The sequence below is a fragment of the Mesorhizobium sp. M0029 genome (assembly GCF_040323735.1).
Classification (GTDB): Bacteria; Pseudomonadota; Alphaproteobacteria; order Rhizobiales; family Rhizobiaceae; genus Mesorhizobium.
In genome coordinates this window covers 1-42,286 of sequence record NZ_JAMYVF010000027.1, presented here as the reverse complement: position 1 = coordinate 42,286, position 42,286 = coordinate 1, and the positions used below count along the sequence as shown (strand labels likewise).

Annotated in this window: 38 protein-coding genes; 18 read left to right on the top strand and 20 right to left on the bottom strand. The window is 64.7% G+C overall.

Annotated elements, in window-relative coordinates; all coding sequences use genetic code 11:
- The first annotated feature begins 249 nt into the window (after positions 1-249).
- Positions 250-870, top strand: coding sequence for a hypothetical protein (locus NKJ76_RS29425; protein WP_031195548.1), 621 nt, complete (start codon positions 250-252; stop codon positions 868-870).
- 47 nt (positions 871-917) lie between these two features.
- Here NKJ76_RS29425 and NKJ76_RS29420 read toward each other — a convergent pair whose 3' ends face one another.
- From NKJ76_RS29420 to NKJ76_RS29410, 3 genes are all read right to left on the bottom strand, one after another.
- Positions 918-2,066, bottom strand: coding sequence for an extracellular catalytic domain type 1 short-chain-length polyhydroxyalkanoate depolymerase (locus tag NKJ76_RS29420; RefSeq protein WP_352539002.1), 1,149 nt, complete (start codon positions 2,064-2,066; stop codon positions 918-920).
- 208 nt (positions 2,067-2,274) lie between these two features.
- Positions 2,275-3,261 (bottom strand): aldo/keto reductase, encoded by a 987-nt coding sequence (locus NKJ76_RS29415; protein ID WP_352539001.1) that lies wholly within the window; start codon positions 3,259-3,261, stop codon positions 2,275-2,277.
- 226 nt (positions 3,262-3,487) lie between these two features.
- On the bottom strand, positions 3,488-4,228 hold the full coding sequence (locus NKJ76_RS29410) for a FadR/GntR family transcriptional regulator (protein ID WP_352460743.1): 741 nt from the start codon (positions 4,226-4,228) through the stop codon (positions 3,488-3,490).
- Positions 4,229-4,230: 2 nt separating this feature from the next.
- Here NKJ76_RS29410 and NKJ76_RS29405 point away from each other — a divergent pair, with 2 nt between their 5' ends.
- Positions 4,231-5,256, top strand: a complete 1,026-nt coding sequence (locus NKJ76_RS29405; protein WP_352539000.1) for an NAD(P)-dependent oxidoreductase — start codon at positions 4,231-4,233, stop codon at positions 5,254-5,256.
- Positions 5,257-5,809: 553 nt separating this feature from the next.
- Here NKJ76_RS29405 and NKJ76_RS29400 read toward each other — a convergent pair.
- Positions 5,810-7,525, bottom strand: a complete 1,716-nt coding sequence (locus NKJ76_RS29400; protein ID WP_352538999.1) for a DUF262 domain-containing protein — start codon at positions 7,523-7,525, stop codon at positions 5,810-5,812.
- Entirely contained in the window at positions 7,512-7,709 is a 198-nt protein-coding gene (locus NKJ76_RS29395) for a plasmid mobilization protein (RefSeq protein ID WP_352538998.1), read from the bottom strand. The genes NKJ76_RS29400 and NKJ76_RS29395 overlap by 14 nt, the downstream gene beginning before the upstream one ends.
- A gap of 257 nt (positions 7,710-7,966) precedes the next feature.
- Between NKJ76_RS29395 and NKJ76_RS29390 the strand changes: the two genes are divergently transcribed.
- On the top strand, positions 7,967-8,854 hold the full coding sequence (locus NKJ76_RS29390) for an AraC family transcriptional regulator (protein WP_352539004.1): 888 nt from the start codon (positions 7,967-7,969) through the stop codon (positions 8,852-8,854).
- Between the two features lie 321 nt (positions 8,855-9,175).
- Here NKJ76_RS29390 and NKJ76_RS29385 read toward each other — a convergent pair whose 3' ends face one another.
- Positions 9,176-9,973: a FadR/GntR family transcriptional regulator gene (locus NKJ76_RS29385; RefSeq protein WP_352538997.1), complete on the bottom strand. Its 798-nt coding sequence runs from the start codon at positions 9,971-9,973 to the stop codon at positions 9,176-9,178.
- A gap of 3 nt (positions 9,974-9,976) precedes the next feature.
- Positions 9,977-11,419: an FAD-binding oxidoreductase gene (locus NKJ76_RS29380; RefSeq protein ID WP_352538996.1), complete on the bottom strand. Its 1,443-nt coding sequence runs from the start codon at positions 11,417-11,419 to the stop codon at positions 9,977-9,979.
- A 161-nt stretch (positions 11,420-11,580) separates the two neighbouring features.
- Here NKJ76_RS29380 and gloA point away from each other — a divergent pair, with 161 nt between their 5' ends.
- Complete coding sequence (gloA, locus tag NKJ76_RS29375) at positions 11,581-11,991, top strand: lactoylglutathione lyase (protein ID WP_019856614.1); 411 nt, start codon at positions 11,581-11,583, stop codon at positions 11,989-11,991.
- A 74-nt stretch (positions 11,992-12,065) separates the two neighbouring features.
- On the opposite strand, the gene NKJ76_RS29370 is transcribed toward gloA, so the two are convergent.
- The 4 genes from NKJ76_RS29370 to NKJ76_RS29355 form a co-directional block, all read right to left on the bottom strand.
- Complete coding sequence (locus tag NKJ76_RS29370) at positions 12,066-13,034, bottom strand: ABC transporter permease (RefSeq protein ID WP_352538995.1); 969 nt, start codon at positions 13,032-13,034, stop codon at positions 12,066-12,068.
- A 4-nt stretch (positions 13,035-13,038) separates the two neighbouring features.
- A complete protein-coding gene (locus NKJ76_RS29365) occupies positions 13,039-14,541 on the bottom strand; it encodes a sugar ABC transporter ATP-binding protein (protein ID WP_352539003.1) in 1,503 nt (500 codons plus the stop codon).
- Positions 14,542-14,546: 5 nt separating this feature from the next.
- Positions 14,547-15,590, bottom strand: coding sequence for an ABC transporter permease (locus NKJ76_RS29360; protein WP_352538994.1), 1,044 nt, complete (start codon positions 15,588-15,590; stop codon positions 14,547-14,549).
- A gap of 102 nt (positions 15,591-15,692) precedes the next feature.
- Positions 15,693-16,763, bottom strand: a complete 1,071-nt coding sequence (locus tag NKJ76_RS29355) for a sugar ABC transporter substrate-binding protein (RefSeq protein ID WP_023683136.1) — start codon at positions 16,761-16,763, stop codon at positions 15,693-15,695.
- A 305-nt stretch (positions 16,764-17,068) separates the two neighbouring features.
- Between NKJ76_RS29355 and NKJ76_RS29350 the strand changes: the two genes are divergently transcribed.
- The 3 genes from NKJ76_RS29350 to rsgA all read left to right on the top strand — a co-directional run bounded on the left by NKJ76_RS29350 (position 17,069) and on the right by rsgA (position 20,462).
- Positions 17,069-18,664, top strand: a complete 1,596-nt coding sequence (locus tag NKJ76_RS29350) for a GMC family oxidoreductase (protein WP_023814669.1) — start codon at positions 17,069-17,071, stop codon at positions 18,662-18,664.
- Positions 18,665-19,085: 421 nt separating this feature from the next.
- Entirely contained in the window at positions 19,086-19,256 is a 171-nt protein-coding gene (locus tag NKJ76_RS29345; RefSeq protein ID WP_023750106.1) for a hypothetical protein, read from the top strand.
- Between the two features lie 192 nt (positions 19,257-19,448).
- Positions 19,449-20,462 carry a ribosome small subunit-dependent GTPase A gene (gene rsgA, locus NKJ76_RS29340; RefSeq protein WP_352538993.1) on the top strand — a complete coding sequence of 338 codons (1,014 nt, stop codon included), beginning with the start codon at positions 19,449-19,451 and terminating at the stop codon, positions 20,460-20,462.
- A gap of 62 nt (positions 20,463-20,524) precedes the next feature.
- Here rsgA and NKJ76_RS29335 read toward each other — a convergent pair whose 3' ends face one another.
- The 7 genes from NKJ76_RS29335 to NKJ76_RS29305 are packed head-to-tail and all read right to left on the bottom strand — an operon-like array spanning position 20,525 to position 26,840.
- Complete coding sequence (locus tag NKJ76_RS29335; protein ID WP_023686509.1) at positions 20,525-21,316, bottom strand: sugar isomerase domain-containing protein; 792 nt, start codon at positions 21,314-21,316, stop codon at positions 20,525-20,527.
- A 37-nt stretch (positions 21,317-21,353) separates the two neighbouring features.
- Positions 21,354-22,124: a GntR family transcriptional regulator gene (locus NKJ76_RS29330; protein WP_023683130.1), complete on the bottom strand. Its 771-nt coding sequence runs from the start codon at positions 22,122-22,124 to the stop codon at positions 21,354-21,356.
- Positions 22,121-22,996: an ROK family protein gene (locus NKJ76_RS29325; RefSeq protein WP_352538992.1), complete on the bottom strand. Its 876-nt coding sequence runs from the start codon at positions 22,994-22,996 to the stop codon at positions 22,121-22,123. The genes NKJ76_RS29330 and NKJ76_RS29325 overlap by 4 nt, the downstream gene beginning before the upstream one ends.
- Entirely contained in the window at positions 22,993-23,733 is a 741-nt protein-coding gene (locus NKJ76_RS29320) for a PIG-L deacetylase family protein (protein ID WP_352538991.1), read from the bottom strand. The genes NKJ76_RS29325 and NKJ76_RS29320 overlap by 4 nt, the downstream gene beginning before the upstream one ends.
- On the bottom strand, positions 23,730-24,587 hold the full coding sequence (locus NKJ76_RS29315; protein WP_352538990.1) for a carbohydrate ABC transporter permease: 858 nt from the start codon (positions 24,585-24,587) through the stop codon (positions 23,730-23,732). The genes NKJ76_RS29320 and NKJ76_RS29315 overlap by 4 nt, the downstream gene beginning before the upstream one ends.
- The gene (locus tag NKJ76_RS29310; RefSeq protein WP_023747070.1) at positions 24,584-25,516 is read right to left on the bottom strand and encodes a carbohydrate ABC transporter permease; all 933 of its coding nucleotides are present in this window, start codon (positions 25,514-25,516) and stop codon (positions 24,584-24,586) included. Before NKJ76_RS29310 ends, NKJ76_RS29315 begins: the two co-directional genes overlap by 4 nt.
- 49 nt (positions 25,517-25,565) lie before the next feature.
- The gene (locus NKJ76_RS29305; RefSeq protein WP_352538989.1) at positions 25,566-26,840 is read right to left on the bottom strand and encodes an extracellular solute-binding protein; all 1,275 of its coding nucleotides are present in this window, start codon (positions 26,838-26,840) and stop codon (positions 25,566-25,568) included.
- Positions 26,841-27,156: 316 nt separating this feature from the next.
- Here NKJ76_RS29305 and NKJ76_RS29300 point away from each other — a divergent pair, with 316 nt between their 5' ends.
- From NKJ76_RS29300 to NKJ76_RS29290, 3 genes are read left to right on the top strand one after another with little or no spacing between them, the layout of a single operon-like run.
- Complete coding sequence (locus NKJ76_RS29300) at positions 27,157-28,449, top strand: ABC transporter substrate-binding protein (RefSeq protein WP_352538988.1); 1,293 nt, start codon at positions 27,157-27,159, stop codon at positions 28,447-28,449.
- On the top strand, positions 28,449-29,339 hold the full coding sequence (locus tag NKJ76_RS29295) for a carbohydrate ABC transporter permease (protein WP_023698623.1): 891 nt from the start codon (positions 28,449-28,451) through the stop codon (positions 29,337-29,339). The genes NKJ76_RS29300 and NKJ76_RS29295 overlap by 1 nt, the downstream gene beginning before the upstream one ends.
- A complete protein-coding gene (locus NKJ76_RS29290) occupies positions 29,336-30,199 on the top strand; it encodes a carbohydrate ABC transporter permease (protein ID WP_023710857.1) in 864 nt (287 codons plus the stop codon). Before NKJ76_RS29295 ends, NKJ76_RS29290 begins: the two co-directional genes overlap by 4 nt.
- 6 nt (positions 30,200-30,205) lie before the next feature.
- On the opposite strand, the gene NKJ76_RS29285 is transcribed toward NKJ76_RS29290, so the two are convergent.
- Positions 30,206-31,390 carry a Gfo/Idh/MocA family protein gene (locus tag NKJ76_RS29285; RefSeq protein ID WP_352538987.1) on the bottom strand — a complete coding sequence of 395 codons (1,185 nt, stop codon included), beginning with the start codon at positions 31,388-31,390 and terminating at the stop codon, positions 30,206-30,208.
- Positions 31,391-31,691: 301 nt separating this feature from the next.
- Here NKJ76_RS29285 and NKJ76_RS29280 point away from each other — a divergent pair, with 301 nt between their 5' ends.
- From NKJ76_RS29280 to NKJ76_RS29245, 8 genes are all read left to right on the top strand, one after another.
- Complete coding sequence (locus tag NKJ76_RS29280; RefSeq protein ID WP_352498316.1) at positions 31,692-32,579, top strand: MurR/RpiR family transcriptional regulator; 888 nt, start codon at positions 31,692-31,694, stop codon at positions 32,577-32,579.
- 79 nt (positions 32,580-32,658) lie between these two features.
- Positions 32,659-33,441 carry an SDR family oxidoreductase gene (locus NKJ76_RS29275; protein ID WP_352538986.1) on the top strand — a complete coding sequence of 261 codons (783 nt, stop codon included), beginning with the start codon at positions 32,659-32,661 and terminating at the stop codon, positions 33,439-33,441.
- Positions 33,438-34,973, top strand: a complete 1,536-nt coding sequence (locus tag NKJ76_RS29270) for a mannitol dehydrogenase family protein (RefSeq protein WP_352538985.1) — start codon at positions 33,438-33,440, stop codon at positions 34,971-34,973. The genes NKJ76_RS29275 and NKJ76_RS29270 overlap by 4 nt, the downstream gene beginning before the upstream one ends.
- A gap of 22 nt (positions 34,974-34,995) precedes the next feature.
- The gene (locus NKJ76_RS29265; protein WP_352538984.1) at positions 34,996-35,910 is read left to right on the top strand and encodes a sugar phosphate isomerase/epimerase family protein; all 915 of its coding nucleotides are present in this window, start codon (positions 34,996-34,998) and stop codon (positions 35,908-35,910) included.
- Between the two features lie 79 nt (positions 35,911-35,989).
- Positions 35,990-37,024, top strand: a complete 1,035-nt coding sequence (locus NKJ76_RS29260) for an ABC transporter substrate-binding protein (protein ID WP_023683115.1) — start codon at positions 35,990-35,992, stop codon at positions 37,022-37,024.
- A gap of 266 nt (positions 37,025-37,290) precedes the next feature.
- Positions 37,291-38,841 carry a sugar ABC transporter ATP-binding protein gene (locus NKJ76_RS29255; protein WP_352538983.1) on the top strand — a complete coding sequence of 517 codons (1,551 nt, stop codon included), beginning with the start codon at positions 37,291-37,293 and terminating at the stop codon, positions 38,839-38,841.
- Positions 38,838-39,809, top strand: a complete 972-nt coding sequence (locus NKJ76_RS29250) for an ABC transporter permease (RefSeq protein ID WP_352538982.1) — start codon at positions 38,838-38,840, stop codon at positions 39,807-39,809. Before NKJ76_RS29255 ends, NKJ76_RS29250 begins: the two co-directional genes overlap by 4 nt.
- Positions 39,810-40,071: 262 nt before the next feature.
- Positions 40,072-41,052, top strand: a complete 981-nt coding sequence (locus NKJ76_RS29245; RefSeq protein WP_352538981.1) for an ABC transporter permease — start codon at positions 40,072-40,074, stop codon at positions 41,050-41,052.
- A gap of 293 nt (positions 41,053-41,345) precedes the next feature.
- On the opposite strand, the gene NKJ76_RS29240 is transcribed toward NKJ76_RS29245, so the two are convergent.
- Positions 41,346-41,786, bottom strand: coding sequence for a lipid-binding SYLF domain-containing protein (locus tag NKJ76_RS29240; protein WP_352538980.1), 441 nt, complete (start codon positions 41,784-41,786; stop codon positions 41,346-41,348).
- Positions 41,787-42,286 lie beyond the last annotated feature (500 nt).

Below are 42,286 nucleotides of genomic sequence, written 5' to 3'. Positions count from 1 at the left end.
AACCGCCCCCCCACACCCCCCCACCCGCGCCCCCCCCCCCCCCCCCCCCACCCCCCCCCCCATTTTCCCCCCCCCCCCCCCCCCCCCCCCGGGGCGGGGGCCAAGGGTGCTGTCGGCGCGCTGCGAGCGACATTCAATTTCGGCCATAAGGGGCGGGTCTATTCGGACCTGCCCCTTTTCGCTGTTGCCTTGGCTTGACCGGCTCTTGCCGTGTTAGCATCGAACCAACGAAACCAGCCCAAGGAAAGCATGAGCCCGTCCCCGCAACTGATTGCCGAATGGCCGCTGTCGCCGTCAGCGACACTCGGGTCCGCCGTGCGCTCCAAGGGGATCGAACGTGAAGTCAGAGCCCGGCTGCCATGGGCAGTCAGGAAGCACGTCAAGGCCGAGACGGGCCGCATCGCATTGCGAATGTCGAGATCCGAAGCGGAAGCGTTCAAGGCCGCCTCTGCCAGTATCTCCAAAACACTGGAGGGAGTGGAAGCGCTGCCTGTGCTTCCACGCGAGGTCGAGGATATCCTTACGATCTCTTCGCGCGAGCGCCACAAATGGCTCAAGGACGGTCGGCTGCAAAGCACCGGCACACGCACCGTCAAGATGCGTGGGCGATCAAAGTCTGTCACCTTCCACGTTTTCGACCCGCGCCACATCGAGGACGTCCTGGACCGCGATCTGGCAACCGTCTGGAGAGAGCAGGATGTCCAGGAGGTCGCCGAGAACAGGCGGCGCGGCGCGGGCAAGGCCGCGCTGACGCGCGCGGGAAAGGGCACCGGGCAGGCTCGCACTGCGAGGAACGCCCGGGACACGGATGGCCCGCCGCCCGGACTGAAGGGCTGGGATGCGTTCGAGGACGAAGGCCTGCTGCGATAATGATGCTGGCGCTTGCCCTTGTCCTTTGTGCGGGGCGAGCCTCAGCCTCAGCGCATCAATCCCGCTGCCCGCAGCGCGTCCTCGATGACCTTGGTAATCCCGCCAGCCGGACCGCCTGGCGGATTGACAGGCTCCGGGGCCGGATCGACACGGACGGCTCGCGGTTTTTCCTTCGGCGAGAAAGGCTGCAATGCAGTGCCTGAAGTGGCCTCGGCTTTCGCCGCGCGTCGTACCTCTGGCTTCGTCAGCCCCCAGAAACGGGCGATGTGGCGCGTCGAGGAAATCCCGACATCCAGCATGAACGGCCCTGCTTTGCCGAGAGCATTGTCGCCGGTCGCCTGCAATGGCGTGCCATGGCCCATGCCGGCAATGCTGTATGCCTCGACCACGTCGCGGCCTTTGCCATCGGACCAGACTTTTCGGCTCTGACCGTCGACCTTTTCCGTGCGTGTCGGCGCTTGAGCGAGGCCGTGCACGCCCTGCCATTGCGCCAGCACCGCGTCGGCATTGGAAGGCACCACTGTCGTATCGGCCGAGCCCTGCCAGACCGAAATCCTCGGCCACGGCCCCTTGTGCGGCGAAGCTTCCCGCAACAGACGCTGCAGGTCGGTTCTGGACGGTCCGCCATGGCCACGCATGCGGTCGAAGGCTTCGGGGATGGTCGAGGCGCTGCCATAGGCAAGCCCGGCAATGATCGCGCCACCGGCAAACACGTCCGGGTAGGTCGCCAGCATCACCGCCGCCATGGCGCCGCCGGCGGAAAGACCGGTGACGAATATCCGATTGCGGTCGAGACCGTGGGTGACCACCGCCGCCTCGATCATCTGGCGGATGGACAGCGCCTCGCCGCTGTCGCGGCTTATATCGCCCGGCACGAACCAGTTGAAGCAAAGATTGGCGTTGTTGGCGCGCTGCTGCTCGGGGAAAAGCACGGCAAAACCCTGCTCGTCGGCGAGCTCGGTCCAGCCGGAGCCATGATCGTACGCGGCGGCAGTCTGGGTACAGCCATGCAGCACCACGACCAGCGCCGCCTGCTTCGGCAGGTTTTCAGGAAGATAAAACCGCGCATGCAAGGCGCCGGGATTGGACCCGAACCCTGTCATCTCGGACAGGTGATCGTCCTTGCTCAGCCCTGCACCGGCTGGCCGGCCGCGCATCGCGCTCAGCCGGGCGATCGTATCGGATATGTCTCGCAAATCGGTATCCTTGCGCGCCGGAATGGGCAGACTCGTGCACACAACGCACACGCAGCAATATCGTTGCTGCACTGCACAATAACAAGCGGAGCGGTCGATTAAATGACCGATGGATCATAGAATCCGCTGCACGGCTTGTGACGGACGAACGCAATTTGGCCCGGCTGGCCTCTGGTCAGTCAGCCGGTCGAGGGCGGCAGGCGCTGGCTCACCAGCGCTGATGCACGTAGGGCTTGATGTTCTCGTCGTAGACCGCCTCCACCTTGGCCATCAACTCGGAGGACAACGGCGCAAGCTCCGCCGCTTCCGCATTGGAAACCGCCTGCGCCGGATTGCGGGCGCCGGGGATGACAACCGTCACCGCGTCGAACATCAGGATCCAGCGCAGCGCGAATTTCGCCATCGTGGTGTCGCCTGACACCAGCGGCCGCACCTTCTCGACCGCCGCTAGCCCGACCTCATAGGGCACGCCCGAAAACGTCTCGCCGACATCGAAGGCTTCGCCATTCCTGTTGAACAGGCGATGGTCGGTGGTCTCGAACTTGGTGTCCGCCTTGAACTTGCCTGACAGCAGGCCGCTGGCCAGCGGCACGCGGGCGATGATGGCGACGTCGTTCTTTTTCGCCTGGTCGAAGAACAGCTCGACCGGGCGCTGGCGGAAGGCGTTGAAGATGATCTGCACGCTGACGACGCCGGGATATTGCATCGCCTTCAGCGCCTCTTCGACACGCTCGACGCTGACGCCGTAATTGCGGATCTTGCCCTGCTCGGTGAGCTTGTCGAGACGCTCGAACACCTCCGGATGATAGTAGAGATCGGTCGGCGGGCAATGCAGCTGCACCAGGTCGAGCGTGTCGGTCTCGAGGTATTTCAGGCTGCGGTCGATCCAGCCGGTGAGGTTCTCGACGCTGTAGCCCTCGACCGTCTGCTTCGGCAGCCGCCGTCCGGCCTTGGTGGCGATGAACGGGCGCGCGCCGCCGCGTTCCTTCATCACCCGTGCGATCAGCTTTTCCGAACGGCCGTCGCCATAGACGTCGGCGGTGTCGAGGAAGCTGACGCCGGCATCAAGCGCGGCATGCAGGGCGGCGACCGCATCGTCTTCATTGACCTCGCCCCAGGCGGCGCCGATCGCCCAGGCGCCGAAGCCGATCTCGCTGACTGATCTGCCCGTACGGCCAAATTTCCGTGACTGCATTTTGCTTCCTGACTTGCGGCTTTGATGACGGTTCTGATTTCGGGAGCCTCATACCGCATGGCAACGCGATTGACATCCCTCTTCCTGGGATTTACCAGATCACAGGGTTGTATGACAACCCGGTAAGACTGCAACGATTTGGAGCCGGGAGGAACATGTCGCTGATGCGCGAACTCTATCTCGGCGGGGTCGCCGGATGAGCAGTCCGTCAACCGTGGTTTGCTCCCTAATCGTGAACAGCCTTGTTGCGCAGATCCTCGAAGCGGGCATAGCTTTTGGTCAGATGGCTGCGCATGGCGCGGCGCGCGGCATTGACGTCCCTGGCTTCGATTGCGCCGAGAATGGCGCGATGCTCGCGCTGCATGCGGTCGAGATATTTTTCCCGCTCGGCCTCCGTCATGCGGTCGAGCCGCGTCCAATGGCGCGGGACCATGGCGCTGCCGAACGTGTCGAACAGCCGGGTGAAATTCGGGTTCTGCGTCGCGGCGAGAATGGCGCGGTGGAAGCCGAAATCCTCTTCCGAGCCGGAGCCGCCGGCACGCACCGCCGCCTCCAGCGCGTCGAGCCGCGCGCTCATCTGTTGAAGCGCCGCCTCGCTGCGCCGTTGGGCAGCGAGGCCGGTCGCCTCCACCTCGATGCCCATGCGCAGTTCGAGCACGCGCAGCACCTCGTCGATCGATTCGAGATCGTCGGGCAGCACGGAAAACGTCTTCGGCGGCGGATCCTTGGCGACGAAGGCGCCGAGCCCCTGGCGCGTGGTAATCAGCCCGCGCGCACGCAGCGCCGCCAGCGCCTCGCGCACCACGGTGCGGCTGACGCCTGTGGCAGCAACAATCTCCTGCTCGGTCGGCAGCCGCTGCCCCGGCGCAAGGTCACCGGATTCGATCTGCGCAATCAGCGTGTTGACCAGACCCGTCCGCAGGTTGGGCGCCTGCGGTATGGCGTCGAAAGTCATGGGCTCCGCCATCGGTGGCACTCCGGTTCGATTCTTGTTCGAAGGCCGAATCTTATTCAAAGAATTGCATCGACGGGTGCCCGCCGCAAGGTGACGAAAGTTCGGCCCGCTGGCACGAGCCATGGGAGGATTGCATGAAAGAACGCATCGGCTTCATCGGCCTGGGCAGCATGGGCGCCGGCATGGCCGACAATCTGTTGCGCAAGGGCTGGCCGCTGACGGTCCATGTCCACCGCAGCCGCACCGCCGCAGACCGGCTGATCGCCGCCGGCGCCACCGAAGCGCCAAGCCCGCGCGAACTCGCCGCCGCCTGCGACATCGTGATCCTGTGCGTCACCGGTTCGCGCGAGGTCGAAGCGCTGATCAAGGGCGCGGACGGGCTTGCTGCGGCCAAGACGCCGCTGCTGATCATCGACTGCTCGACCTCCAACCCGTCATCGACGACAGCGCTTGCCGCCGACCTCGCGGAGCAAGACATAACGCTGATCGACGCGCCGCTGGCGCGCACGCCCAAGGAAGCCACCGAGGGCAAGCTCGACGTCATGGTCGGCGGTGCGGCCGAGATCGTCGCCCGCGCACGGCCGGTGCTGGAAGCCTTCGCTGCGCGTATCGTCCACACCGGCCCGACCGGCAGCGGCCACACCATGAAGCTGCTCAACAATTTCGTCTCGATGGGCTATTCCGCGATCTATTCGGAAGCGCTGAGCCTCGGCGCCAAGGCCGGGCTGACGCCCCAGGTCTTCAACAGCGTCATCTCCGGCAGCCGCATGGATTGCGGCTTCTACCAGGCCTTCTTCGATTTCGTCCTGAACCGCAACGAAAACGCCCAGCGCTTCGCCATCGCCAACGCGCTGAAGGACATGACCTACCTCGCCTCCTTCGCCCAAACCGCCGGCATCGCCAACCCGATCGGCGCCGCGGTGCGGAATGGATTTGCCACAGCCGTCACCACCGGGCACGGCGAGAAGTTCGTGCCGGCGCTGTCGGATATTGTGGCGGGGCTGAATGGGGTGTCGCTGGTGGAGGCGGCGAGGACCTGACGGGTCGGTGACGCGCAGATAGCAGAGAGAACTGTTCTCCGGCAGTGGTGGTTCGTTTGAATCTACCGCCTGTTCTCGATTTCATCCGCCACGGAGTTAATCGCAGCGGCGATGTCACGAAGGAAGGATGCATCGGCTGGAAGCTTGAACCCCTCGCCAGCCGCGTTTCCCGAGCCCGCATACTCCAAACTAGGCTCAGCTCCCCGGATATACTGAGCAAATACGCCAGTTGGGCGCTTCCCATTCACGACATACTCGCAATCGTCCGGCTTGGGCGCGATCCATCCTTGCTTTGTCTTCTTAGGCATCCTTTAGTCCTCTCCTTCTTGTAGTATCCATACTATCGGCTTCGCCTTCGCTTCGATCAGCGTCACGGCGTGCATAAAATTGTAGTGCACGAAATGCAATGCGACCGCGCTGGTGACGTGGAGCTTGGGATGATCGCGAGGCGGCCTAACTCTCTTCCAACGCGCCGATTCCGTTGTTCTCCTCGCACGTAAGGCACAATGCCAGTGTCAATCTTCCGCTTAAATTGGGTTTCGATCATCTTCCATTAGTCCGCAAAGCTCAACGACCACGTTCTTGTTGCTATCTTGGCCATCTTTAATTGGCGGTCGCGTATCTCTTCCATGCTCCATTTTTTATAGTCCGCAACCTCGTTGGTTATGGCGTAGCCTGATTGCTTCAAAACTTCCCGTTTCTCGGCAAATGAAGCGTTCCCAGCCTCACGATTTTGCGTCGCTCTTAAGAGGACCATGTTGCCTAGCATGCGCTGTGCGGCTTGGGCGGTCTCCTCATCTACCATCCATTGATTGTCGGGGTTTAGAGGCAGCACGTGTTCAAGCGTGATCTGGTCAGCCTCTTCGTTCGCCACAAATTCCGGCTGCGGATCCGCCTTTATCGTCTTGTCGATCGCCCGCAGGTAGTATCGGGCCAGATGAGGCCTTGAAACGCGAGCGCTGGCAAATGCCTCTTCAAACTGCGCGTCGGTCGGAACGTAACTCTTCATAGCGTCGCGCAATTCGCGTGCCTTCGTTATCCGTTTGGTGCCAACGTCTTGAGCCCGCAATGAGTACTGCGTGTCCAGCATGCCGCCTCTGCCACCATAGATTAAGAAACGCACTGACCAACTTACGAACAGCCGAAAGGCTTTTTCTGCCTCCGTCGGTTCAAAGTTGCGAGCCACCGCAAACAAAAGCGGCCGAATTTGTTGAACACGCAGGTGGGAAGCGATCGTCTCGACAGACTGACGAGTGCTAGCGCTGTAGTCGGCCCATTTAGCATGCCGTGACGACCACAGGGCCACATAGTCTTGGACGGCCAAGCTAGCGTCGCGCATGAACTGGAGCGTCTTTGTCTCGCCGGTAATTTCATCCTTTATTTGCGCCGCTAACTCTCTGTCTTTGGTGGGCCCGTGCGTTGTAACCCAATAGTGCCGAATGTAGGTGACAAGCCGTTCATTCTCGTCATCACCAAGCGTCTCAATCGCCGTTGTGATGACATTCCACATCATCTGAGCTTCGCCGAGGCGCGCGCCGGATTTACTGAAAAAGTAGTTCTTCAAGATGTCCGCTTGCGAAGCTCGAAGTCCCCGATCATTCAAGGTTTCAAAAATGCGATATGCGCCAATTTCATCCGCCACCCGGACTACAACCACAGCCGCACTGTTCTCTAGAAATTTTACCCAGCGCACGAGTGTGGCTGGCTGGTTCTCGTGTCTGATGGGCTTAAGCAGATCATCTATAAACTCATCCACAACAAAGGAGGCGCGTGCCAGTCGCTTGTTGGAGGGCCGCACAGCTTCCCGATCGCGCGCCTTTCCATCGAAATCAGCATCCATTGGGCCGGACAGAATTCTTTCCTTGAAGTAGTCGTTATCTTCAAGATTCAGCGTGATACGCGACTGCAGCTCTTCCGTCTCCATATCGACATTCCGAAGGAAGTCATTGTCCACGGCTCTCGCGCCCGCTTCTCTCTTTAATTGAGACAACCGGTCTCGAATTCGCGCTAGCAGAATCGTCGTCGTCGCCAAGCGCTGTTGCCCATCTGCAATAGATGGGATGGTCTTCGGCGGTTCGATGAGAACTAAGGTTCCCAAGAAATATTCATCGTCATCGCTGGTAATCGCTTCGTTGATATCTTGGAGTAGATTTTCAACATGACGATCTTCCCACGCGTATGACCGCTGATTTGGCGGCACCGTTAGGCGACCTTCGCGGAGCAGGCTGCCTATGCCCTTATTCTCGAACTGATACTTAGATGTCGCCATCGGGTCGATTCCTTCCTCTCACGAACGGTATGGGCCTCGACGCTTCCTCAAGTTCCCGGATCGCCGCTCTCCGCAACCGCTCACGTGCCCAGGCTGACATGGCCAGCCCGGCTATGCTTGCGGCTTCATCGAAGCCCGCCTTCTCATCTGGCGTGACCCGAAGCTCGATCCTTTCGGTTTTCATGGCGTACTCTCCATTTATCGCTCTAGCAAGCCAATTTGTACGGTGTTTGTACGGACATCTCAAATTGTTTTTATATTTGTACGGCGTTTGTCCGGACATTTTACGGTTGATTTCGCGGTTACGATGATGGTTCGCCTGTCAACCGACCGCCGAGGCCGACCGCTGGCCGCACCCCTCGATCCATGTCAAACCGCAAGATCAGTCGAGCGCGACATATCAGGCGGCGCCTATCTGGTGTCGCCACGCAGGACGAGACGATGAAGACGCCACTTGAAAACTACCATGCCCGGATGCAGCGGGTGCTGGACCACATAGACCGGCACCTGGACGACGATCTGGCCCTGGAAGCGTTGAGCGGCGTCGCGGCGTTCTCGAAATACCATTTCCACCGGCAGTTCACGTCAACCTTCGGGTTGTCCGTGCATCGCTATGTCCAACTCGCCCGCCTGAAGCGCGCTTCGTACCGGCTTGCCGAGAGCGACGCCCAAAGCGTCACGGACATAGCGATGGATGCCGGATACGACGCGCCGGATGCCTTCGCCCGCGCCTTTCGGCAACGGTTCGGACAATCGCCTTCGTCGTTCCGGAAGTCTCCCGACTGGGGGTCGTGGCTCATGGCCTTCGGGCCGCTCGAAAAAGCAAGGACCACGCTCATGCAGATAATCTTCGAACCCGCCGACGTGATGATCCGCGATGTGCCGCCGACGCCGGTGGCGATCATGGAGCATCGCGGCGACCGGGCGACGCTCCAGGACACCATCCAGCGCTTCATCGCCTGGCGCAAGGCGGCCGGCCTCTCGCCCGAGACAAGCCCGACCTTCAACATCTTCCGTTCCGAAAGGGAGCCGGCGAACCCGGCCGATTACAGCATGGATATTTGTGCCGGAACCGACCTGCCGGTAGAAGGCGGGCCGATCGAGGCCGCGCAGATGAAGGCCGGCGTGATCCCCGGCGGACGCTGCGCGGTGCTGCGCTACCCCGGCAACACCAACAATCTTGAGCCGGCAGCACTTTACCTCTATCGCGAATGGCTTCCGGCCAGCGGCGAGGAGGCGCGCGACTTTCCGGTGTATTGCCAGCGACACTTTTCGTCGAACGGACCGGTGCGCGAAGTGGTGCTTGAGCTGTTTCTGCCGTTGAAATAGCGCGGTGGGGTGGCGGCCTATCTCCGGCCCTGAGCTGGTGAGCCGACGACCGAGTGAAATCTGATATGGCGCTCCCCCACTCCGTCTCGGCTTCGCCGAGCCACCTCTACCCCCACATTCGTGGGGGAGAGGAAACCCAAGCTTTTGAAGGGCTGCGATCTCGGAGATTGGCATTTCCTCATCCCCCATGAAATGGGGGGTCCGAAGGACGGGCGAGACCGGTGGCTCGCCCCGGCAAGGTGGCTCGGCGAAGCCGAGACGGAGTGGGGGTCAGCGCCGCCATAGGCGATTGGCCCAGCGCGCGGACAAGGCAAGCTATCCCTAAGCCTGCCCGCGCACAGCCTTCCGCAACCGCGAATGCCGCACCGGAGACGCCACTTCCTGCACCGGCGCACCAGGCTCCGCAGCTTCCCCCTCATGCAACCCCACCCGCAGCGCAGCCCCCGCCAGGTGGTCGCGCATGGCGGCTTGTGCTCCTTCGGCGTCGCCGGCACGGATCGCTCTCAGGATGCGCTCATGTTCGCCGAGCGTGATGCGGGCCATGTCGTCCGACTTTTGCTGGTTGCCGGCGGCGAGAATGCTTTCGCGCACCCGCTCGGACACGAAGACCAGGAATTGGCCCATGTAGGAATTGCGCGTCGCCTCGGCGACGGTGCGGTGGAATTCGAGGTCGCTGCGCAGCCAGGCGACGCTGCCATAGGGCGCGGCGCGCATGCCGGACAGCGCATCGCCCATGGCTTTGAGATCGGCGTCGCTGCGCCGTTTTGCGGCAAGGGCCGCCGCCTGCACTTCGAGGATGCCACGCAGTTCGAACAGATTGCGAAACGAGTCGGCGCGCTGCAGCGTCTCATGGTCGATGGTCAGCACCGTCGGGTTGTTGCTCTCGACGACGAAGGCGCCGCGCCCCTGCTGCGACCAGATGCGGCCTTCCGAGCGCAGCCGCGCGATCGCCTCGCGCACCACGTTGCGGCTGACCCCGAAAGTGGTTGCCAGCGCCGCCTCGGTCGGCAGCTGGTCACCCGGCTTCAGCCGGCCTTGCGCGATCTCGCGCGAGATGGAACTGGCCACCAGAGTGGAGAGGTGTGGGCCGCGATTGACCTTGTCGAGTTTCAGCGTCATCGCTCACCTATAGTCGACGGCGGGTGCGGACGCCAGAATGCGGCCGTTGCTGAGAATGTGGCGCGGGTCGAATGCGTCCTTGATGCCGGCGGCGAGGTCGAGCGTCACCGGATCGATGCGTTCGAGGAACGCCTTCTGCTTGACCCGGCCGATGCCGTGCTCGGCGCTGATCGAGCCGCCATAGCGATCGACGACGGTGAAGATCTCGGCTTCCGCCTGCTCGAACAGATGTTCGATCGCCTCGGTGCCCATGCCTTCCGGCGGCACGACGTTGAGGTGGATGTTGCCGTCGCCGACATGGCCATAGGTGACGGCCAGGGCGTCGGGCCGGGCTTTCTCCAAGGCGGCCAGCGCATCGGTGACGAAATCGGCAAGCCTGGAGATCGGCACCGACACATCGGTGCGCAGGTAGCGCCCGCCCCTGCCCTGCCGCTCGACCATGATCTCGCGGTAGAGCCACAACCGCTCACCTTGAGCCCTGGTCGAAGCGATGACGCCGTCCTCGACGATGTCCTCGACGCTGCCGAGAAACCCCAGCAGCATATTGGAGAGGTCGATCAGCCCGCCCGACGACACCTCGATCAGCACATAGACGGGATAGGGCTGGCTGAGCGGATCGGGAAAATCCTGGCCTTCGCGCATGGTGATCTCGATGCCGCCGCGCAGGATCAGTTCGAAGGCGGTGAGCAAATCGCTGCAATCGCGCCGCGCCCTTGCATAGAGTGCCATCGCGTCCTCGACGGAGCGCAGGCCAACCAGCGCGGTTTCGATCTGCGTCGGCTTGGGGAATAGTTTCAGCGCCGCCGCGGTGACGATGCCTAGCGTGCCCTCCGAGCCGATGAAGATCTGCTTCAGATCATAGCCGCGGTTGTCCTTGCGCAGCACTTTCAGCCCGTTCCAGATGCGGCCGTCGGCCAGCACCACTTCGAGGCCAAGCACCAGGTCGCGCGTCATGCCGTAGCGCAGCACGTTGAAGCCGCCGGCATTGGTGGCGACATTGCCGCCGATGCGGCAGCTGCCTTGCGCGCCGAAGGTGATCGGCAGCAGGCAGTCGCTCGCTTCGGCCGCGCGCTTGGCGTCCTCGAGGATGCAGCCGGCCTCGACCACCATGGCAAAGTCGATCGGGCTGATCGAACGGATACGGTTCATGCGCTCCAGCGAGATGACGATCTCGCCGCCATCCGCCGCCACTGCGGCGCCGACGAGGCCGCTCAACCCGCCTTGCGGCACCACCGGGATGCGCTCGGCATGGCAGAACCGCATCAGCGCCGACATTTCATCCACCGAGGAGGGCCGCGCCACCGCCAGCGGCCGGCCGAAATGGTCGCCCGACCAGTCGCGGCTGTAGCGCTCCAGATCCACTTCCTCGGTCAGCAGCCCGCCATTCGGCAGCAGGCCGGCCAGGGCTGCGATCTGCGATGCGGAGGTTGGCGGCACGGCATTCATGGATTGGCTCTGGGCCCCTCGGCAAAACGACTGGACAAATACCGACGTTGTCGTGTTATCATACAACCCTGATTGAGAACATCAAGCGAGGCCATCTTGCCGCCAAGCGTGCGATGTGGATGATCAGACCCGCAAATCACAGAATTCGGAGGACTTCCAAAATGAGCGACGCCCCGGGCTTTCGCTATATGCACACCATGATCAGGGTGCTCGACCTCGACAAGTCGATCGCCTTTTACACCGAGGTGCTCGGCATGACCCTGCTGCGCCGCGACGACTACCCCGGCGGCAAGTTCACCAACGCCTTTGTCGGCTACGGTCCCGAGGACAAGGAAGCCGTCGTCGAGCTGACGCTGAACTGGGGCCGCGAGGAACCCTATGAGATCGGCACCGGCTTCGGCCATCTGGCGCTCGGCGTCAACGATATCTACGCCGTCTGCGCCGAACTGGAAAAGCGCGGCGCCAAGATCCCGCGCAAGCCCGGCCCGATGCAGCACGGCACCACCCACATCGCTTTCGTCGAAGACCCCGACGGCTACAAGATCGAGCTGATCGGCCTCGACACGATGTGATCCGATCGGGCCGGACCGCATCGGCCTCGCGCCGATGCGGTCCCGTCCTGTCCGCGCTTGCCCGGGAGGCGGGATCACTTGATGACCGCGATCTTGCTGCGGTCGATGGTGATGGCGACGGCGGCAATGAGCACCGCGCCGAACACCATGTTTTCCAGGAAAATATTGACGCCGACGAAGGTCATGCCGATGCGCACGATCGAGATGATCAGCGCGCCGACCGCCGTGCGGGCAACGCCGCCGAGCCCGCCGGTGATCGCCGTGCCGCCGACGATGACGGCGGCGATGGCCGGCAGCAGCAGCTGGTTGGCCAGCACCGGCGAACCGCTCGACAGCCTGGCTGCCAGCACGATGCCGGCGATGGCCGCGAGCATACCCGACGCGGCAAAGGCGATGATCTTGGTGCGGTCGACATTGATGCCCGCGGCCCACGCCGCCGGCTCGCCGGCGCCGACCGCGATCGCCTGGCGGCCGAAGCGTGTGTAGCGCAGCGCCAGAAAGGCGGCGATGCCGATGACCGCCGAAATCAGCACCACCACCGGAATGCCGATGATGGTGGCGTTGATCCACGCCGTGTTTTCGCGACCAGCCTCCTCGATGGTGATGGCGCGGCCATTGGAGACCCAGAGCGCCAGGCCGGTGACCACGCCGCCGGTGGCGAGTGTCGCGACGAAGGACGGCACGCGCAGCTTGACATGGACGACACCGCTCAACACGCCGAAGGCGAGCCCCGACAGGATCGCCACCGGAAAGGCGGCGAGGCCGAGCGACGGCAGCAATTGCGCCAGGATGACGCTGGCTAGTGACGCCACCGCCTGGATCGACAAATCGATGCCGCCGAGCAGAATGGCGAAGGTGACGCCGGTCGCCAGGATGAACAGCACGGAGGTGTTGGCAAACAAAAGCGCCACGGTTTCGCCGGTGAGGAAGCCGGGCGCGGCGATCTCGATGATCAGCAGCAGGCCGACCAGCAGGATCAGCGGAATGGCGCCTTGCGTCCACTTGCCCTCGAAAACCTGCCTGATGGAGAACGCCTCATTCATCGGTTCACACCATTGCCCTGAGAAGATCGACCTGGTTCGGCTTGTTGCCCGGACTGGCATCGAAGCGCGCGGTGATTGCACCGTCGCGCATCACCAGCACCTGGTGCGACAGACCGATCGTTTCCTCCAGCGTGTCGGAAATCAAAAGGATCGCCACGCCTTGCGCCGAGAGATCGCGCACCAATTCGTAGACCTCCTCCTTGGCGCCGACATCGAGGCCGCGTGTGGGATGGTCGAGCACCAGGATGCGCGAGCCCGCCGTCATCCAGCGCGCCAGCACCACCTTCTGCTGGTTGCCGCCGCTGAGCTTGCGGCAGGCGGCATCGGGACCGGGCGCCTTGATGCGCAGCCGCTTGATCCAGTCGGCGGCAAGCCGGCGCTCCTTGCCATAGTCGATGGCGCCATGGCGCATGACGCTGGAGAGATCGGCCAGCGAAATGTTCTCCGCGATCGACAGGAACATCACCAGCCCTTCGAGCCGGCGCTCGCGCGGGACATAGCCGATGCCCTTGCGCACTGCCGGCTCCGGCGAGGAGAAGCGCACGGCATCGCCGGCGATTTTCATCTCGCCGGCATCATGCTGGACGAAGCCGCCAACGGTGCGCGTCACCTCCTCGCGGCCGGAGCCGACGACGCCGGCAATGCCGACGATCTCGCCCGCCCGGATCGAGAGATCGACGCCGTGATAGAAACCGTTGGCGCCAAGGCCCTTGGCCTCGACCATCACGGTGTCGCGCGGCGCCAGCTGGCGGGCCTCGCGGTAATATTCGGCCTGCAGGCCGCGCCCGACCATGATCTCGTGCAGCTCCGGCGCGGTGACTTCGGCTGCACGGTGCTCGGCGACGACGGCGCCGTCCTTCATCGTGTAGACACGGTCGGAGATGTTGAGCACCTCGTCGAGGCGGTGCGAGACGAACACAAAACTGGCGCGGGATTTAAGCGAGCGCACCCGCGCGAACAGCACCTCGATATCAGCGGCGTTGAGCACCGAGGTCGGCTCGTCGAGCAGGATGAGCAACTGCCGCTCGACCACTTCCTCCAGGGTCAGCGCCTTGGCGAGCTCGACCATCTGGCGTGCGGCGAAGGTGAGTTCGGAGGTGCGCGCGGTGACGTCGATGTCGATGCCGATCTTGGCCAGTTGCCGACGCGCCGCCGCGTTCATGGCGCGCCAGTTGACCAGGCCGAAACGGGTGAAGCGGTCCTCTTCGCCGAGATAGATGTTTTCGGCGACCGTCAGGTTGAGCACCAGCGACTGTTCCTGGAACACCATGCCGATGCCGTGCCTGGCCGCATCACGGGCGTTGCGCATGCGCAGCTGTTCGCCGTCCAGCGTGAGCGAGCCGCCATCCGGCCGGTAGCCGCCGGCCAGCACCCGCATCAGCGTCGACTTGCCGGCGCCGTTCTCGCCGATCAGCCCGACCACCTCGTTGGGCCGCACTTGGATGGAGACGTCGTGCAAGGCCTGAACGCCGGGGAAATTCTTGATGATGTTGGACGCCTGCAGCATGGCGCTCACTTCACGATTTTCAGGCGGACGCGATCGAGCGACAGCGCCACCGCGGCGATGATCATCAGCCCCTGCACCGTCTGCTGGATATAGGGCGATATGCCGAGCAGGATCATGCCATTGGCAAGCACGGTGACGATCAAAACGCCGATCAGCGTGTTGACGACGCCGCCCTCGCCGCCGGTCAAAGCGGTGCCGCCGACGACCACTGCGGTGACCGCTGCAAACAGCCTGCCGTCGCCGATCACGGCGTGCGACTGGCCGAGCTGTGCCGCGGCAAGCACGCCGGCAATGCCGAAGAAGAACCCGGCCAGCGCAAAAGCGGTGATGCGCACGCGCACCACATTGACGCCGGAGAGCTTGGCGACATCCTCATCGCCGCCGATCGCCAATATGTGGCGGCCGAGCTTGGTGTGATACTGGATGACGGTGGCGAGCAGGAAGGCGCCGAACGCAACCCAGACCGCCACCGGCAGGCCGAGGAAACGGTGCAAGGCCAGGTCGCGGATCGAGGCGTCGTTCAGCTTGATGGCCGTGCCGCCCAGCATATAGACCGACAGGCCGAGGCCGATGAACCACATGCCGAGCGTGCCCATGAAGGACGGGATGCGCAGCATGGTCTGGACGAGACCGCTGACGAAGCCCACGGCGGTGGCGGCGGCGATGGCAGCGAGCACCGCCCACCAGCCATAGTCGTTGCCGTTGCCGTCATTGGCGGCGAGCAGAACAAGCACCATCGCCGCGACCGAAAGCGTGCCTTCGACTGCAAGGTCGATGCTGCCCATCAGGATGATGAAGGTCAGCCCCATCGCCAAGGTCAGCGGCACGGCGGCGGAATTCGCAAGCCGCACCAGATTGCGCAGCTCGATGAAATTGGGATTGGCAATGGCGATGAGTACGCAGAGTACAATCAGCACCGCCAGCGGCGCCAGGCTGCGCCAGCGCCTGCCGCCCAGGAATGTCGCGATGCGGCCGGGGAACGGTGTCATGGGCGTCGTCGTCCGCTCGATGTCCGAAACGGACTTCAGGGGTTCTGTATGGATTGTCAAGAAACCGCTTCCCGTCTGCTGGTGACAGCCGTCGCGACAAGGGGATCGCGACGGCTGCGGGAGGAAGCGGGCCGCCAGGGAGTTGCAGCCCACTCCGATGGATCAGGTGCGGATTGCTCCGGTGACCCGGCCCCACAGATCGTTCCAGTCGATCTCGGGCTTCGCATCGACATTGGTCTTGTAATATTCCTCGACATTGTCGTGCGAGATCAGCACCGCCTTGCCGTAGAACTCGCGGTGCTCCGGGGGCTCCTTGGTCGGGTCGAACTTGCCGATCTTGGCGTTGTAGCCGATGGCTAGGCCCATGCCGCCCTGCCAGAACGGATCCGAAGTGACCGTGCAGGCGAACTCGCCGGTGCGCACCGCATCGACCGCCGTCTTGATGCCGTCGACGCCGACGATCGGCACCTTGCCGGCGAGATTTTCGGCACGCAGCGCTTCCAGAGCGCCCGAGCCCATATCGTCATTGGCCGCCCAGATGCCCTTGATGTCGTCGCCGAAGCGGGTGAGCAGATTGCCCATCAGGTCGAAGGCTTCGGTCGACTTCCAGTTGGCGACCTGGAAGTCGAGCAGCTTGATGTCCGGGTTGGCAGCAAGAGCTGCGTCGAGGCCCTTCTTGCGCTCGATCGCCGCCGTGGTCGAGATCAGGCCGCCGAGCGCTACGATGCCGCCCTTGCCGCCAATGGTCTTGAACAGGATCTCGGCGATGGTCTTGCCGCTGTCGATGCCGTCGAACTCGATATGCGAGACATAGTTCGGGTTGAAATCCTTCGGGTGCAGATCCCCAGGCTTGTTCCACTGCGTCACCACATAGGCGCCGGCCTTGGCGCAGGCCTCGACGATCGGGCGCGCATCGGGCGTGTCGTTGGGATCGGAATTCAGCACCATGTTGCCGCCGGTCTTGGCCAGCATCGCCTTGATGTCGGCAATGCCCTTCTCGCTGTTGCCTTCCGAAACCAGCGTGACGTGTTCCAGCCCGGCCCATTTGGCATACGCTTCGGCGCCGGTCTTCCACACCGCGTGATAGGGGTTGGACAGCGAGCGGATCGACGTCACCAGCGTCGGCTTGTCCTGCGCGCGCAGCACGCTCGGCATGGCGAGTGCCGCCACGCCGGCGGTGGCGCCCATCATCAGCGTGCGCCGGTTGACCGCAAAATTCTTCGTGTCGTTCATACCTCGAAACCTCCCGATTGAATTCTGTTCCGCCCGGCATCTTGCGCAGGGAGCGCGGCCGGGACCTCCTGGTGAGGATCGTCAAGCTCCTCCACTTGTACGACAACCCTTCAACACGATAACCATACCCTTTCTCTTGACGTGGCACAAGCGACTTGAGATCGTCGCGCGCAAGAGGAAGGGGCGGTGATTTTCATCGCCCGCCGGAGCATGATCCCTAGAAGTGGGAACCGGTTTTCTCGGACAAATCGGGAAACCGTTTTGTCCGGAGATCATGCTCCAACAAAGAGAACCCGGGAGTGGAAATGACGGATTACATCATTGTCGGCGGCGGTTCGGCTGGCTGCATTCTGGCCGCCCGGCTGAGCGAGGACCCGGACGTGTCCGTCGTGCTGCTCGAGGCCGGTCCGCCCGACACCGACCGCTACATCCATTTGCCGGTCGGCTTCTTCAAGATGACGTCGGGGCCGCTGATCTGGGGTTATGACACCGCGCCCGGCAAGGAGATCGACGGCCGCACCATGGTCTATCCGCAGGCGCGTGTGCTCGGCGGCGGCTCCTCGATCAACGCCCAGGTGTTCACCCGTGGTTGCCCGCAGGACTACGATGGCTGGGCGACCGACGATGGCTGTGCCGGCTGGAGCTATGCCGACGTGCTGCCCTACTTCGTCCGCTCCGAGGGCAACGACACTTTTGCCGATGCGCAGCACGGCACTGACGGCCCGCTCGGCGTCTCCAGCGGCGCGCCGCATCCGCTGACCCGCATCTTCGTCAAGGCCGCGCAGCAGGCGGGCCTTCCTTTCCGCGCCGACTTCAACGCCGGTGAGCAGGCGGGCGCCGGCTTCTACCAGACGACGACGCGTCGGGGGAAACGCTCGAGCACGGCGGTCGCCTATCTGAAGCCGGCGCTCGGCCGCAAGAATCTGACGCTACGCACCGACGCCTCGGTCAGCCGCATCGTGGTCGAGAACGGCCGCGCCATCGGTGTAGAGATCATCGTCAATGGCCGCACCGAACTGCTCCGCGCCGAGCGCGAAGTCATCGTCGCCGCCGGCGCCATCGGCTCGCCGAAATTGCTGATGCTGTCCGGCATCGGCCCGGCCGTGCATCTCGGCCAGCACGGCATCAAGGTGGTCCACGATTCCAAAAACGTCGGCCAGAATCTGCACGATCACATGGACGTCGATGTCGTCGCCGAGCTCAACGGACCGCACGGCATCGACCGTTACAAGAAGAAGCGCTGGCAAGCGGTCGCCGGTCTTGAATATGCGCTGTTCGGCAAGGGGCCGGTGGCCTCCAACATTGTAGAGGCCGGCGGCTTCTGGTGGGGCGACCGCGCGGAGAAGACGCCGGACATCCAGTTCCATTTCCTGCCCGGCGCCGGCGTTGAGGAAGGCATCGGCTCGGTTCCCGGCGGCAATGGCTGCACGCTGAACTCCTACCATGTGCGCCCGCGTTCGCGCGGCAGCGTCACGCTCAAGTCCGCGGACCTGCGCGATGCGCCCATCATCGACCCCAACCCGTTCGCCGAGCGCTATGATCTCGAACGCGCCATCGACGGCATCGAGATCAGCCGCGAAATCCTGTCGCAGCCAGCCTTCGCCAGATACATCAGCCGCGAGCATCTGCCCGGCAAGGCGATGCAGGGGCGCTCAGCACTCGAAGCCTTCGCCCGAGAACATGGCCGCAGCGCCTATCACCCAGTCGGCACCTGCCGGATGGGCGGCGATGCCGACAGCGTCGTCGATCCCGAGCTGCGCGTGCGCGGTCTGCAAGGCCTGCGTGTCTGCGACAGCTCGGTCATGCCAAGCATCGTGTCCTCCAACACCAACGCCGCCGTGGTCATGATTGCGGAGAAGGCTGCGGATCTGATTGCGGGGCGAACGCTGCCGGTGGCGTAAGCAGGACAATCGCATGTGGTGGCGCCACGCGATTGCCCTGCCTTGAGCACCTGTCGCTGAGCGCATAGCACTCGAACCGCACTAAAAACGACAGCCTCCCGCAGCGCCTTCAACCGACGCTTGCGCAATCCACCAACCGACCGGAAACCCCCGGTTGCGGGCTCGTTGCCGACGCCTGCGCGGGGATGTGAAAGCGCTTTTGCGCCAGTTCCGCGATCACACCATATGAACCGATCCAAGCTCTGCTAGCTTGTGGGCGTGGGACTTGTCCCGCTTTGGCCGGTGCTTCAGGCAACCCCATCCCAACCCCCCGCCCCCTGCGGTACCGGCCATCCCCTCCCCCTTTTGGCGGGCTTCTCGACCTGCCATCCTCAGCCGTCCCTGCCAACTTCGAGGTCGACGAAGAGGCTTGATGCGTTGCATGCAAATCCAAACCATCGGGCAGCGTATCGAGGAATTTCACATCGGCTGTCTGGACGACCTCCTGAAAGGCGACCAGATCCGGGTCGAGCCGCCTCAGCTCCCGGTTGATGGCCGCCAGGCGCTCCGGTTCGCCTTCCGTGTTGCAGACATTGAGAGTAACGACGCGTAAGCGCATCAACGAACCACCGCCGCGATGCGTTCCAACGTGGTGCGCGAAACGGCTCGGCCATCGGCGCGGTTCGGCTTGCCAAATTCCGCCATGCCGCCCATACACGGCTTGAACAACCGCCCCGAGGGTCCGCGCCCATTTTGCCAAAGGATACTCTCCGATGTCTGTGACGCCGTCCCCCTGGTCAAAGCCGTGACGGCCTCCCTCGCAAGCCTGGGCTGGACGGATTTCTTCGGCGACCAGCTTGAAGCCGATGAGGCAGACCTCGTCCCGACGCGGATCGCCTCGGTGCACCGCGACCGCTTGGCCGGCCTGTCCCGGGCAGGGCCAGTGGATCTGACGCTGCCGGCCAATGCCAACACCGGCGAATACGCCGTCGGCGACTGGGTGCTGGTCGAACCCCATACGCATCTGCTGTGCCGCCGCCTGACCCGCAAGACGGTGCTGGAGCGCCGCACGCAGGGCGGCAGGATCCCGCAGCTGGCCGCGGCCAATGTCGACACGCTGTTCATCGTGACGTCCTGCAATGCCGATTTCAACATCGCCCGGCTCGAGCGCTATCTCGCGCTGGCCAACGAGGCCGGAACGACGCCGGTGATCCTGCTGACCAAGGCCGACACGGCTGATGATGCCGAGGCTTACCAAAGCCAGGCCGCCGCCCTGCAGCGTGGACTGGCCGTGGTGATGCTGAACCCGCGCGTCGCCGATGCCGCAGCGGCGCTTGCTCCCTGGTGTGGCGCAGGGCAGACGGTGGCGCTGGTCGGCTCCTCCGGGGTCGGCAAATCGACGCTGGTCAACACGCTGGCCGGATCGGCGCAGCAATCGCCGCAACAGACGGCGGGCATTCGCGAGCACGATGCCAAGGGTCGCCACACTACCACAGCCAGATCGCTGCACGCCATTGCCGGCGGCGGCTGGGTGATCGACACGCCGGGCATGCGCACGCTGCATGTCAGCGACGTCGCATCCGGCATCGACACGCTGTTTGCCGAAATCACCGAGCTCGCACCGCTGTGCAAGTTCCGCGACTGCACCCATGTCCACGAACCGGGCTGCGCGGTGCAGGCTGCGTTGAAGGCGGGTACGCTCGACCCTGAGCGCCTTGCCCGCTGGCGCAAGCTGTCGGAGGAAAACCAGGGCAACACGCCGGTTCAGAGCGGCCCGCGCGGCAACAAATCTCCTGCCGCGCGCCCGAAGCGGCGTTGAACATCCGGAAAATTCCAGCGAGAGAAATTGGAGGCCTGGCCATGTGCCGGGCCTCCGTGCTTTCACTCTCCCCGCATCGTCGCCTGGAATGTCGGCAGGTGCTTCTGCTGCGCCTCCAGCATGCGCTCGCGGTAGACGCCGTAGATGACGTCGGTGTCGTGCAGCGTCACGCCGGCAATGGTCGGCGAGGCGAAGACCGGCAGTTCGATGCCGCGCTTGGCGAGCTGCTCGGCCGTGCGCGCGATCAGCTCATGCGCCAGGATCATGGCAAGCACCGTCGATGAGCCCGACACCGGCCGGCTCCAGCCCTCGACCGGCACGATGGCGTCCTCGATCGGCGAACAGGTGTCGATGACGAGGTCGGCGGCATCCGCCAGCCGCTTGCCGGAGGAGTGCGTCGCCGGCTTGTCCAGATTGTTCTTGCTGGTGACCGCGACGACGAAGATGCCGCGCTTCCTGGCGTAGAGCGCGGTGTCGATGCCCGACGAGTTGCGGCCGCTATGGCCGAAGATGATGATGGAATCGCCCTTGTTGAGCGGCTGGTGGTCGAGGAATTTTTCGGCGTATCTTTCCGTACGCTCCAGCCACAAAAGCTCGCGCACGCCGCCGGCGCCGAGCACATTGTGCCACATCACGCGCGGGTCGGTCAGCGGGTTGAAGCCGACATAGCTGCCATAGCGCGGAAACACTTCCTGCACCGGCAGCACCGAATGGCCGGAGCCATAGAGATGCACCAGCCCGCCGCCCTCGAGGGAGTCGGCAAAGCGGCTGGCGGCCTGGCCAAAGGCCTCTTCATTGGCTTTCGCAGCCTGGTCGATGAGGGCGGCGAGACGGTGGATGTAGAGATCGGACACGTGGGTACTCCTGTTTGCTGTGTCGGTCTGGAATGGATCAGCTTCTCGGGTTCAGTGGCACGCGTCCGGCGCGCAGCGTCGAGCGGATTTCGTAGCGGTCGCCGCGCATGATCGAGACGGTGAATTCGAACGGGCCGCGCTCGTCGGTGGTGATGCGTTCGACGACGAAGGCCGGGCTGCCGACGGCGAGGTCGAGCAGTTCGGCGTCCGCCGCGCCGACCGCGCCGACCCGGTAGTTCTCCCGCGCGGCCACCGGCACGATCCCGTAATGGCGCTCCAGCGCCTCGTAGAGCGAGCCCTGCAGCAGGCCGGCGTCGAGGAAGCCCGGCACGCGCACCGCCGACAGCTGCGCCGTCTGGATGCCGATCGGCTCGTTGTTGCCGAGCCGCAGCCTGCGAATGCGCACCACCGGATCGCCCTCTTCGATCTCCAGCGCGCCGGCAGCCGCCGCGTTGGCGGTGGTCAGGCTGCAGTCGAGCAGACGCGAGCCCGCGACCACGCCCATATTGCCCATCTCCTGGGTAAAGCTGGTCAGCTCACGCGTGCCGGCGACCAGCGTGGTCGAGCGCACGAACGTGCCGCGGCCATGTTCGCGCCTGAGCAGCCCGGCCTCCTCGAGATTGCGCAGCGCGTGGCGCAGCGTGATACGGCTGACGCCGAACAGGGCGCACAGCCTGTCCTCCGCCGGGATCTGGTCGCCCGTTGCCCATTCGCCGCTCTTGACGATGGCGCGGATCGCCTCTTCGACCTGATACCAGAGCGGCTCCGGCCGTCTGCGGTCCGGCTGCTGAAAGCTTGCTTCGCTCATCGCACCTGCCTCCACCCTTGCCCAACGGCGCCGGCCAGCGCCGCGCCGACCAGACCGGCGCGGGGACCGAACTTTCCAGCCTTGACGTCGATGCCGCGCAGATGCGGCGGCAGTTGACGTCGCAGCGCCGCAAGCAGCGGCGGCCGGATCACATCCAGCGCGTCCGCCAAACCACCCGAAATCAGCACCGCTTGCGGATCGAGCAGCGCGACAGCGCCTGCAAGCGCGGTGCCGAGCTGTCGCGCCGGCAGTTCAAGCAAGGTGAGTGCAGCCAGCTCGCCGGCCTGGGCAGCGGCGATCAGTTGGCGGCCGTCGGCAAGGCCGATCTGTCCGGCAAGGCCATCGAGCGCCCGGCCCGACGCGACGCGCTCCAGCCAGCCGCTGCGCTCCTCGCCATGATCTTTGACGTCGGCGCAGGCCCAGCCGAACGAGCAGGCGCCGCCATGCGCGCCGGCAACGATGCGGCCATTGGCCAGCACCGCCGAACCGATGCCGGTGCCGATGGCGAGCAGGATCGCATCCGGCATGTTTTTCGCACTGCCTTCGACAGCCTCCGCCAGCAGCGCAATCTGTGCGTCATTGCCGAGCGCTACGCGCAGTTTGGGAAACAGCGTCTGGATGTCGACGCCGTCGAGGAACGGCAGGTTGGGGATCCAGCGGCAGATTGAGCCCTCGACCAGACCCGGCACCGCGATGCCAAGCGCTGAGACCGGCCCGGCCTCAGCGCACAGCGCGTCGATGCGCGCAATGAAGGCACCAAGGGTTGCCGGCGCCGGCTCGCTGCCCAGCGCCTCCAACGCACCGACATCGCCCGTAGATACGGCGGCGCGCAGATTGGTGGCGCCGAGATCGATGGCGAGTACCCGCCTCATCGACCGGACCCTTTGCCGAAGGGGAGCGAGAACAGGCCGCTGCCGGCATTCCACGAATGCGACGCCGCCGCGAAGGCCTGCGCATGGCGCGTGGCACGCAGGCAGCCGCGCAGCCGGTAGAGCGAACTGTAATAGTCGACATAGGGGAAGCTGCTCAGGCCGCGCGCCAGCTCATACTCCATGACCGCGTCGCGCCAGGCCTCGAACCCGTCGCTGACATCGACGAGATGCTCGGGCCGGAAGCCGTCATCGTCCTCCCAGTTCTCGCCGAACAGCAGCAGTTGCGGCGTGTGCGCCGGATGGTCGCTGGCAACGGTCGGCAGTCCGGCGAAGAAGATACCGGTCTTCGTCAAATGCGCGGCGGCGCGATGGTCCTTGTGCCAGCTGCCGTGCCAATGGGTGATGACGATCTCGGGTTTCAGCTCGCGAATGATGTCGGCCACTTCGAGCGCCGTCTGATCGTCTGTGGGCAGGAAGCCGTCGCGGAGGCCAAAGCTACGCATGGCGACGCCGAGCCGCTCCGCCGCGCTGCCCGCTTCCTCTTCCTTCTGCACGCAATAATGCGCGGGAACCAGGTACGGATGGCCCTGCTCACCCATGGTCAGATGCAGGAAGGTCACCGTGGCGCCGCGCTTGACGGCAGCGGCCGCCAGCGGCCCGGCCATCACCTCGGCATCGAAGGCGTGCGCGCCGACCACCAGGATCGATTTCGCCGCATAAATCCTGTCTTCGATCATTTCATGCCCCCTCCGGTACCGACGCCTTCGCGAATCTGGCGCGCCAGCAGACAATACATGATCAGGATGGGCGCCATGGATATCGCCAGCGAGGCGAACACCAGGCCCCAGTCGGTGCGGAACTGGCCGACGAAGACGCTGATCGCCAGCGGCACCGTCTTGTAGCGGTCGTCGAAGATGAAGATCAGCGGGAAGAAGAAATCGTTCCACACCGCGATCGCGGTGAAGATGGCCACGATCGACACCGCCGGCTTGACCATCGGCAGGATGATCTGGAACAGGATGCGCACCTCGCCGGCGCCGTCCATGCGCGCCGCCTCGTCCAACTCGGAGGGCAAGACGCGCATGAAATTGGCGAAGATGAAGACGGCGAAGGGAATGCGGACCGCCGAATAGACCAGGATCAGCCCGGTCAGCGAATCCAGCAGGCCGAGATTGCGCATCAGCGTGAACAGTTCGACCGAGGCCAACCGGATCGGCAGCATGATGCCGGACAGGAACAGGCCGAGCATGATGGCATTCCAGCCGAGTCTGTATCGGCTGAGCGGATAGGCGGCCATCGCCGAGACGACGATGGTGAGGATGACCGCGCCGCCGGTGACGATCAGGCTGTTGATGAAATTCTGGCCGAGATCGGCGCGCGTCCAGGCGTTGACGAAATTATCGAAGGCAAAGCTTTGCGGCAGGCCGAGCCTGTTGTCGTAGATCTCGGCCGTGGTCTTGAAACAGGAGACGACAAGGATGTAGAGCGGCAACAGCACAGCCGCCGTCCAAACGACCAGCACCGTCCAGCCGGGCAGCCGCGCCAGCTGCCGAGAGATGGCCGGTCTTTGCGAAATCGCCAGCGCGCTCATAGCTGCACCGTGCGGCGGTCGAAGAAGCGCAGCATCATGAGCGTGCCGATGCTGAGGATCAAGAACAGCACGGTGCCGAGCGCCAAAGCCAGACCGATATCGGTGATGCCGACAGCGCCTTCCGCGCCGAAGGCCAGCCGGTAGAAGTAGGTCACCAGCGTGTCGGTCGAATAGCTCGGATTGCCCTGCACGCCCTGCATGACATAGACGATGTCGAACTGGTTGAAGGTGTTGATGAACGACAGCGTCGTCAGCGTGCCCAGCGCCGGCATCAGCAGCGGCAGCGCGATCGAGAACAGCATGCGCGCATTGCCGGCGCCGTCAAGTTTTGCCGCCTCGAAAATCTGGCCGGAAATCTGCCGCAGACCTGCCGTGTAGATCAGCACCGGCAGGCCCATCCAGTTCCAGGCATCGACGGCGATCAGCATGGCGAGCGCGGTGTGGCTGTTGCCGAGCACGGTCAGGCTGCCCTGGTGCAGGCCAAGCCCGTTCAGCGCCCATTCGACGACGCCGCCCGGTGCCAAAAGCAACCGCCACAGCGCGCCGACGATGACCGGGCTCAGCACCGCCGGAAAGAAGAACACCGACTGGAAGAACGCAGCACCCCTGTCGCGCAGGAACAGCAGCCAGGCGAACAAAAGCCCGATTCCGTTCTGGAACAGCATGATGCCGAAGAACCAGGCGGTGTTGTGCCACAGCGCGCCGTAGAGCCGCGCGCCGCTGGGGAAAACGAACAGCCTTGAGAAATTCGACAGGCCGGCGAACTCGACCATGCGCAGCCCCTTCCAGACGAAGAAGCTGCCCCACAGCGACATCCCCAGGGGATAGAGGACGAACAGCGCATAGACCGCCAGCGCCGGCAGGATGAACAGCACGGCCATGCGCTGCTGCGTGCGGCGAAGGCTGCTGGTGCGGCGAAGGGTGCTCATGCGCTTTTCTGGTCCGTGAGAGGCCGGCCGCTTTTGCGACCGGCCGCGCCTACTGCTTCGGCTTGAACCAGGTGGCGACCGCGGCCTGCATGTCGGCCGCCAGCTTCTCCGGCGCGATGTTGCCTTCGACCATGTCGATGATCTCCGACTGCAGCACCGAAGACGCCGTCGGCGACTGCCAGCGGAAGCCGACCAGCGTCAGATACGGCGTCGAATTCTTCGCCATCTCCATCATCGAGGCCAGCACTGGATCCTTCACCGTCACATCCGTGCGGGCCGGCGGCCAGCCGAGCTCGTCGGCGAACATCTGCGCGAACTCTGCCGAAGCCATGAAGCCCAGCACCTTGGTCGCGGCTTCCTTGTTCTGGCTCTCGGAGACCAGGCCATAGGAGCCGTCGGAGAAGGCCGAGGTGTAGAGTTTTGCCGCGGCATCGTCGGCGGGGAACGGGAAGATCGAGAATTTCAGCTTCGGGTTCTGCGCCTTGAAGCTGCCGTTCTCGAACGAACCGCCGAGGAACATCGCCGCCTTGCCGCCGATGAACTGCTGCGTGGCGGTGGTGTAGTCGATGCCGGCGAAGCCGTCGGGGAAATACGGCTTCAGCTCGGCGAAGCGCTTCAGCGCCGCCACATAGCGCGGATCCTCGAAGGTCGCCTTGCCGCTCATCATCTCGTCGTAGAATTCAGGACCATAGACGGTCGGGCCGACGACGCCGACGGCGATCTCCAGTTCCCAGGCCGAGCCGTTGGCGCCGCCGGTGGCGATCGGGGTGATGCCGGCCGCCTTCAGCTTCTCGCAGACGGCGGTGAAATCCTTGTAGGTCTTGGGGATCTCGATGCCCTGGGCGGCGAAGATATCCTGGTTGTAGAAGACGCCCATCATCGGCACCGAGTAGGGCACGCCGTAGAGCTTGCCGTCGCTGCGGCCGCGCGCGCCGCCAAGCGCCGCGTCCTCCATGTTCTTCAGCTCCGGCACGCTGTCGTCCAGCGCGTCGAGATAGCCGGCCTCGACGAAGGGCTGCAACTCGCCATAGGCCTTGAGCTGGGCGATGTCGGGCCCGCGGCCGCCCCGCAGCGCCGTGCTCAGCCGGTTCTGGTAGTCGGCATCGGGCGTGAACTGGATGGCGACCTTGATGCCGGGATTCTTCACCTCGAAGGCATCGAAGATGCGGCGCATCGCGGCCTCGTCCTCGGTGCGCCAGCTCCACAGCGTCACCGTGCTGTCGGCGGCTCGCGCCGGCAATGAGGCGAAGACGCCGGCGCAGGCGGCGGCAAGGCCGCCGATCAGCCCAAGTGCTGCGCGCCGGTGAAGTGAAAGCATGCTCATTGCCAGTCTCCCATTGTTCTCTGTCCTTGGCGTCCCGCGGCGTTTCCGTGCCGTGAGAAGTCATTGGTCAGGCAAAAGTCATTATAACGACATAGCGGTATTCGCAAGAGGTCTGCTGCGCCTCAGGAATGGCGGCGTTGGCCCGCTCACGACATTGCAGTACCCGCAACTGTTTGTTACGTAACGCAAAATACCCACATTCCAGCGCCGCAAAGAAATCTGTGACCGTACCATGTGAGACTTTTTCGCCAGCAAGCCCTTGCGTCGCCGCGCTGACTTGTCATAACCTCATGCGAACCAATAGGGAGGATGAGGAATGTCGTTTGCCTGGACGTCGAAACTGGCACTGGCCGCAGGCCTCGCCATCCTGCCCGCCACGGCCTGGGCGCAGTCGGTCAACATCTCCTATCTCACCCACTGGTCGCCGGAGACGGTGGCGCTGCTGGAAGCGGCGGCCAAGGATTATGCCAAGACCAATCCGGATGTCAGCGTCACCGTGCGTGCCGTCCCCTTCGGCGACCTCCTGACCACGCTGCGCTCGCAAGGCGGCGGCGCGGACGGTCCGACGATCGGCGGCATTTACGATCTCTGGTTGCCGGAACTGGCGCGCGACAAGCTGGTCGCGCCCGCTCCCGATGCGGTGGCCAGCGAGGTCAAGGCCGCCTGGCCGGCGGGCGTCACCAGCGCCGCCTCGGTCGGCGGCACGCTCTACGGCATCCCCAACGAAATCGACGTCTATGCGCTGAACTATAACAAGGCGCTGTTCAAGCAGGCCGGCATCGCGGCGCCACCCAAGACCTGGGACGAGTTCAAGGATGCGGCCAAGAAGCTGACCAACAAGGATGCGGGACAGCAAGGCTTCGGCATGATCAATTCATGGGCCGCCGGTGTCGTTCATCCCTTCGCCTCGCTGCTGGTCTCCAATGGCGGCGACCTGGTCAAGGACGGCAAGCCGGTGCTCGACAGCCCGCAGGCCGCGGAGACTTTCCAGCTCTATGAAGACCTGATCAAGTCCGGCGCCAGCGTGCCTTCGATGGCGACAGCCGACGCCAACACCACCGGCCCCTTCCTCGACAATTTCGTCTCCGGCAAGACCGGCATGATAATCATGGCCAATTGGTGGGAAAGCGCACTGAAGGCCGGCATGGGCGACAAGTTCGCCGACATTGCAACGGCGCCGCTTCCCGTCGGCCCGAGCGGCGACAAGCCGCATTCGATCTCCTACTCCTGGATGACCGTGGTCAACGCCAATGCAGGTGCGGCCGAGCAGAAGGCGGCATGGGACTTCCTCGCCTGGCTGAACAATCCAAAGTCCGGCAAGAACGGCGCTTCCGCGATGTCGGATATCCTGATGTCGATGGGCATCCTGCCCTCACGCCTCTCCGACATCGAGGCGCACAAGGACAAGCTCGGCTCGGAATTCCTCTCCGGCTATGTCAGCGTGCTCACCGACGCCAAGCCGTTCCCTGTCGTGCCCGGCGGCCAGGAATTCTCGGAATCGCTGCAGCAGACGGTCGAGGCGTTGCAGTATGGCCAGGTCTCGGCCAAGGATGCGCAGGCGACGGCGCAGGCCGACGCCATTTCGATCCTGGAGCGCGCCGCCAAATAATGATTCAGAGGTACCGTGCCTCGGCGGGCATCATGCTGGCGCCCGCCGTGACGCTGATCGGCATCTTCGTCCTGTTGCCAATGCTGCTCACCGTCTGGCTGTCGTTCCAGGACTGGTCGACGCAGACACCGTTTTCCAGCGCCGGCTTCGTCGGCGTCGACAATTTCCGCGAGATTTTTGGGGTCTCCTCGGTCGGCCGCGATTTCAAGGCCGCGCTCGCCAACACAGCCGTCTACACCGCGCTCTCCGTCGTCCTCATCCTGCCTCTGTCGGTGGCCTTCGGCCTGATGGTTTACCAGCGCGACGTCGCCGGCGGCACGGCGCTGCGCACGGTGCTGTTTGCCACCTACATGGTGCCGATGATCGCTGTCGCGCTGGTGTGGTCGAAACTCTATTCGCCGAGCGAAGGCCCTCTCAACCAGATGCTCGGCCTTATCGGCATCGGCCCGCAGCCTTTCCTGTCGTCGCCGCGCTCGGCGCTGATCTCGATCGTCTTCCTCAATGTCTGGCAGCAGGTCGGCTATTTCACCGTGCTGGCGATCGCCGGACTGACGCAAATCCCCGGCAGCCTGTATGAAGCAGCAAAGCTCGACGGCGCCAACCGTTTCGAGCAGTTCCGCTTCATCACCCTGCCGCTGATACGGCGCACGCTTCTGTTCAGCGCCGTCATCGCCATCATTAACGCCGTGCAGGTGTTCGAGCCGGTTGCCCTGATCACGCAGGGCGGGCCGGTCGGCTCGACCAATGTGCTGACCTACCACATCCGCCGCGTCGGCATCGAGCGTGCGCAGGGTGGACTGGGTTCGGCCATGGCGGTGATGCTGATGCTTTCGCTGATTGTCGTCGTCTGCGCGCTGTTTGCCTTCGCCAACCGGAAGAACGACGAATGAGCGCGGGATCGTCGAGCCGGCTGTCGCGCCGGCGCCCGTCGGGCCGCAAGGCGCTGCTGGCGACGCTGATGCTGCTGGTCGCCGTCGCCTCGGCCTTCCCGCTGGTATGGATGGTGCTGTCGAGCCTCAAGACGCCGGCCGAGAGCATGCAGGTGCCGCCGGTGTGGATCCCCCTTACGCCGAGCTTCGACGCCTATGAGAAGGTGTCGGGCGTGGTCAATGTCGGCCGCTCGATGTGGAATTCCCTGGTCATCGCCTCGATCACCACCGCCGGCATCCTGCTGACCAGCATGATGGCCGGCTACGCCTTCGCCAAATACCACTTCCCCGCCAAGTCGCTGCTGTTCTCTGTGCTGATCGCCACCATGTTCCTGCCGCCGATCGTGACGCTGATCCCGCTCTATCGCCTGGTCGGCTCGATCGGCCTCAACGCCAGCCTCGCCGGCATCATCGTGCCCAATCTCGCCAATGCTTTCGGCATCTTCCTGATGCGCCAGTTCATCTCCGGCGTTCCCGACGAGCTCATCGACGCCGCGCGCATGGACGGCGCCTCGGAGTTCTTGATCCTCTACAAGATCGTTGCGCCCAGCATCGCCCCCGCGATCGCGGCTCTGGCCCTCTTCGCCTTCGTCTACCACTGGAACAGCTATCTGTGGCCGCTGACCGTGCTGCAGGGCAATGCCGACGCCTATCCGATCGTCATCAGCCTGAGCCGCCTGCTCAGCTACAACAGAGGTGCGGTCAACACCGGCCTGGTGATGGCCGGCGCGACGCTGGCCGTGCTGCCGCCGCTCATCCTGTTCGTCTTCCTGCAGCGCTTCTTCGTCGATTCCATCGTCGGCTCGGCGATCAAGGGATAGCTCGCCTCACCCGAACCGCGCCGCCGTCCACACCCCACCAGCCGCATTCGACTCCACCGCCGCCGCAACAAACTTCACCCCGCGCGCGCCCTCCACCACATCGGGCACCTGCGCCGCACGCGCCGGATCGACCACCCCACCAGAGCGATGGGCGCGAATGATATCGGCGGCGTCGCGGTAGATATTGGCGAAGGCCTCGATATATCCCTCCGGATGCGCCGCCGGCATGCGCGACACGCGCTGGCTCTCAGTGGTCGAGCCATGGCCGCCGCGCACCAGCGTGCGGGTCTCCTCGCCGTAGATGGAGAAGCGCAGTTCTTCCGGCCGGCCGCCCGACCATTCGAGCCCGGCTTTGTCGCCATAGATGCGCACCGAGAGATCGTTGTAGTGGCCGGGCGAGGTCTGGCTGGCCAGGATCGTGCCGCGCGCCCCGCCGGTCCAGCGCACCAGCACATGCGCATTGTCGTCGAGCCGGCGTCCCGGCACGGCAGTGAACAGATCCGCCGACACCGCCTCGGCCTCGCATCCGGAGATGAAGCTCGCCAAATTGAAGGCATGCACGCCGATATCGGCCAGCACCGCCGACTGCCCGGCGCGCGCCGGATCGGTGCGCCACTCCGCCTGCTTCTGGCCCTCGGCGTCGATCGGCTTGGTCAGCCAGTCCTGGATGTAGGCGCCATGCACGGACACCATGCGGCCAAGCGCGCCCGCCGCCACCATCTCGCGCGCCTGGCGGACCATGGCGTAGCCGGTGTTGTTGAGCGTGACGACGAAGCGACGCTTTTTCTCCCGCGCCAGCGCCACCAGTGCCTCTGCATCGGCCAGCGTCGTCGACAGCGGCTTGTCGCAGATCACGTCGATGCCGGCCTCGAGAAAGGCCGTGGCGATCGGCGCGTGCAGATGGTTGGGCGTGACGATGACCACCGCCTCGATGCCGTCCGGCCGCGCCGCTTCGGCTCGTGCCATGGCGCGATAATCGGCATAGCTGCGCTCGGGCGCGATGCCGATCTCGGCGGCCGAGGCGGCGGCGTTCTCCGGGTTCGACGACAGCGCGCCGGCGACCAGTACGATCTGGTCGTCCAGGCGCATGGCCAGCCGATGCACGGCGCCGATAAAGGCATTGCGACCGCCGCCGACCATGCCGACCCTGAGCCGCTTGCCCGCCGATCCGTCCGATGTTGCGTAGACCATGTTTCCTCCTGGGAAGACAGTTTTTGCCGTCGTCGAGTTCTGTCGCGCGCCCCCTGTCCTACCGGACATCTCCCCCACGAGGGGGGAGATCAGCCACCACAGCGGCCTTCGCCAATCTCAGACGTCGCAAGAGGGCGCCGAAGGCGAAACTGCCAATCTCCCCACCCGTGGGGGAGATGTCCGGCAGGACAGAGGGGGGCGCCGTAGAGCGCTGCTTTTGACCGCTCGCATCAGTCACACTTTCGAACACGATTTCCAATTTCCATATTGTAAAACGATCGTATCGCGCTAGCCTGAAATCATGAGTGGGGCAAGCAAGGCATCCGGACGGTCCAGCACCGACGAGGCGGCGACGCGCAAGCGCGGGCGCTCTCTGGCCGCGCTTGGCTACATCCAGCCGCAGACCTATGAGGAGCTACGCGCGGTGCTGTCGTCGGGCACGGTGCATTTCCCCAAGCGGCTGCGCCAGGTGGCGATCTTCCTGTGGCAGCACCCGAGCGACGTCGCGCTCGGCACCATCGCGCAGGTTGCGGCACAGGCCGGCGTGCAGCCCTCGACGCTGGTGCGCTTTGCCCAGATCTTCGGCTATTCCGGCTTTTCCGATTTCCAGGGCCTGTTCAAGGAGCACATCAAGGGCTCATGGCCGGAAGGGCGCGGCGAACCGCGCACCGAGACCGAGCCAAATCTGCATTTCCTGCACGGCATGGTCGGCGCATCGCAGGCCTCGCTGGGCCGCATCGAGACCGGCTTCGACGTCGAGAGTTTCGACAAGATGGTGGCGCTGCTGGCGGCGGCCGAGCTGATCTATGTCATCGGCTCCAAGCGCGCCTTTCCCGTCACCGCCTATCTCTCGCTGACGCTCTCGCAGCAAGGCGTGCGCAACGTGCTGGTCGACAATGTCGGGTCCTCCGCACTCGACCAGATCGGCTGCATCGGCGGCCGGGATGCCGTGCTCGCTGTCTCGTTTAGCCCCTACAATTCGATCACGCCCGATCTCGTCGCGGTGGCGCATGAGCGCAAGGCGCGTATCGTCACCGTCACCGACAGCACCTTCAGCCCGCTGATCCCGCTCTCGGACAGCTGGCTGGAAGTGGTGGAATCCGACTTTGCCGGCTTCCGCTCACTGGCGGCCTCGCTCGCCGTTGGGATGGCGCTGGTCCATGGCGTGGCGGCGCGGCGCGGCGAATGAGGCGTCACTGGTCCAATTGACTATCGGGAATTGCCGTTCCATATTTCTCAAAATAGAAACTTTATTCCCGGGAGGAGGAATGGAGATCCGGCTTGACGGCAAGGTGGCTCTGGTCACCGGGTCGACGCAAGGCATTGGCCGCGCCATTGCCGAGACGCTGGCGCGTTCCGGTGCCGCCGGGCTGTTGGTCACCGGGCGCGAGAGGGCGCGTGGCGAGGCCGTGGCGGCCGAGCTTTCGCAATTGGGCACGCCGACCATCTTCGTCGCCGCCGACCTTGCCGATCCTGACGCCCCCACCCTTTTGGCGCAGGCCTGCATCGAGCGCTTCGGCCGCATCGATGCGCTGGTCAACGCCGCCGGCCTGACCGATCGCGCCTCTTTCCTCGACGCCAGCCTCGACGACTGGGCGTCACTGTTTGCCGTCAATGCGCGCGCGCCGTTCTTCCTGATGCAGGCGGCGATTGCCGACATGAAGCAGCGCGGCCAAGGTGGCGCCATTCTCAACATTCTGTCGATCAACGCCCATTGCGGCTCGCCGGAGCTTGCCGTCTATTCCGCCACCAAGGGCGCGCTGGCGACGCTGACCAAGAACGCCGCCAACGCCCACCGTTTCGATCGCATCCGCGTCAACGGCATCAATGTCGGCTGGACCGACACGCCGGCCGAACGCATCATGCAGGCGGAGACTTTGGGCAACGGCCCTGGCTGGCTCGACAAGGCCAATGCCGCGCAGCCTTTCGGCCGGCTGCTGACGCCGGACGACATCGCCAGCCTCGCCGTCTTCCTGCTGTCCGACGCCGCCGGCCCGATGACCGGCGCGGTTGTCGACCAGGAGCAGGCGGTGATCGGAGCGAACCGGTGAGCGCTTCCATCGAAACGCTTGGGCCGGCGCTGCTCGACCGCTTGCCGGCCTCGGTCCAGACACCGTCCTATGACCGTACGCTCCTGGCGCCCGGCATGGCGCATCTCGGCGTCGGCGCCTTCCACCGCAGCCATCAGGCCGAATACACCGACGATCTCATCTCGCTGCGCTTCGACCGCTGGGGCATCGTCGGCATCAACATCCGTCCGCCCAGCCTTGCCGACACGCTGGGACGGCAGGGCGGGCTCTACACAAGGCTGATCCGCGAGAACAGCCACATCGAGGCGCGCGTCATCGGCAGCATCGTCCGGGTGGTCGACAGCCAGGAGAGTGCGGCACCGGCGCTCGGCGTGCTGATCTCACCCGATATCGAGTTGGTGACGATGACGGTGACCGAAAAAGGCTATTGCCACATCCCGTCCAGCGGCGAACTCGACCTTGGCCATCCCGACATCGTCCACGACCTCGCCAACCCCGAGACGCCACGCAGCGTGCCCGGCCTGCTGGTGCGGGCGCTGGAGCAGCGCAGGGCCACACATGAGCGACCCATAACGTTTCTCTCCTGTGACAACATCCCGACCAACGGTACTATTCTGAACAATGTCGTGCGGACGTTTGCCGAACGGCGGAGCAAAGGGCTGGCCCGCTGGATAGAGGCCAATGTTGCCTTCCCCGCAGCCATGGTCGACCGCATCGCGCCGGCGGTGACGCAGGATGACCTCGATAGTGTCGAGCAGTGGTTCGGCTACCACGATGCCGCCGTCGCTGTCGGTGAGCCGTTCCGGCAGTGGGTGATAGAGGAAAAATTCGCCGGCCGCATGCCGCGCTGGGATCTGGTCGGCGCCACCTTCGTCGACGACGTCACGCCGTTCGAGCATCTCAAGATGCGGGTGCTGAACGGCGCCCAGACGACACTGGCGACGCTCGGCGTGCTGGCCGGGCTCGAGCACACATCGGACGCCATAGCCAACCCGCTGCTGTCGGACTTCATCCGGCGCATGCTGGTCGAGGAGACGCTGCCGACGCTGATGCCGGTGCCGGGCGTCCTGCCCCTTGCCTATGTCGAGCAGAGCCTTGCCCGGCTGAAGAACACCGCGATCCGCCACCGCAACCACCAGGTCGCCACCGACGGTTCGCAGAAGATCGTCCAGCGCCTGCTCAACCCGATCCGCGACCGGCTCGCGATGGGCCAGAGCATCGGCCTGCTATCGGTGCCGGTCGCCGGCTGGATGGCCTATCTGATCCGGGCCTCGGATCGCTTTGAAAGACGCTGGCCGGTGTTGGATCCCTATGCCGGCAAGGTCACCGCGATCGCCGATGCGACCGGTCACGATGCCAGCGCGCTGGTGTCCGCCATCCTTGCCATCGACGGGATATTCGACCCCGGCCTTGCCGCCGACGATACGTTCCGCGCGGCCGTCACATCGGCGCTGGGCGACCTGCTGTCGGACGATCCGATGGCGGCTGTCCGGCACAGTCTTGAACAAGATGAGGTCGCGAGGTTGAAGCGATCCAAACAATCGGCATTATAGTCGTCGGGTCTAGGGAGGCAGAATGAAACTTGGAGTTCTTACAGCACCGTTTGCGGAGACGCCGCTTGGCGAGGTCGCCGGCTGGGCGCACTCGGCCGGCTTCGAGGCGCTGGAAATCGCCTGCTGGCCGAAGACCTCCGGCGCGACGCGGCGCTATGCCGGCACCAGCCATATCGACGCCGCCTCCACCTCGCCCGCGCAGGCCAAGGAGATCGTCGCCTCGCTGACGGAAAAGAAGCTGACGGTCTCCGGCCTCGGCTACTACCCCAACCCACTGCATCCGGACCCTGCCCATCGCGAGGCCGTCATCGGCCATCTGAAGAAGGTCATCGTGCTGGCCGCCAATATGGGCGTGCCGGTGGTCAACACCTTCTGCGGTGGCGATGCCTCGAAGACCGTCGACGTCAACTGGCAGGACGCGCTGAAAGTCTGGCCCGAGACCGTCGCCTATGCGCGCGGCCACGGGGTAAAACTCGCCTTCGAGAACTGCCCGATGATCTTCAGTTATGACGAGTGGCCGGGCGGGCACAACATCGCCTATTCGCCCTACATCTGGCGGCGCATCCTCGAGGCCTGGGGCGGCGAGGTCGGCATGAATTTCGACCCCTCGCATCTGGTCTGGCAGATGATCGACCAGGGCCGCTTCATCAAGGAGTTCGGCCCCTACATGCTGCATGTCCACGCCAAGGATTTGATGATCGATCATGATGGTTTGTATGAGCGCGGGATTCTTTCCGCCGGGATTGGCTGGCAGGTGCCGCGCATGCCGGGATTGGGCGATGTCGACTGGAGCGGCTTCTTCTCCGGCCTCTACCGCGCCGGCTATGACGGCTCGGTCATCATCGAACATGAGGACAGGCGGTTTGAAGGCAACGACGATGCGGTGAAGCGGGGCTTCCTGCTCGCCCGCGACGTGCTGCGCCCCTTCGTCAAATGACGAGGTGAATGACTTGGTCCGATCCTGCCGAAGGGTCTGGCCCTGAGACGAAAAAACAACAATGTGGAGGAGTACTGACATGAAGAAAATACTGACCATGGTCCCGTTGCTTGCGGGCGCTGCCTTGCTGGCATCGATGGGCGTGTCGTCGGCCGAAGCCAAATATACGATCGGCATTTCCAACACCGTGCAGGGCAATGGCTGGCGCGAGGAAATGGTCTGCGCCATGAAGGCGCAGGCGCTGGCTTCGGGCGAAGTGACGAAGCTCAACATCGCCCACCGCAACACCGATGCCGCCGGCCAGCTCGAAGACATCCGCAATCTGATCAGCGCCAAGGTCGACGCCATCGTCGTCAACCCCGCTGATCCCGCCGGCATCAAGGCGGGCCTGGAAGAAGCCACCAAGGCCGGCATCGTCGTCGTTGCCGTCGACCAGGCGGTGACCGAACCGTCGGCCTACATCATCTCCAACAACCAGGAACAGTATGCCTATCTCGGCGCCAAATGGCTGTTCCAGCAGATGGGCGGCAAGGGCGAAGTGTTCTACATGCGCGGCGCCGCCGGCGCCTCGGCCGATAGCGATCGCGACAAAGGCTTCAAGAAGGCGCTGGCCGAAAACCCCGGCGTGAAGGTGGCGCAGGAAGTCTTCACCGGCTGGCAGCAGGATCAGGCCAAGCAGCAGATGCTGTCGTTCCTGGCCACCGGCACGCCGTTCAACGGCGTGTGGACGTCGGGCATCGACAACGTCATCGTCGACGCGCTGGTCGAATCGCAGGCGCCGCTGGTACCGGTGGTCGGCGCCGACAATGCCGGCTTCGTCGGCCAGCTGAGCTCGGTGAAAGGTCTCGTCGGTGCAGCCGTCACCAACCCCGGCTCGATCGGCGGCGCGGGCGTGACGCTGGCGCTGCAGATCCTCGACGGCAAGAAGCCGGCGCAGCAGACCGTGCTGGTCGACCCGCAGCTTTGGGACAACGCCACCGACGAAGGCAAGGCCAAGCTGAAGGCAGCCGCCGATCCGTCGCTCAGCCCGGAATGGCCGGTCTCGATCTCGATCCCGGAGTGGACGACCTACACGAAGGACCAGATCGTGGCCTGCAAGGGGCCGGGGGAGTAAGCCTGGTTTGAATGAACTGGCGAGGACGGCGAACGACCGTCCTCGTCACACAGACTAGCGCTCCACGGCGCCCCCTCTGTCCTGCCGGACATCTCCCCCACAGGTGGGGAGATTGGCTGTCATCTCGGCTTTCGCTAATTTTCTACGTCGCAAGACGAGGGGCGGCGCCGGAACTGCCAATCTCCCCCCTTGTGGGGGAGATGTCCGGCAGGACAGAGGGGGGCGCCGTAGAGTGCCAGCAAGAGAATTTCTGAGCGGACATCGATTTGACCACCAGCCCCCTCCTCGACGCCACCGGCGTCGCCAAGAACTACGGCGCGGTTGCAGCGCTTCGCAACGCGTCGCTCTCCGTGCTGCCGGGCGAGGTCCACGCGCTGATGGGCGCCAACGGCGCCGGCAAGTCGACGCTGGTGAAGATCCTCACCGGCGCCATTCCGGCCAATGCCGGGCGTATCCTGATCCGGGGCGAGGCGCGCGATATACGCTCGCCCGCGGCCGCGCGCCGCGCCGGGCTGTTGCCCGTCTACCAGGAGCCGTCGCTGATCCCCGATCTCGACGTTCTGTCCAATCTCAGGCTCACCGGCACGCCGGTCGAACCGTTCCGCGCCTGGGTGCGCGAACTCGGCATTCTCGACCTCGATCTCCGCGACTTGGCGCGTGACATTCCGCTGGCGGTGCTGCGCGTGCTCGACCTGGCCCGCGCGCTCGCCGTCGAGCCCGACGTGCTGCTGCTCGACGAGATGACAGCCGCACTTCCCGCCAACCTTGCCGAAAAGGTGCTGGAAGTGGTGCGCCGCCAGGGCGATGCCGGCCGCGCCGTGATCTTCATCTCGCACCGCTTCGTCGAAATCTCGGCGCTGTGCGACCGCGCCACCGTGCTGCGCGACGGCGAGACCGTCGGCGTCGTCGACATCGTGCCGGGCGTGGAAGAAAAGATCGTCGAGCTGATGCTCGGCACCCGCATCGTCAAAACCCATGTCGCGGCCCGCAGTGCCGCCGAGAAGGCCGCGCCCGCAGCTGCCCGGCCGCGCATCTCCGTGCGCAATCTCCGCGTCGGTGCCAAGCTCAGTGACGTCTCCTTCGATCTTGCCGACGGCGAAGTCGCCGGCGTCGTCGCGCTCGAAGGCCAGGGCCAGGACGAGTTGTTCGCCGCCCTTGCCGGCTCGATCCGGCCCTCCGGCGGCACCATCGAAGTCGATGGCCAGCCGGTGAAATTCGCCCACCCGATCGACGCCATCCGCGCCGGCCTAGCCTATGTGCCGGGCGACCGCTCCGAGGCGCTCGCCATGCAGCGCTCGGTCCGTGAAAACATCGCCCTGCCCTTCAGTGCCGCGCTGCGCGATTGGGGGCCGATCAACATGCGCCGCGAGCGCGCGACCGTGCTCAGCGCCATCGAGCGGCTGCAGATCGACACCCGTGCGCAAGGCGAGGTGCAGCGCCTGTCCGGCGGCAACCAGCAGAAGGTGACCATCGCCCGCTGGATCGCGGCGGATGCCCGCACCATCCTGTGCTTCGACCCGACGCGCGGCATCGATGTCGGCACCAAGCAGGAGATCTACAAGCTGCTGCGCGAACTCGCCGGCAACGGCAAGTCGGTGCTGTTCTACACCTCGGAACTCGAAGAGGTGCAGCGCGTCTGCGACCGCGTCATCGTCATCTTCGGCGGCCGCCTCGTCGACATCTTCCCCGTCGAGGAGGCCGACGAGCCGGCGCTGATGCGCGCCGCCTACGGCCTGCCGCGCGGCGCCAAGGCCGACATCGGCATTCTGGCAGACCCGACCGCGAACACTTCGGCTTCGCCGGAGGCGACGCCATGAGCCATTTCCTGCGCCGCCAGGGCTGGGTTGTCGGCCTGTTCGCCCTGCTCATCGTCCTGTTCATCGCCACCAGGATCATCCAGCCGGCCTATGGCAGCAATGATTTCGGCTCGCTCGCCCGCGCCGTTCTGCCCTATGCCTTCGCAGTCGCCGCGCAGACGGTGGTCGTCATCGCCGGAGGCATCGATCTGTCGGTCGCCGCCATGATGGCGCTGACCAGCGTCACCGCGGCGTCGATGATGAATGGCGCGAGCGAGGAATACGCGCTGTTCGTGGTGCCCTTCGTGCTGGCCATGGGGTTTGGCCTTGGCGCGCTCAACGGCCTGCTCATCGTCGTCACCCGCGTGCCCGACATTGTCGTCACGCTGGCCATGCTGTTCGTGCTGCAGGGCGCCGCCCTGCTGGTGCTCGATGCGCCCGGCGGTGGCATCGCCGAATGGCTGAAGGCGCTGATCTCCGGCACGGTACCGATCCCCGGCCTGCCCGACGCCGTAGATGCCTGGGTCCCGAAGGCGCTGCTGGTGCTGATCGTGTGCCTCTGCGTCATCTGGATACCGCTGAGGCGCTCGCGCCTCGGCCTCTCCATCTACGCCATCGGCTCTAGCGAACTGGCGGCGTTCCGCTCCGGCGTGCCGGTCAAGCGCACTCGCATCATCGCCTATGCGCTGTCCGGCCTGTTCGCCGCCTTTGGCGGCCTGGCGCTGACCATGAGCACCGGCATCGGCGCCCCCATCCCCGGCCCCTATCTGCTCGCCAGCGTCGCCGCCGTGGTGCTGGGCGGCGTCGCGCTCGGCGGCGGCAAGGGCGGCCTGCTCGGCCCCATCGTCGCCGTCTTCGTGTTGCGCCTGGTGCGCACGGATTTGACGCTGCTTGCCATCGACCCGAATGTCACCGCCATCATCGAGGGGCTGATCATGGTGGCGGTGGTGATGTTCGGCGCGTTTATCACGATGCGGGGGCGGCAATGATGGGAGGGCTGTCGCAGAGAGACGTCGGCGTTCCTTCGCGCCCCCCTCTGTCCTGCCGGACATCTCCCCCACAAGGGGGGAGATTGGATGTCGCGACGACCTTCGCCAATCTCCAACCTTGCAAGAATGAGCGAGGCGCTGAAGCTGCCAATCTCCCCACAAGTGGGGGAGATGGCCGGCAGGCCAGAGGGGGGCGCCGTAGAGCACTGTCCTCGCCAACTTGCCGCACCTTGCAAACCTCATCGCGAGCAAGAGCCGCCCCATGAGCACCGCCGCCATCACCCCCGTCCCCTTCGGCCGCCGCATAAAACGCTTCATGGCCGACCGCCCGCTCATCCCGCTGATCGTCCTGCTCGCCATCCTGGTTATAATCCTGCAGGTCCTGCGCCCCGGCATCGTCAACGAGCGCTGGATCGCCAACACCATCAAATTCGCCATCCCGCTGGCGATCCTCGCGGGATGCCAGACCATGACCATGCTGACCGGCGGCATCGACCTGTCGGTCGGCACGGTGGCAACGATGAGCGCCTTCATCATGGCGACGCAAGTGGTCAACCAGGACCCGGCGGTGGCGTTCCTGCTGGCGATGATGCCGGCGGTGCTGATCGGCCTCGTCAACGGCATCGGCGTCGGTGTCTTCCGCGTCCACCCGCTGATCATGACGCTGGGCACCAGCCTGATCGGCACCGGCTGCCTGCAGGTCTACCAGCGCACGGTGATCGCGTCGGGCGCAAAAATCCCCGAGTTCCTGGCCTGGCTCGGCACCGGCGTGACATGGGGCTTCCCCAACGCGCTGCTTTTGTTCGTGCCGCTCGCCGCCCTCATCGTCTTCACGCTCGCCCGCACCGGCTTCGGCCGCCTGCTCTACGCCGTCGGCGACAATGAGCGCGCGACCCGCCTGTCGGGCGTGCAATACTGGCAGGTCATCACCGCGCTCTACGTCACCTCCAGCGTGCTCGCCGGCATCACCGGCCTGCTCTATATCGGCCTGATCAAGGCGCCGTCGCTGTCGCTCGCCGAACCGCTGGTGCTGCCCTCGGTCGCCGCCGCCGTCATCGGCGGCACCTCCATCTTCGGCGGCCGCGGCGGCTACACCGGCACCATCATCGGCGCCCTGATCCTGACCGTGCTGACAACACTGCTGACCATCCTGCAGATGCCGGAGGGGGCACGGCGGATCTTGTTCGGGCTGATCGTGCTGTTCGTGACGGCGGCGTATTTGCGGATTGTGGAGGAGCGGTAGGGGGCTGGCGCCCGACGCTGCATTGGGCGAAGCTTTCCCATCCAAGGTTCAGGCCAAGCGCACGGGAGCAAGTTCCCCCTCACCCGGATTGCCAACCGAATTGCGAAGGGCAATTCGGGGCAATCCGACCTCTCCCCGAGGGGAGAGGAGGGCGCCAGCGTCAACGCCAGCCTCTTCTCCCCAGCGGGGAGAAGGTGGCCGCGAAGCGGCCGGATGAGGGGGCTGGCGCAGCCATAGGCGATTATCATCGCCCCAGACGAGCTTACCCCACCGAGAACGCGAGGGAGCGCCCCCTACTTCAAAGAAATCGCCATCCCGCTCAGATCCGCATTCACCTGCAGCCCCACCTGCCGGCCCGTAAGCTCGAGCTGGGCGCCCTTGTCGTTGGTCATGACGATCACCTGCGCGCCCTTGCCGAGCGCCCCGCCACCGCCCGCCGCGCCATAAACCCCGGCCGCATCGCGGACCCTTCTGATATGCCGCACGGTGCCCCGGAAATAGGTCTTGGAAACCCCAAAGGCGAAGCCGCCCGAGACACCGCCGACCGTGATGGGATAGGAGCGGCCATGGAAGGTCAGCGTGCCCTCGCCGCCGGAGCCGCCGACGAAGAAGGCCGCCTTGTAGACGGCAAAGCGGATCGTGCCGCTATCGGCATGCGCGGCGCTGGCAGCGCTGACGGACACAGTTGTGATGGCCGCAACCGCGAGCGAACGAAAGCTGGACGAGATGGTCATGGTGGGAGCTCCTCAAGTGCGCCGCTCACCCAACCGGCAGGGCTCGTCGGCGTCGTAACCAACTTGAACAGTTTAGGCTTGGATTTGGTTCCAGGGAGAGCCCTCGGTGGGTCAAGGCGCAAAGCTGGTGGGGAGAGCGGAGGAGCGCTTCATACAGAGCTGGCAATGCCAATGCCTCGGGGCAAGGGCTATCGCATATGAGCTTTTACGAAGAGGACCCCCACTCTAACTTGCCGGGGCGAGCCAGGGTTTCGCCCGTCCTTCGGACCCTCACAAGGCGGAGGGAACGCTGCCGCACGCCCAGCCCTTTTCGACTTAGACGGTTTTGCGGAAATCGGTTGTGTGCGTCAAGTTCTGCAAAATGGGCGATCATGAAACTGGTCATGCGGCTTGGCGTAGAGCGAGCTTCTTGTGCTCGCGCAGATCATCCATGTTGATATAGCGGTTGGCCTCCATCCAGTTTTCGTTGGTTTCGACGGCCAGCGCCCTGACCAGGCGCA

Excerpts from the sequence above, each read along its gene's own strand:
- NKJ76_RS29310 (WP_023747070.1), bottom strand. The coding sequence starts at position 25,516 with ATGAGCACCCTTCGCCGCACCAGCAGCCTTCGCCGCACGCAGCAGCGC.
- gloA (WP_019856614.1), top strand. The coding sequence starts at position 11,581 with ATGAGCGACGCCCCGGGCTTTCGCTATATGCACACCATGATCAGGGTG.
- NKJ76_RS29345 (WP_023750106.1), top strand. The coding sequence starts at position 19,086 with ATGCAAATCCAAACCATCGGGCAGCGTATCGAGGAATTTCACATCGGC.
- NKJ76_RS29295 (WP_023698623.1), top strand. The coding sequence starts at position 28,449 with ATGATTCAGAGGTACCGTGCCTCGGCGGGCATCATGCTGGCGCCCGCC.
- NKJ76_RS29320 (WP_352538991.1), bottom strand. The coding sequence starts at position 23,733 with ATGATCGAAGACAGGATTTATGCGGCGAAATCGATCCTGGTGGTCGGC.
- NKJ76_RS29390 (WP_352539004.1), top strand. The coding sequence starts at position 7,967 with ATGAAGACGCCACTTGAAAACTACCATGCCCGGATGCAGCGGGTGCTG.
- NKJ76_RS29245 (WP_352538981.1), top strand. The coding sequence starts at position 40,072 with ATGAGCACCGCCGCCATCACCCCCGTCCCCTTCGGCCGCCGCATAAAA.
- NKJ76_RS29330 (WP_023683130.1), bottom strand. The coding sequence starts at position 22,124 with ATGAGCGAAGCAAGCTTTCAGCAGCCGGACCGCAGACGGCCGGAGCCG.
- NKJ76_RS29305 (WP_352538989.1), bottom strand. The coding sequence starts at position 26,840 with ATGAGCATGCTTTCACTTCACCGGCGCGCAGCACTTGGGCTGATCGGC.
- NKJ76_RS29325 (WP_352538992.1), bottom strand. The coding sequence starts at position 22,996 with ATGAGGCGGGTACTCGCCATCGATCTCGGCGCCACCAATCTGCGCGCC.
- NKJ76_RS29370 (WP_352538995.1), bottom strand. The coding sequence starts at position 13,034 with ATGAATGAGGCGTTCTCCATCAGGCAGGTTTTCGAGGGCAAGTGGACG.
- NKJ76_RS29280 (WP_352498316.1), top strand. The coding sequence starts at position 31,692 with ATGAGTGGGGCAAGCAAGGCATCCGGACGGTCCAGCACCGACGAGGCG.
- NKJ76_RS29240 (WP_352538980.1), bottom strand. The coding sequence starts at position 41,786 with ATGACCATCTCGTCCAGCTTTCGTTCGCTCGCGGTTGCGGCCATCACA.
- NKJ76_RS29275 (WP_352538986.1), top strand. The coding sequence starts at position 32,659 with ATGGAGATCCGGCTTGACGGCAAGGTGGCTCTGGTCACCGGGTCGACG.
- NKJ76_RS29365 (WP_352539003.1), bottom strand. The coding sequence starts at position 14,541 with ATGCTGCAGGCGTCCAACATCATCAAGAATTTCCCCGGCGTTCAGGCC.
- NKJ76_RS29425 (WP_031195548.1), top strand. The coding sequence starts at position 250 with ATGAGCCCGTCCCCGCAACTGATTGCCGAATGGCCGCTGTCGCCGTCA.
- NKJ76_RS29400 (WP_352538999.1), bottom strand. The coding sequence starts at position 7,525 with ATGGCGACATCTAAGTATCAGTTCGAGAATAAGGGCATAGGCAGCCTG.
- NKJ76_RS29415 (WP_352539001.1), bottom strand. The coding sequence starts at position 3,261 with ATGCAGTCACGGAAATTTGGCCGTACGGGCAGATCAGTCAGCGAGATC.
- NKJ76_RS29290 (WP_023710857.1), top strand. The coding sequence starts at position 29,336 with ATGAGCGCGGGATCGTCGAGCCGGCTGTCGCGCCGGCGCCCGTCGGGC.
- NKJ76_RS29380 (WP_352538996.1), bottom strand. The coding sequence starts at position 11,419 with ATGAATGCCGTGCCGCCAACCTCCGCATCGCAGATCGCAGCCCTGGCC.
- NKJ76_RS29395 (WP_352538998.1), bottom strand. The coding sequence starts at position 7,709 with ATGAAAACCGAAAGGATCGAGCTTCGGGTCACGCCAGATGAGAAGGCG.
- NKJ76_RS29265 (WP_352538984.1), top strand. The coding sequence starts at position 34,996 with ATGAAACTTGGAGTTCTTACAGCACCGTTTGCGGAGACGCCGCTTGGC.
- NKJ76_RS29385 (WP_352538997.1), bottom strand. The coding sequence starts at position 9,973 with ATGACGCTGAAACTCGACAAGGTCAATCGCGGCCCACACCTCTCCACT.
- NKJ76_RS29410 (WP_352460743.1), bottom strand. The coding sequence starts at position 4,228 with ATGGCGGAGCCCATGACTTTCGACGCCATACCGCAGGCGCCCAACCTG.
- NKJ76_RS29350 (WP_023814669.1), top strand. The coding sequence starts at position 17,069 with ATGACGGATTACATCATTGTCGGCGGCGGTTCGGCTGGCTGCATTCTG.
- NKJ76_RS29250 (WP_352538982.1), top strand. The coding sequence starts at position 38,838 with ATGAGCCATTTCCTGCGCCGCCAGGGCTGGGTTGTCGGCCTGTTCGCC.
- NKJ76_RS29260 (WP_023683115.1), top strand. The coding sequence starts at position 35,990 with ATGAAGAAAATACTGACCATGGTCCCGTTGCTTGCGGGCGCTGCCTTG.
- NKJ76_RS29355 (WP_023683136.1), bottom strand. The coding sequence starts at position 16,763 with ATGAACGACACGAAGAATTTTGCGGTCAACCGGCGCACGCTGATGATG.
- NKJ76_RS29300 (WP_352538988.1), top strand. The coding sequence starts at position 27,157 with ATGTCGTTTGCCTGGACGTCGAAACTGGCACTGGCCGCAGGCCTCGCC.
- NKJ76_RS29315 (WP_352538990.1), bottom strand. The coding sequence starts at position 24,587 with ATGAGCGCGCTGGCGATTTCGCAAAGACCGGCCATCTCTCGGCAGCTG.
- NKJ76_RS29285 (WP_352538987.1), bottom strand. The coding sequence starts at position 31,390 with ATGGTCTACGCAACATCGGACGGATCGGCGGGCAAGCGGCTCAGGGTC.